We start from the raw sequence: 57671 nt of genomic DNA, 5'->3' as shown, positions 1-57671 counted from the left end.
AAAAGAGCTATCATATTTCCTATATATTCTAGGCTTTTAAGAGAAGACATAAAAAGACCGACGCTGTTTGATTACTGGGAAGGTAAAGTCTCTTTAAAAGACCTTTATAAACCTATTGGTGCCGGAGAAGCTAACAAAGAGTTTTTTGAAAAAGGTATATCCTATGATTTTCTTAGCTTTGAAGAGTTAAGGTCTATGCTTGATGTGTTTGATGTAGGCTCCCACGGACTTACTCATTCAAAAACTTTCATCTCTTCAAAGCCAATAGCTATTTACAACGGCAAAAACTATCACTATTCTTTGTCTTCTATCTATAAACCTCTAAAAGAAGGGCTTCCCATATACCCATCCAAAAGCGATTTATCACATCCAAAAGCTTTGATACCAACATCAGTTTACGAGCTTTTAGAAAAAAACAAATGTAAAAATCTAATAGAGGTTTATGACAAAAGCCTAAAACTTGATTTTGAAACAGAAAACCAATATAGAGAAAGGGTGAGCTATGAGCTTAAAGCATCAAAGGAAGGTTTAGAAAAAGCCCTTGGTGTGAGAGTTATATCTTTTGCCTATCCTTTTGGAGATATGTCAGACATCTTAAAAGAAGAAGCTTCGAAGATTTTCTATATGGCTTTTAGCACCAAGAAAAAACCAGTTTATCCACATCAAGATAGATACGATATAGGGCGCGTTATAGCTGTAAAAGATATTTTTACATTTATAAAAAATGTTATATACTATCCTACAAGGATATACCGATATTTAAACAAAGGCTCATGATATAATCAAAAAGATGAAAGTAGGATTTGTAAGTATCATAGGAAAACCAAACGCTGGAAAGTCTTCACTCTTAAATGCTATTCTTGGCAAAAAAGTGTCTATAGTATCAAATGTAGCTGGGACTACCCGTATAAGGGTGATGGGTGTTAAAGATTTGGAAGATGCTCAAGTTATCTTTGTAGATACACCAGGATTCATGAAAAAGCCCAAAGACCTTATGGAAGAGTATATGGTGAAAGCTGCCAAAGAGTCTTTAGAAGACGTTGACGTGCTTTTGTTTGTGTTTGATGCCAAAACTGGTATTACCGAAGAAGATTTAAACCTTTTTAAAATCCTAAAACGAGATTACAAAGACAAAAAGATAATAGGTGTTTTAAACAAAATAGATACCATATCAAAAGAAGAGGTTTTAGAACTCATCGAAGACATATCCAAAACCTTTGGCTTAGAAGAAATAGTCCCAGTGAGCGCTTACAAAAATACAAACATAGATGAGCTTTTGAAAACAATAGTAAAATACTTGCCAGAGCAAGAGTTTAAGATGTTTGAATCACAAGAGGACGCTTCTTTGCCTTTGAGACTTCATGTATCAGAGATTATAAGAGAAAAGGTGCTTCAAAGAACTTATCAAGAAGTGCCCCACTCTGTGATGGTAATAACAGATTCCATAGAACCTAGTAAAAACAACAAGGACATGATAGTGATAAAAGCTAGGATTTTAGTGGACAGGGAAAACTTAAAACCTATCATAATAGGAAAAAATGGTCAAAACCTCAAAAAAATAGGTACCGAAGCACGAAAAGAGCTTGAGTTTATACTAGGTAAAAGAGTATTTTTAGAGCTTACAGTGGAGGCTACAAATTGGCGAACAAAACCAGAGTATGTGAAGTATATGGGTTATATGGGTTAAGAAAGATGTTTTTTTGCATAAAATACTCTTTCTAATGTTGTATAAAAAGCCCCTATACCCACTATTAAAAGTCCAAGCTTGTAAAATCCAAAAAATATGGACAAAACAATCACCGCAAAGCGCTCTGTCCTTTCAAAGACTCCCACTGGTATATCTACTCCCAGGCTGTGAGAACGAGCTTTTGTATAACTCACTGTAAAACTAAAAATAAGTGCCAAAAGCCCCAAGAATACGCCTTCTATATCTTGGGCTTTTGAAAAGAAAAGTATCATAGCGCCTATTGGCAAAGCATCGGAAATCCTATCAACAGTAGAATCTAAAAAAGCTCCAAAAGAAGAGCTTTTGCCTGTAAACCTAGCAAGGGCCCCATCCAAAGCATCAAACAACCCCCCTAGTAGAAGCACAATAGCCCCTATGTGGTTGTAGTCTTTGTAGATTAAAAAAGAGCCTATTGATATTACGATTACTCCCGATAAAGATACAGCGTTTGGATTTACGTTGTTGTCCTTTAAAAAAACAACTATTGGATATACAGCCTTTTCAAACGTTGGTTTTAGGCTTTTAACAAAAGAGCTCATTCAAAAACTCTTTTGAATATATAATCCCTGTGTTTGATAAACTCGTATGGGTCCATTATCTTGTCAAGGTCTTCTTTGGTAAGGTATTTTGAGGCTTCTTTATCTTCTAGTAGAGCATCCTTAAACATAATGCCTTCATCCCAGCTTCTCATGGCACATTTTTTTACTATATCGTATGCGCTGTCTCTATCTACGCCTTTTTGCATAAGATAAACAAGCACTTTTGAAGAAAAGTAAAGGCCTTTTGAAATATCCATATTTTTAAGCATTCTCTCTGTATTTACTTTGAGACCTTTTAATATGTATTCAAAAAGCCAAAGCATGTAATCAAGACCTATAAAAGCATCTGGTATTATTATGCGCTCAGCGGAAGAGTGAGATATGTCTCTTTCGTGCCAAAGGGCTATATTTTCAAAAGATGCTATCATATTTGACCTTATGACTCTAGCAAGTCCACATATCCTTTCAGCGTGTATAGGATTTTTCTTGTGAGGCATCGCGGAGGAACCTCTTTGAGATTCAGAAAACGGCTCTTCCATTTCAAGGACTTCCGTTTTTTGATAATGCCTTATCTCTGTGGCAAACTTTTCCAAAGAAGAAGCTATCAAAGAAAGCACACTCATAAGGTAAGCGTGTCTATCCCTATGCACAATTTGAGTAGGTGCTGGTTCTGGTTCTAAACCAAGCTTTTGTAGAGCTATCTTTTCTACTTCAGGGTCTACATTTGAAAATGTACCAACAGCTCCAGATATCTTTCCTTTTAAAACGTCTTTTTTTGCTATTACAAGACGCTCTCTTTGTCTTTTTAACTCGTCGTACCAAGAGGCAAATTTAAGCCCTACACTTATGGGTTCCGCATGCACGCCGTGGGTCCTTCCCATCATGATGTTGTCTTTGTATTTGAAGGCTTTTTCTTTTAAAAGCTCCAAAACTATATCGATGTCTATTATGATGCTATTTATGGCATCTCTTAGCACCAAGCTAAGGGCAGTATCTAAAATATCAGAAGAGGTAAGCCCCATATGAAAATATTTTGAGTATTCTCCAAGCTGATCTCCTATAGCGCTTACAAAAGCAAGTATGTCGTGCTTATATATCTTTTCGTATTCATCTATTTTCTTTTCTACACCTTCATCTACGTAAGCTTTTCTTTGTATGGTATCGTAAGCTTCTTTTGGTATGACACCAAGTTCTGCCATAGCGTATAAAACCGCCAACTCCACTTCTAACCACTTCTTGTACTTGTTTAAATTTGAAAAGATATCCGCCATTTCTTTTCTTGTATATCTTTCTATCATACAAAATATTTTAGCATTTATGGGTTTGTTTAATTTAGAAACTTAAATCTTTAATAGATACTTCAAACTGCTTGTACTCTTTTGGTAATACTATACCAAACTTTTTAAGCCTCTCTTTTACAAATACAAGTTGATATCTTCCATCAAGCCAATAAAGACCAGCTACCGCATCGTCATTTTTTATAAGAGCCTCGTAGCTCATGGCCAAAAAAGGTTTATGAAAAGCTGGTATAGAAGAGTTTGATACCACAATATCAGCCTTGTTGCAATCTAGTGTAAAACTTGCATATCTGAAGTAGAGATAAATGTCTGCCATGCTTACACCATCTTGACATACGATAGGATAAGTTTTCTTTGTAACTATCTTTGCTATTTTCTCTATAAGCTTTGAGATTATGGTATATTTTGTAATTTGATAGGCTATGCTAAAATAAGAGAATATTAATACTATTAATACGAGCCTCATCAGAAAAGCCTCTCAAGACTTATATAAAATGTTGTAGGATAAGCGTTCACGTTGTATAGACTGGCTGGATTCCCATATTGATTGTATGTGATAACAGGTACTTTGTAGGAGCTGTTTAATATGTTTTGAGCTTTTAATGTTATGCTATAGAAAGGGTTTATATTGCAAGTGATAGCACTATCCCACATGTATGTTGCTTTCTCGTTTGCACCAAAATATCCATCAAAAGGACTTCTGTATACAAGCTCATTGTAAAAGTAGATGTTTTTATATCTATCAAAGAGCTTTACAGAAAAACCTTCGTTTGGCGAGTGATAAGCCTTGTTGATCTTGTTTATAAAATAATCAAACTCTAACTTGTTTAAAGCGTTTATATAATAAGTGTTTGAAAGCCAAAACGTGTTTATGTATATAGGAGTTTGCATATTGTAATGTCCATATGGGTAGTTAAAGCTTGGTTCTATTGTATTTTTCATATCTATATAACCATATAAAAATCTAATCTTATCTTTTGAAAAATTATAATCTGTTTCTAGGCTGAGTCCTTTGTATTTTATGTTGTTGAGATAATAAGGACCACTGTATAAAATATTCTGAAAAGAAGGTGGGCTGTAGGTTTTGTAAAGAAAGCCTTTTAGTGTCATGTTGTTTTTTGGTTTTGATATATAACCTATCCGTACCGAATAATCAGAATTCCTAAAATGCCCGTCGTAAGAGTATCTATCGAACTTCAAATCCCCAAGCAAAAGATTTCTTTTGTTTATGCTAAATTGGTCTTCAATATAAACAGTGTAGTAGTTTCTGTGGGTGGGTTTGTTTAAAGAGTTTATAGGTATATTGTTGTAGCTTAAGTTGTCTATATCAAAATTTAAAAGCTGAAAACCAGAGCCTATTATAAGCTTGTTTTTATCTGTTGTAAAAGTTTTTAATATATTTCCAGAGTATTTGTATATATCCATATCTAAATTGTAAAAGATAGGAATATCCCCTTGATTTAAGGCGTATGGTATGTAAAGAGGAAAACCAAAAGAGTTTTTAAAATTATCTTTATGCTCTAAATCTATGCCAAAATGAAGTTTTAGGCTTTTATCAAAATAATCTGTAAAGGATATGTAAGCATCCTGGTCTTTGTTTATACCACCCACTGGATTTGAAAACTCATCCCCTACAAATACATTTTGCTTTGACCTAACAGCGCTTATGTCAAGATGCCAATTTGAAAAATGCTTGTATCCTTTGTGGTTTAAGTTTAAAAAAGCGTATTGTTTAAAGGCGTTTCTTGAATATTGTAGATTTTGTATGTTGAATTTTGGTAAGTTTTCATAGGTTTGATCGTACATAAAAGAATAAGAAAACGATTTGCTTATTGGGTTCGCACTAGAAAACCCAACATTGTAGCCACCTCTTGAGTTAAAAGTAACTCTTAAAGATGATATGTTTTCTCTTGATGGCTTTTTGGTGTATATCTTAATAATCACAAGTTTCGGCGTATTGCCAAGTATTACAGAGGCTGGACCAAAGTATATTTCTATGTGGTCAACGTCTTTTAGAGGATAATCCGCATAAAGGCTAAAGTCCCCATTAAAACCAGAGTTTACAAGATGGTCGTTTATATAAAGTGCAAATTGGTTGTGATAATCATAAGAAAACCCGCCTAAAGTTAGAGAATAGTTTCCACTTTCATTGGGGCCGTAGTTAAATATTGGTATAGATTTTAACACATCCTCAAGGGTGTAAGCCTGCATTCGTCTTAAATCTTGTTATGATAATCCAATGTCCTAAGCTTTCTTTTCTTGTTTGGTAAGATAAGTCTGATTTTTGATTGTAAATAGATAAAAGCTTGTTTATACTTTGGCTAAAGCCTAACGATGCACTAAACCAAACGCAAAATAAACTACAAAGAAATAGCTTTTTTATCGTCATAAACCTCTATTCTATCCCTACCGTTTCTTTTTGCCTTATAAAGTGCTTCATCGGCTTTTTTAACCGCTTCCTCTAAGTTTTTAGCTTTTAGACATACGCCCATGGATACAGTTAGCTTGATGATGTTATTGCCTATACTTAAGTCTAGAGATTTTATCTTTATTCTTATCCGTTCCAGTGTTTTTAAACAATGCTCTTCCTGTTTACATTTTAAAAGTATCAAAAATTCTTCTCCGCCCCATCTTAAAACAAAATCCTCCTCTCTTATTGAACTTTTTATAGTCTTGGAAACCTCCATTAATACAATATCTCCAGCATCATGACTATACGTATCGTTTATTTTTTTGAAAAAATCAATGTCTAGCATAGCGACTATATATTGTTCCTGGCGGTTTTTTATATCTTTAAGCAGTTTTCTGTTTGGCAAACCAGTAAGTTCATCCAGATAAGACTCTTTCTTGTAAGCTCTTGTTTTTAAAAGCAAAAATACTATTATTGCTAAAAATACTATAGAAATTATATTTATAAACAATATTGTCAGCTTTGTTTTTTCTAAAGTATTTTTTAAAGATTTTAGCGTTGTAAGTTTATAGTCTACTACTATCAATGCTCTATAAGGTTTGTTGTTTATCAGAACATCCAAAGGATAGTATAACGAAAATCCTACGTTTTCTATGGTGTCGTGGTATTTTGTGTAAGGTGTTTTTGTCTTTATCGCTTTTAGTATGATATCCCTCTCGTTGTCCGCTGGCATAAATACTTTTGGATAAGTGTAGCCGTGTTTTGGCAAATCTTCTACGCTATACAATACACCGTTTTTATAAACGAGCACAAAAATCCTTTGCACATCTTTTGATATTAAAAGCGGCAGATAATTATCTAGTTCTTGATATGGTTTATTTTGTGTTTTATTGGCAATGTTTGAAATAGTTGATTCAGTTTGATTGTAAATTATGTTTATTATAGACCTCGACATATTTAACTCTATTTCGTGAAGCTGGTATGATGTGAATAATATAGCTAACGCTATAATGATTATATAGAACCGCTCTAGCCCCTCTTTTTTTAACATAAGAATATTTTAACATGAATATATGGTGTTTTTATAATATCAAAATATATTACACAAAACTCTAGTACGAAGGTAAGTAATTGCTAATATAATAGTATGTATTAGTCCCAGAATAGTTAGTTATGTATTGGCAAGAGCTGTTTATAGAAAATCCATGGTCCATAGCGGTATAAAAATCGTTTTGAGTGGGAGTGTTGGTAACTATTATGCATACGTTAGAGGATGGTTCTTGACTGTAAGAGCTGTTGTAGTTTAAAAAGTTTTGGAATGTATCTTCGTAGACTATTATTTTGTCTGATATATTAAAATATGAATTTGGTATATTTGTACCTGGATTTAACACCACAATATAGTTTGAATTTTTCGATTTTATATAGCTATACAAACTTGAATAGTAATTGTAGTTATTTGTGCTTACGTTGTCTAGGAATATACCATCTATATTGGGATAGAATGAAAACCAATTACTTATTTCGCTTTCTACATTTGATATGCTGTTGTTAGCATAGTTTGTATCAACATAGCCAAGCACATAAAAACCTTTTGACTTTAAATTGGTTATAGCATTTGTGAAGTTAGGGTCTACCGAACTACCAGGACCATTTGATGGATTTACTATGACATAAACTTTCTTGTTTGTATTAAAATTATATAGCGTCTGCCACTCATTAGCATATTGTCCTATAGGATAAGAGTATAAAGGTATTATAATATCTTCAACGCTGGTTGGCAACGGGTTAGAACTTGTGGTATTGCTGCCGTTTCCGCTAGAGGCTCCACAAGAGTATATTGTAAATATGAAGCCTATTAAGACAAGTATTGATAATCTTGATTTCATAATATTTTTATTATAGCTTATTTTGTAATAATATCACAGAAAAATACTTCTATAACCTATTATAATATTGACATGAAAATGAGAAAATTTTTTTTATTTGTATTAATAGACATAAGTTTGTTATTTTATTCCTGTGCTGGGACTATTAAAATATATGATAAAAATACGACTAGTGTTTGGAATAAGAATAATGTTTATGCTGTGCTGCCTTTCATAAATTACACAGAAACACCACAAGCGGGGAAAAGAGTGGCATCTTTACTTTATGCTATTATGATTAGTAAAGGTTATAAAATCAAAGACAATGTTATGTACCTAAAATCTAAAAACCTACGAAGTATGGAAAAAAAAGCTTTTAAGCATGGTGCTAATTATGTTGTGACTGGCACTGTCAATGAATATAGGTACAAAACCGGGATAGATGGACAGCCCGCTGTGAGCATAAGCCTTTTGGTGATTAACAAAGATAACAAGGTAGTTTGGAGTAGCACAGGTGCTAAAACTGGTTTTATAAATAGTTCTCTTGGAAAAATAACCACAGAGTTACTAGAAAACATGGTCCCATAGACGATAATAAAATATATGAACTTTATTTTTGAAAAGCTTTTAAAGAAAAGAAATTCTAACTCTAGCTTAAAATTCAATGCCTTAGCTTCTAACAAAACTGAAACCCCTCTTATCATAATATTTTTAGAAGTTTTTGTATTTACAGGTTTATATGTTTTTGTTGGATTTTTGTTTAATAAGAACGATGTTTTATTTATAAATTCTAAAACGAATCCAATTCCTCTATTGGTTTTAGCTGTTACTCTTTACTACGGGGTTCAAGCTGGGTTATCGCTTATATTTCTGGTGTTTGGTTTAAATTTCTTTCTTTATGAAAGTATAAATTTCCGGTATCTTTTATGGAATACAGTTTTGATGTTGATAGCCAACGAGTTCAGGTACTATTGGCAGAAAAAGATAGATATTGCAAATATAGAACTGTATACCACAAAAGAAGCTTTAGAAAGATTGAGAAAGAATTTTTTCTTGCTAAACTTATCTCATAAAGAACTTGAAAATTACTATGTAAGGAGACATTATAGCTTAAGAGATATAATGAGCTTATTAAGGCAAAAGGCTTATAGTGATATTAATATTAACATATTATTTAATTTTTTATTGGATATTTTATATCATCATTTTACCCTAAGAGAAGGGTGTATATTAAGGATAGATAGCAATAGCAATATTGATATATTGGCTAGCAACACTAACTGTGATGATATAAAGACGGATAGTTTATTTATAAAAGCTTTAGAAGATAAAGATAGTTTTTATATGCCTATTACAAAATTAGAGGACAATCTTGACACCAAAATATTAGCAGTGGTTTGCTATGAAACAAACGCCTGGCTTTATACCCTTTGTATAAAGGATATAGCATTCACCTATTTGCAAGAAGAGATAATGGATTATATGAGAATCTTGCTAGGCTATATGGCAGAAGATGCTGAATTTATAGAAACTGCATCAAGAGAGAAAATTAATATTGTGTGTTCAATGGATTTTACAAAGGAATTATTTTATAGCAAAAAACTCTATAACGATTATAAAATTGAGTCTTATATTTGTGTATTAAAATCAAGCTCGGATAAATCTTTGGATATCCAAAAAAAGATTAGAGGTTCTGATGTTTTTTGCTTTAAAAAAGAGGATGATGCTTATTATTTTTATATCTTGCTTTACTTTACAACTAGGTCTGGTGTGGATAAATTCATAGAAAGACTAGGTATAAACAACTCAGATTTAGAAATAAATGGGATATATCCGGTATATGAGTATGCTTTATAATATATTTTTTGTTTTGTCTGTTTATATAATACTTAGTTTTATATGTGCAGCGTTGTTTGTTTTATTAGCTCCAAAAAGGTTTGATAAAAAAGTAATTGATATTTTAATGTTGTTTTTGCTTAATCTAACATTGGGTCCTATTTTTTCCATTTTATCTTTAATTTTGGCAATAGCTTTAAACATGCAAAAACCTTTGCCGGATTTCGCTAAAGTCAAGGCTAATGTTAAAGATTGGGAGATAGAAAAAAGGCCAGTTGGCGAAAAAGCTTTATCTGGGACTAATGTTCCTACTTCGGCTTTGTACGCTATATTAAACAACAAAGATGTTAGGTTTGTAAGAGCTATAAAATCTGTTCTGTCTTCTGAAAATGATGAAAATAGGTTGTTGGCTTTTGGATATTTACAAAGAATTGAGAAGGAATATTTTGATACCCTTAAAAGATTAGAAGATATTTATAATAAAAGCCAAAATATAATTATAATGAAAAAGATCGCGATAACTATATGGGAAATGCTTCTTTTTGATATAGTGGAAGACGATTTGAGACCTTTGTATCACCAAAGATGTAAAGAGATTTTGTTGGATTTGTCTAGCAAGTTAGATAATGATTGGATTATATTTTATATTTTAGGAAGAATTTATTTGATAGAAAAAAAATACGAAGATGCTTTCTTATGTTTTGAGAAAGCTTTAGACTTAGCTGTAGATAAATCAAGGGTAATGCCTTATCTATTTGAAGCTCTTTTTTATCAAAAAAGATTTAAGGATATTAAAAAATACTGTGAAAAGTATAAAGACGATAAGATTATCTCTGTAAACATTGTTTCTAACAATATTATTAGTTTTTGGTGCAAATGATATGATAGATGTTCTTATTATTGCAGAAGGAACTTACCCTTATATCAGTGGTGGAGTTTCTACATGGATACATCAACTAATAACTAGCATTGAAGATATGCAATTTGGAATTTTGTTTTTAGGCTCGAGAGAAGAAGATTATAAAGATGTAAAGTACAAATTGCCAAAGAATTTAACATATTTTAAGAAAATTTTTATCTTTGAAGATGATAACTTTAATAACTATAGAAAATCACACGGTTGTAAAGGTAATCCGGAAATATTTATGTCTTTATTTGAAGAAAATATAAAAGATTATGACAACTTTCTAAATCCTGATTTTTACAAAAAGGATTTCCCCTACGAATGCTTCTTGCAAAGTAAGAGTATATATTATTTTATAGAAAACCTGTATCAGAAGCTTAGTTATAATCTGCATTTCTCAGATTTTTTTTGGACCATAAGGAATGTGCTTACACCTCTTTGGAATATTTTCAATGAAATTGATGATGTTTTTAATGAAGAGATATCTTTGGTGCATAGTCCTTCCACTGGTTATGCTGGAATGTTGGGAGCCTCTATAAAGCAAAAGATGAATATCCCTTTTATATTGACGGAACATGGTATTTACACTAGAGAAAGAAAAATAGATATAGTTCAGGCAAAATGGGTAAAAGAGTTTCCTATGTTTTATAATTATTACGATTTAGACCCTTTGAAGAGAGTTTGGACTGATTTTTTTACAAACCTTGGTAAAATATCCTACGATAAAGCTGATAAAATAATTTCTCTGTATGAGGGTGCTAGAAAAGTACAAATATCTTTAGGTGCTAAACCCGAAAAAACATTAGTAATACCAAACGGTATAGATGTGGATAAACTAGCCAGCTTAAGAAAAGACAGTATCCCAAAAAGAATAGCATTTTTGGGTAGAGTTGTCAAAATTAAGGACGTTAAGACACTTATAAAAGCTTTTAAAATATTGAGTTTAAAAGCTAAAGACGTAGAGTGCTGGATAGTGGGACCAGAAGATGAGGAACCAGATTATGCCAAAGAATGTAGAGAGCTGGTAAAAAATTTTGATTTAGAAGATAAAGTGATATTTAAAGGTTTTATGAACATAAAAGATTTATTCCCTCATGTTGGGCTGGTCACTCTTACCTCTATAAGCGAAGGTATGCCTATGGTTATACTGGAGAGTTTTGCTGCTGGTATCCCTTTTGTGGCAACAGACGTAGGCTCTTGTAGACAGTTGATAGAAGGCGGTCTAAACGATGAGGATAGAGCTATAGGTCCAGCTGGGTTTGTAACAAAAGTTGGTGATGCATCTGCTTTAGCGGAAAGTTATTATAAAATTCTTTATGACGAGCCTCTTTATAAAGCTTTTCAAAAAAACGCTATAGAGCGGGTAGAAAGGTTTTATACTAAAGAAAATATGATAAAGAGTTACAAAGATTTGTATAATGAGTTAATGGAATCTTATGGCAGGCATAGGCTTTCAGCTTAAGAACTTAATAAGCAACAAATCTATTAGTTCCAAGCTCTTAGCGTTTGGATATTCTGTGGCGCTTAGCTCTGGAAATTGGCTCATAAGTATAGTAATTGTATTCATATTTTCCAAAATAGCATTGCTGATGGGAGGCAATAAGGAAGCTGTATATGATTTAAACGTTTATATCACAAATGTTTTAGCTTTAGCGTTGATATCTTCAGGATTTTTCCAGTTTGAGTATACAAGATTTGCCTCAGATAGAATATTTGAGAAAAAACATAATCTAATAATTCCAAACTATTTTGGTGCTTTATTTATTGTCGCTATTATAGGTTTTGTTTTTGGAGCTATGCTTGGATATTATTTCTTTTGGGATTATAGCAAGTTAATATTTTTATTGTTTGCTATCACAGTAGCTATATCTTCCTGCGTTTTCTTGTCATCTGCTCTTTTGACGGGACTAAAAAGTTTTCGTTATATACTGTTTAGTTTTATTTTTAGCTATCTTTTCCTTGGTATTTCTATATTATATTTTAAAAATAATTTTTTATTCTTGATCTGCAATTTTTATTTGTCTCAAAATATGCTTTTTTTCATGCTTTCTTACAAAGTGGTTAAAGAATATTACTCTAACGATTTATTTAGATTTGATTTTTTAAAAAAGCCAAACAAAAGAATACTAATATTTACTGGGTTTTTATATTATATCGGTGTATGGATAGACAAATATCTATTTTGGTTTTCAGAGGAAACTTCTAAAAAGGTGATTGGAAACATGACATCCTCTCCATTTTATGATATACCTATTACGCTGGCCTATATCTCTTTGTTGCCTGGTATATCTGCTCTGTTCTTGTATACAGAGACAGAGTTTTTTGAGTATTACGATTTATACTACTCTGCGGTGAGAGATTTCGGCACATTGGAAGATTTGTATTACTTTGCAAATATGCTTATAAGCGCCGTAAGAGATTTAATATTTTCTGTAATGCGTATTCAAATAATATTTGATATTATTATAATATTGGCTCAAGACAAACTTTTTTTAAAACTCCTTAGCATACCAAAAATTTACCTTTCAGAAATAGATATAATGATAATAGCTGCTACCATTCAGCTGTTGTTTATAATATTGTTTAGCGTTTTTTCTTACTTTGATTTGATGAAAAACCTTCTTAAAATTAGCCTTGTTTTTTTATTGACAAATTTTTTGTTTACCTACATCTCTATTAGAATGGGACCTTATTATTACGGTTATGGGTTGTTTTTTGCTAGTGCTATATCTTCTTTGTACGCAATTCATTTGTTGAGGAGGTTTTTAGATGAGATTAATTATTATACTTTTGTTCATAGTGGTAAGCTTTAATATATCTTATGCATTATCAAATCCTCAGTGCGTTATGGTTTATTACGGTGATAAAGATGTTCCTTTAGATGTTTTACACGCTTATAACATGGTAATCACCAATCCAAATGCAAAGTTTGTGAAGAAAATAAGGATGCTTTTTTATGAAAAACATCTTCCAAAGTTTGTAGGGTATTTAAGTGTAGGTGAGCTAGATAGAGGTAATCATTTTTACGGTGAGCTTAAGACTTTTGCTATTGGTAAAAACAAAATGTGGCATTCAAAGATTTTGGATGTTACCAACAAACAATACCAAAGATTTTTAGTAAACGAAGAAGCAAAATATATATTGAAGAATGGTTTTGATGGCTTTTTCCTTGACACTTTAAATTCTTACAAGTTGGTAATACCAAAAAAAGATTGGAAGCCTTACCAAGAAGCTATTATACATATAGTAAAAGCTCTCAGGAAGAAATATCCAAACAAGCTAATTATAGTAAATAGAGGTTTTAGCGTATTTGACAGTATAAAGCCCTATATAAATGGAGTGCTGGTGGAGAGTCTTTTTAAAGGTATAAATGCTCACAAGGATTACGTGGATACTCCAAAAAATATTACAAAAGAACTTTTAGATATACTATCTCATATAAAAGATTCTGGTGTGCCAGTAATAGTGTTAGATTATTCTAACAACAAAGAAGAAGCAATGAAAGATATAAATAAAATCAGCTCTTACGGATTTATACCTTATGTATCAAATTACAATCTGAACAAGTTAGGATATTCTATGTGTAATCCGGTAAGAAGAAATATAATTCTTCTTTATGATAAAAATACTAGCGGCATAAGACAAAACGCTTTTATAAGCAACACAATTCAGCCTATACTTGAGTACCTTGGGTATGTTCCTTTTGTATACAATGTAAACAACGAAAGATTACCATCTTTAACAAACACAGGTTTTAAAGCTATTGTAAGCCACTATATAAAAATAACCCATCAAGACTACTTTGAAGATTATGTGTCTAAAGCTTTTGAAAACGGTATTAAGCTTTTCTTTATAAATAAGATACCCTTGAACGATGATTCTTTTTTAGATGAGCTTGGTGTTAAAAAATTACATAACGATTCTTCTAAACTCTCTGGATTTGACGTATTACACAAAGCGCCTGGTTGTGGCTATGAAGCCCCTTTAATATTAGAATATTCTCATCATCTTTATAGTGCTAATGGTGATATTTTGGTAAAAGCTAAAAACCAAGACGGTGAAGTTTTTACGCCTTTTGTTTTAACTAAGTGGGGAGGATTTGCTCTAAATGGTAGTTTTATAAATTTTAACGGCTTGTTTGTCTATAACCCTTTTAAGGTTTTTAAAAAGCTTTTAAAGCCAAACTTCCCAGCGATGGATTATACTACAGAAAACGGCGCTAGGATATTGATTGCCTTTGTAGATGGTGATGATTTTCCAGGGCGCTCAGAAATAGATACTCAAAAAACCACTGGGCAAATACTATACGATAGGATATTAACTCGTAAAAAATACGACATACCTATTTCTATATCTTTGATAGCTGGGGATATATCTTCGCACGGTAGATATCCTGACAGGTCTTTAGAGCTAAAGCGGATTGCCAAAAGAATATTTAAACTTCCAAACGTAGAACCAGCAAGCCATACATTTTCTCATCCTTATCACTGGAGAAAAGTATTAAAACAGCCCAATGCTCCGAGGATGAGGATTATGATACCTGGATATAAGTATAGTCAAAGGTATGAGATATTTGGCTCTATAAATATACTTGATAAGCTTGCCCCTCCTGATAAACCAGTAAATCTTTTACAGTGGAGCGGAAATGCTGATCCTGATAGAAAAGCCATTCTTATGACTTATAAAGCCAAAGTTTACAATATAAATGGAGGCAACACCGTAATAGATGAAAAACACAACTTTTTAAAATATATAAGCGGTACTGGCGTTAATTTTGGTGAGTACTTTTATCAAGTTTACGCTCCTATACAAAATGATTTTATATATACACATGGTATGAAAGTGCCATGGGGTTTTTTGAATGTAATCCAAGCGTTTAAGCTCACTGATAAACCAAGAAGGATAAAACCATTAACTATATATTATCATTTCTACGCTGCAGATACTAGCGCTTCCTTAAACTCCTTAAAAAAAGTGTATGATTATGCTTTGTCTAAGCATCCTATACCTATGTTCCCTTACCAATATGATAAGATTGTGCTTGATGCAAGAGAAACCGCTATTATAAGAGTTAAAAATGGTTTTATAATAAAAAACAACGGCTATGCTAGGACTTTGAGAGTGCCTATATCATGGGGATATCCCGATTTAAATAAGTCTATTGGTGTAGTGGGCTATTCCGATATAAATAACAAAAGATATATCTATCTGGATGGATCTGGTGATTACAAGCTTGTTTTTACAAAAATACCTCAAAACTTGTATCTTATTTACGCCAACGGAATAGTGAAAAAATTTAAAAGGAAAAACGGTAGCATGCTTATAGTTTTTAAAAGTTATATTCCGCTTTTAGCTAAAATAAAAGCCAAATACTGCAAGTCAAGCGATGTAAAACTTTACGATGATGGTGGTATTTGGATTGTAAAAGGGAGAAAAGATTTTAAAGGTTATGAGAAATCAGAAGTTATTTGTAAATAAAGTTTTTAGTTACAAAGAGATTTTTGGTTTACTTGTTTTTATCGTATTGATAGCTTATATTTTATTCCCTGAGCACTATATACTTGAAACTCTAAATAAATTTAACATAGGCGGAAATTATATAAAAAAATTATATATTGAAAATCTTATAAAACATCACGAAATAAGCGATGACATCTTAGAAAAGATGTTGCTTTACTATATCAAAACTTATAAATATAAAGAAGCTAAAAGTTTGCTGTTATCTGTCAAAAAAGGACATTATAATTTGAAAATTTTGCCGCTTTTAGAGTATTATATACTAAAAGAAGAGTATTTTTCTATCAAAGACTCTCAAAAAAGGGCTTTGATAAGAGAAAAGATGTCAAAAGATTTGATAGACTATATGAGAAAAAATCCCACAATAGACGCTATAACAACAGTTTATGGAGAAAGTTTAAGAATGGATTTAAAACAAGCACAAGCCTTGGCGCTTTATAAATTAGCATATTATACAAATGATATAAACATTATAAAAAAAGCAATAGCTATGGCTATATATTTAAACGACAAAAAAGAGCTTAACGTTTTAATAAACAAACTTATGAGGATGAAAAACAAAACAAACAAAGAAAAAATTCTAATATATGATATATGTAGTTATCTAAATTATGGCGCTTGCGTATCTAAATATTTTCAAGAATTAGAAAAAGATAAATCCTTCATAAAAAATCACTATAGCGATATTATAATGAACTATGTGAAAGCTCGCGATATAAAGGGTATAGAAAATACCATAAGTTTACTGCCGCAAAGCTTGAAGATGAAAGCTATAGAAGAAAGCATTACCTTCTCCATTTGGAACAAAGATTATAGCTTAGCAAAGCTTCTTATATTAAGGTATATTCATTTTTCTAAAGAACCAGACTTTGTAAATTTTATGATAAAAAATGCTATTGCCACAGGTGATTTGGCATTTGAAAAAAGAGTAGGTAGTGAGGTGTTAAAGCTTTATGAAAAATAATATATACAAAAAATATATGTTTTTAATAATTGCTTTTATTGTTTTGTTTACGAATTTATCCTTTTCTAAAGAGTATTTTTTAAAAATAAAAATAAACTTTAACCCTCCGGAAAAACACAAAGATAAACATATAAAAGTGATTCATATAAAACTAAAAGAAAAAAAGGATAAAAATGTTTTACAAATTAAAAAGCCAACATCAGAGAAAGCGAAAAATAATATAGAAAATGTTCATAAAGTTGGCACATCTACTGTAAAAAAACATAAAAATGTTGTAAGTAATTCTACTAATTTTGGTTATCAGAAAAGCCAAGAACAAAGTGAAAAAATCCTATCAAATATAAAAATACCACAGGATAAAGAGCTATTGAAAAATCTTACAAATCTATTCCTTGCTACAGGTGGTACCCAAAAAGCAAAAATTATATTAGAGAAAGCAATAAAGTTTTATCCTAACGATAAAAATTTTTTAAAAACCTACGCAAACGTATTGCTTTGGACTAACGACCCTTACGATGCTATTGGTATTTACTATAAACTTTTTAGACTGACTCATAATGATAAGTATGCTGTTAAGACTTTTAAAATGGCCATTGCATTTCATAGATTTGATGTAGCTTATAAGCTTATCCCTTACGTAAAAGGCAGAGTGCCTAAAGATGATATAAGCTATGCTTATCTAGGAGCTGGTCGTATAAACAAGCTTATAAACTTTTTAAAGAATCAGGATGACGAAAAATCTTTAAAAGAACTTATATATATCCTATATCAAAAAGGCGATTTGCACGGTGTTATAACCTATGTAGATAAGTTAGAGAAGGAGTTTGGTATAGATGTAAATTTAGAGCTTTTAAAGGCAAATAGCTATTATTATCTTAAGGATTTTAAAAAAGCTCTACATACGCTTGTAAAGTATAAAAGGCTTGTGCCTACAAACGATAAACATTATTGGAAAACGCTTAGTTCTTTAGCTTTTTATATGAGAGATTATAAAGATGCTCTCTATGCATCCCTAAAAAATATAAAATCTGGAAATGGAGATGACCAAGATTACGATATAGCGTCTTTTATACTAGAGAATACAAATCCAAAAATGGCTGTAGACATAAGTTTAGAAGGTTGGGAAAAAACTCACAAGAAATTTTTACTTCTTAGGTTTATGTATCTTGCTTTAAAAACCGGCAATTATAAATTAGCTTTAGACTACATTGATAAATTGCCTAAAAAAGAGCTAGACCATCTTTATAAAGATGAGGATTTTGACATGCTTTATTCTTATTTGTTGTATAAAGATAAAGATTTCAGAAAGTTTTTTGCTTTCTCTGATTTTATTTTGAGCCACAGATTTAACGATAATTTTTTGGCTCAATACATATATTTGTTATATGATATAAAAAATACAAAAAGGATAAAACAGGTTATAAAAGAATATAAAGCCTATGAGTCACGCAAAGACCTTCGTACCCCTTTTGCACTTTTGTATGAATATCTTCAGGATGGTAAAAAAGCCCTTAGCTTAATATATCCTCTAAGAAAAGAACATCCATCGTTGTACTCTGATGTTTTATACCTTTATGGCTATACCCAGAGGTCAAAACATGTAAGATATAAATATTTTAAAAGTATGAATGAAAAACTTAGCAAAAATCATAAACTCATCGATAATAAAGAGTTTTTGAGAAGATATTTGAGTTTAGGTTATGATTTTATACCACCAAACAAGTTTAACGAGCTTTTATCAAAAGCCAAGAAATTGCTTCCAAAACAAAACTACGAAAACATATATCTTTCTTATCTAATAGGAAGAGGGTATTACGATAAAGCTCTAAAAGAACTTAAAAATTTAAATAACCCAAAAGGATGGGAGCTTCTTAGCTTTGCATTACACGATTACGACACTTACTTTATGTATAAACTTCTAGAACATAAAATAGAACAGCTTCCTACTAGAGATAGGGTCCAAGCTCTGGTAAAAGTAGGGCAAATAAGAAAAGCAATAGTGTATGCTTATAAAGGATTGGATCAAAACCCGATGGATAGAGAACTCTATAAGCAATTTAGAGATTTGAGCTGGCAGTATGAAAACTCTATACACTTAAAATCCCAATACTACTATTCTACCCCTATAAACTATTTTAACAGTAGTGTACGAGGTAAAAACATAATAGGAAATAGTTTTTATTTAAAGTATAGCTTCAATGATATAACACCTATCCATTTAAACAAATCTTATTATCTTTATGCACCAAACTTTACGGATTACAATTTATCTTTGGAAAAACTCTTTGATAGGGGATTTGTTGATTTAAGTATAGGTGCTTTTAAAGGCATAAAAGATAACCCTTATGCTCTTTTTGATGTATCTTATAAGCTGTACAATTTAACCTTAAATGAAAATGCTTATTACGATAGACCCTCTTACAACGAAACTAGCTATCTTTTGTTTGGTGGTATGGAAAGGGGCTTTACATCTAGGTTAAATATAAGATTGGATAATTCTCAAAGCTTTGATATGTTGGGCTCTTACAAAACATTTTATTCCCAAGATAAATTTTATATTGGTGGTGGTGAGGAATACAACGTTGATTACTTTAAACAATTCAAAGAGGACTATCCTGATATAGCGTTAAGAGTCTATTCTTATGGTGGTAGTTATTCTAAAAGCTCAAATGATTACAAAAGTCTTTTGCAATATCTATATCCTAACGCAGCATACGTTCCATCAAGCTTTATTACTTCTGGTATAAACCTGCTAATAGGTTATAAAAAAAGATACGAATATTCTCATTTTTGGTATCCTTATCTTAGTTTAGACTCTAACTACACAAACAACAATACTATAGGTTATGGTATAAGTGGCGGAATAGGTGGGCCAATGCTTGGGCAGGATAAATTAATATTTTTCATAGACTATGAGAAAATAAACGGCGGTTTTAAGGAGAACGTATTCAACGTAGGTCTTTCCTATAAGAGGATATACTAGCTACCAACATTTACATATGCGTTGTAGGTTAAACATCCAAATAATACCCTCTTTGATACTGATTTGGTATCTCTACATTTATATTTCTAGACATGGCCCATTTTATAGGAAGGTATGGCTCTTGTAAGAAAAGGCGTCCTATAGCTACAAGGTCTGCTCTTTTGTTTTTTATAATCTCGTTGGCCATATCAAAAGATGTAATACCGCCTACCGCCATGGTTGTTATATTTGCTTCCTTTTTGATGGTTTCTGAGAAAACTATTTGATGAGCTCTATAATAATCGTTTGGTGGTGCTCCAAGGGCTATACCACCAGAAGAGCAGTCTACCACATCAACGTCTTTGGTTTTTAAGATTTTGGCAAGAGCTATAGAATCTTCTAAACTCCAACCTCCTTCTACATGGTCTGTTGCCGATATTCTTACAAAAAGAGGCATCTCTTTTGGTATTGTAGCTCTCACTTTTTCTACTATTTCTATTAAAAGCCTAATACGGTTTTCAAAAGTCCCGCCGTATTCGTCTGTTCTTTTGTTAGTAATAGGTGATAAAAACTCGTTTAGAAGATATCCATGAGCCGCATGTATTTCTATAGTATCAAATCCTGCTTCTAAAGCTCTTTGGGTAGCTTTTACAAATTTTTCTATTAGGCTTTTGATATCATCTTTGGTCATTTCCTTTGGTATTTTCCAGTTGTCGGCAAAAGGTATTGGGCTTGGAGCTATTATCTCAAGCTCATCGTCATAACCAAACTTTTCAAATTTATCCCAAGGCCTCCCACCTAAAGCTTTTCTCCCAGCATGAGCTAATTGTATGCCTACTTTTGCCCCAAAGCTATGGCATATATTTACTATACGTTTAAGACCTTCTATATGCTCATCCTTGTATATACCTAAATCTTGCTTTGATATCACACCTTCTTTTGATATTGCACAAGCTTCTGTAAAGATAAGACCGGTACCACCCGCTGCTCTTGAGCCATAATGCGTTATGTGAAAATCGTTTACAAAACCATCTTCCGAAGAATACATACACATAGGAGACATAACAATACGGTTTCTTAAAGCCAAAGACCTAACTTCTATCGGTGTAAAAAGGTTTTCTTTCATGTTTTTAAGTTTATCACATTAAAAAGAAATTTAAAAGGATAGAGATTATGAAGATAAGATGAATTTGTCAAATAAATATTATGATAAAGAGCATGGGCCTGGAAGGACTCGAACCTCCAGCCGGACGGTTATGAGCCGTCTGCTCTGCCTTTGAGCTACAGGCCCTAATCAAGTATTTAGTGGCGGAGCAGACGGGATTCGAACCCGCGACCTCCGACGTGACAGGCCGGCGTTCTGGGCCGGCTGAACTACTGCTCCAGCCATCTAGATATTATACTATAAACTGTAAATTTTGTCCATCTCAATTAATTTAGCTTCTTCAATAACTTTTGAACGATTGGCCGGTGGTATAGAGTTTATATCTATATTTGGTTTTAGGTTTTTAAGATGAGAAAGATACTTTGCTATACGGTTCATCACCTCTACGTTGCCTTCGGTGGCAAAAAGGGCTAACTCTTCCAAGTCAAAAGGTTTTAAGAGTGTATAAAGCTCTGATGGTTTTTTGGCTTTTAATATTTGTGATATATGTTGTTTTATATTAATGTTAACAAATTTGTAAACAAAAGCTGGTGCGCTCATGCCTTTTAATATCTCTTCCAAAGAAGGTGCATCTTTTATCAAAAGCCAGAAAAATATCCAAGGGGCCCCTTTGAAAGGTTCTTTGCACTCTAACACATACCAATCAGAGAACATTTTAAGATTTTTAGACTTTTCTTCTATATAGATATAATCTGGTTTATACCCAAACAAAGATTCTATAATGTTATATTTTTTGTAAGCTTCAAGAATGCTTTCAAAGTCTTTTTCTTGAAGTACTATCTTAAGCTCGTTGAATATCCTTCCTTTTGGAGCGTATTTTAGCATATTTTTTTGTAAGGCGTCTTCTAAAAGCCTTTTGGTATCTTTTGAAAATTTGAAGCTTAACTTTGCTTCAAACCTTATAGCCCTTAGTATCCTTACCGGGTCTTCTATAAAACTAAGGGGATGTAAAACCCTTACAATCTTATTTTTTATATCGTTTAAAGCCCCAAAATAATCTACAACAGTGCCAAAATTATCATCTTCTAGAGATATAAGAAGCGTATTTATGGTAAAATCCCTTCTAAAAAGGTCCTCTTTTAAAGAAGCTTTTGATACTATAGGATAAGAACCTGGCTTTTCGTAATACTCTCTTCTGGTGCTTGAAATCTCTATTTTAAAACCTTTATATTTAAAATGTATGCTGTTAAAATCCCCAAACCTATGGGTTTTTATACCTTTTGATTTTAACATGTTTTCTAATATATCTATATCCCCTTCAAAAACAAAATCTATATCGTAAGAGGGTCTGTTTAAAATTATATCTCTTACCACACCACCCACAAGATAAATCTTCTCTTCTTTTGGTATTACGCTTTTTATGTCTTTGATAATATCTAACATATAAGATGGTATATTTATACGTTTTGTGGAAACTCTTTGCTCTTCATTCTCTGTTATATGTCTTATGAGGTCTGACTTTGTGATGATGCCTGTTAGTTTTTCATTTTCATCTAATATTCCTATCATAGGTGCTAACGGGTTTTCTAAAAACACTTTTTCAGCTTCCCAGATAAAATCATTCTCTTTTAAAAGAGGTATATTCGTTAAAAGCTCTTTTATTTTGCTTTCTCTTGAAATGTTAAAAGCTTTTGCCAATACCTTTTTGGTGATGGCTCCTACCACATATCCATTTTCATCTAAAACAGGGGCTTTTGAAATTTTGTAGTTTGAAAGCGTGTAAAAAGCTTCTTCTACGCTCATATCTTCTTTTAAGGTAAGCGGGTTTTTTGTCATGATATCTTTTAATGTTATTTTAGGGTTTTCTTCTTTTAAAAGCTCTAAAATTATGTGTTTTAGCTTTTTAGAAGATACAAAATTAAGCTTTAAACCAGAAGCAAACGCATGTCCCCCACCCCCTAATTTTGACAAAACATTTTCTACGTCTATGGTTTTTGACCTTGCTACAACATAGGTATTGGTAGAAGAGTTCATTATGATAAAGTACGCATCAAGCTCTTCAAGCTCTTTTATATCCTTTAGATTTTCTACGATATCCTCTTTGGCTTCTTCTAATATTATAAAACCTATCTTTTTTTTATCTATGTTTAAAATCTCTAAACTCTTTAAAGATTCTTCTAAACTCATCAAATCTTTTAGGTTAATATAAGATTTTACGTATTTGTTTACAAACTCTATATCAGCGCCTTTTCTTATAAGGTAAGACGCCATTTCAAAATCTTTTGGGCTTATATTCTTTACGGAAAAATATTTTGTATCATCGTATATACCGCAAAGCAAGATAGAAGCATCTTCTTTTGATATGGATATATCCTCTTTGACAATGTGCTCTACTACAAGTGTTGTACAAGCTCCAAGGGTTTCATCTATATGAGCTTCTAAAAACGGCTCTTCTTCTATATGCTTTACATGATGGTCAAAAAGCGTTATTTTTTTAACATTTTCTTTTTTTAAAAGCTCAAAAATAAAATCCAAAGAAGAAAAATCCACTGTAAAAATATGTATATTTTTCAAACCTTCTAGAGAGTTTATTGTTTTAAATTTATATTTTATATCATCAAAAAGTTTTTTGGCTTTTGGACTAAAAGATATGTAAAAGAGCTTAGCATATTTTTCTAAAAGCGATAAACCGTATATAGAAGAAAGAGCGTCTAAATCAGCGTTTGGTGGAAGTAGAAGTATTTTAGCGCTTTCTTCGGACAAAGGCTCTTACCTCTTCTAAGGGCTTTGTATTCAAAACCCGCTCTTTCAAAGCCCAGCCTCTTCTTGCAAGCCCTACACCCACTTTCATAAATTGAAGATGAGAAGAAGAGTGTGAATCGGTAACTATGCTTATGGTTACTCCTCTTTCTATTGCAAGCCTTATGTTGTCTGGGGACAAGTCGGCTCTTGGTATATTTAACTCCAAAGCTGTATTGGTATCTAAAGCGGCTTTTATAACCTCTTCCATATTTAAAATATAGCCATCTCTATATCCGTAGTTTTTTCCAGTTGGATGTCCTATTTGATTTACATATTTGTTGTGGCAGGCTTTTAAGATGCGCTTTGTGTTGTCCGTGTTTGGTGACATATGTGAGTGAATAGAAGCTATCACGTAGTCAAACTCTTCCAGAAAACTATCTGGTAAGTCTAAAGACCCATCCTCTAAAATATCCACTTCACAACCCCTTAGTATAGTCATGTCTTTGTATTCTTTTTGGACTTGTTCTATCTCTTTCCACTGGGTTCTAAACCCAGCCTCATCAAGTCCACCAGCTACTCTTAAAGATTTTGTATGGTCTGATATTACGATATATTTATAGCCAAGCTCATAACAAGTTTGCACCATTTGTCTTAAAGATGCTTTGCCATCAGAATACGTGGTGTGCATATGAAAATCGCCTTTTATATCACCGTATCCCACTAGCTCTGGTATTATGCCTTGCATGGCAAGCTCGATTTCTCCCTTGTCTTCTCGTATCTCTGGTGGCGGCATCACCATACCCAATACTTTGTATATATCCTCTTCTTTTTCCCCGCCCAGCCTTTTTCCAGAAGATATTTCAAAAATACCGTATTCGCTTATTTTATAACCTTTTTCTTTGGCGATATCTCTTATTTTTACATTGTGTTCTTTAGAACCTGTAAAGTATTGAAGACCTGAGCCCCATTCTTCTGGTCTTAAAACCCTTAAATCCACCTGTTTTGAGTTTTTAAGAAGAATAGATGTTTTGGTTTCACCGCTTCCTATAACTTGCTCTATATCTTTATAAGTTTTAAAATAATCGTGCACCTTTTGAAAATCCTCTTTTTTGGCAGATACAAGTATGTCTATATCGCCTATAGTCTCTTTCATGCGCCTTAAAGAACCTGCCACAGATATGTTTATTATCTCTTTGCAGCCTTTCATGTAGCTTAGTATATCTTGAGCTAAAGAGTAAGCCTCTGTTATAAACATCCTCTCTTTTGATTGTTCAAAAAGCGCTATACCTCTTTTTATATTTTCTATCTTTTTGGGACCAAAGCCCTTTATGGTTTTTATACGGGGATCATCTAAGGCTTTTAAAAGCTCTTCTTTGTTTTTTATACCAAAAACATCGTAAAGGGTTTTTAGGGTTTTGGGTCCAATACCAGGTGCATCCATAATCTCTAACAACTCTTTTGGGACTTTTTGCAAAAACTCATCGTGTTTTTTGATACGTCCTGTTTTTAAATACTCTTCTATTTTCTCTAAAGAAGATTCTCCTATACCGTGTATTTGGTTTGTGGTAAGGTACTCTTTTAGCTCTTCTACGCTTTTTATATCTTTATCTATTTCAAAAAGAATATCTGCCACTTTTTGATAAGCAAGGACTCTAAACCTATTTTCCCCCAAAAACTCTGCTGCCAAAGCCATTTCTTTAAAAAGCTTAGCTATATCTTTTGTAGAAGCCATAAGGTTTATTATACAACGTTTTTGTTAAAACGCTATGTTGTATATAAAAAGCCCAAAACCAATCAAAGCAGATATCAAAGATACGTAGAAAAACTCTTTTCTTCTAGTAAGAGCAGAAACTGATGCCACAGCGATACCTATTTGTAAAAGAAGCTGCGCTATCATAAACATATGATGTTTTTCATAATAGTGTTCACTTTGAATAGTCTTTTGTTCTACTTGTTTTTCTAAGTCTTTGGCTTTTTTCATGATGTCTTCTTTTTGCTTTTTATACTTTGTTATGGCTTCTTCAAACTTTGGATTTTCCTTTATATAGTTTGCTATGGTATACATATGGTATCTCATATCTTTGGCTTGGTAGTAATTCCAAAGGTCTGTAGCCTTGTTTTGCAAAAGCACAGCGTCGTTTTTAGCTACTATGGTTTTTGTGACGTATATTTCTGATTGCATGCTCACAAGACCGCTTATGACAGCCATTATGGTAGTGGCTAAAGATACCCATAAAAGCCACTTCTCTTTGGCTTTTTCTTCTTTTATAGTCTCTTCTATAAGCTCTTTGGCGTGCTCTTCAATAGGACTTTCTTCCATCAGTCAATACCCTCAGAGTTGTATTCATCTAGAGGATGGCTTTTTGAAGAGATGCCACCCCATGGTTTTTTGCCATAAAAAATAGCATTTACATCTTTTATATCTTTTAGTATAGAGTTTTTAAAAGATACGCCCCTTAAATCGGTGTTTATAAAATCTATCTTTTCTAACGTACTTTCTTGAAAGTAAGAGCCTTTTAACATAGTGCCTTTTAAGTTTATGCCTTTAAGATGAGCATTTAAAAACGTAGCATCTAGTATTTGAGCTTTTTCCATGTCAGAGTTTATTATATCACAATCTATAAACCTTGCCAAACCCATAAATGCGTATTTAAAAGAGCAGTTCTCAAAATGGCATTTGTTAAAAGCTGTCCTTTGAAAATTTACCCTTTCAAAGTTGCAGTTTAGAAATTTGCAGTTTACAAAATCAGCCTCTGGTATAAAGCACTCTGTAAAATCTATATCTTTGAAAGTTATATCTTTAAAACTAGCGCAAGTAAAAGTAGAAAAGCAAAGGCTTAAGCCCTCAAGGCTTAAGCCGTTCAATATCTCATTTGAAAAATCGCAATAAGTTGCATCGCCTTCTTTAATCTTTTCTAAAAGTCTCATACAGGTAATACTTTGCACTCATCTATAAAGATTTGGGGGTTTATATCTTTTGAAGCTTTGTACCTTTGTTTTACTTCGTTTACTCTGTCTTGATAAGTGGGTTCTTCTTTTTTGTAGAATATACCTATAGGCACTTTGGCAGATTCGCTGTAATAATGCTCCAAGTCTTTCATCGCAAACTCTAAGGCTTTTTGAAGGTTGTCTATTTCTTTGTGACCGTTTTCGTTTATATCAATGGTTTTATCTTTATAGTACTTGAAGGTATCTACTTTGTTGTAGGTGGGGCAAGGGGATATAATGTTGACAAAGCTAAAACCTTTGTGAGATATGGCTTGTTTTATTATTTCGCTCATGTGTTTTAAGTTGCCAGCGTAAGTCTGAGCTACAAACGTGGCTCCAAAAGTGAGCATGTAGGATATAGGATTTACCGGTTTATCTATAGACCCAAAAGGCGTTAAAGAACCGTAAAGCCCTTCTCTTGAAGTGGGTGATATTTGATTTTTCGTAAGACCATACACTTGGTTGTCCATACAGAGCACAGTTATATCAATATTTCTTCTGGCGGCATGTGGGTTGTGACCAGAGCCTATCGAAAAAAGGTCTCCATCTCCTGCTTCTACTAAGACAGTGAGGTTTGGATTTGCAAGCTTTACACCTATAGCAGTAGGTATGGCTCTACCATGAAGCACGTGCATGCTGTAGTTTTTTAAAAATAGTGGAGCTCTTGATGAGCATCCTATACCAGATACAGAAACTACGTTTTCTGGTCTTATTTTAAGCTCTGCCAAAGCTTTTGTAATGGCGCTTATAACACCAAAATCCCCACATCCAGGGCACCAAGTGGGCTCTATATCACTTCTATAATCCGCTGGTTGAAGTTCTAACATTTGTTCCATAAAAACCTCCTTAAATTAAACCGTATGCTTTTTCACCGTAAATATGACTAGGTGTAAATCTTCCTTCTGTTATCTCCTGATTTTCCATTAAAAAGTCCACTATATCTTCTATTTCTTTTGGTATAAACGGCTCTCCTCTGTAAATGTTGTAAGATATAGGTCTTATGTGCGTCCTGTCTTTTACAATCGTAGCCAATTGTCCATAGTAGTTGGTCTCTGGTATTAGTATACGTTTTGAGCTTTTAGCAAAAAATTCAAAGATATCTTCTTTTACTGGCCATAAAAGCCTTGGATACATAGCGTTTATTTTGAGTCCCCTACTTCTTAACCTTTGGACAGCTTCTTTTGTGATAGATGCTGTAAGACCCCAAGTTATTATACCTATGTCTGCATCTTTGTAAGGAGCATCTATTTCTATAAACCTATCGTAATCTTCTTCTAATAGTTTTTCAAGCTTTTTAAAACGTTTGTTCATTTGATATGTTCTTATGTCTGGTCTATTTCTGGGGTCTGAGTTTTCCTGTCTTTCAAGACCTGTTATGGCGTGTATAGCGTTTGGGTCTCCTGGTATACCCATCGGTGTTATGCCGTCTTCTGTAAATAAGGCGTACCTTAAAAATCTTCCATGCCTTATAAATTTTTGCTCTTTATCTTCTTTTGTATTGTAAATAAGCCTGTTTATTATATTTAGTTTGGATAAATCTGGCGTTGCAAAGGCCTCTGCTCTTAGGCTCATGGCTGCATCTGTAAGCATTATGACAGGCATTTGATATTTTTCTGCTAAGTTGAAAGCTTCAACGGCTATATAAAAGCTATCTTCTACCGATATCGGAGCCAAAACAGCTCTTGGTATCTCACCGTGGGAGCCATACGCAGCGTGGTATAAATCCCCTTGCTCGTGTTTTGTAGGCATACCAGTGGCTGGCCCTACCCTTTGCACATCAACTATTACTACAGGGGTTTCTGTCATGCCTGCGTATCCTATAAGCTCTGACATTAAAGAAAGACCAGGACCCGATGTGGCTGTCATGGCTTTTACACCAGCAAAAGAAGCACCTATAGCCATAGCTAAAGAAGCTATTTCATCTTCTGCTTGATAAAGCCACCCATCTTTTCTTATCAAATCTTCCACTATATAATTTCCAACAGATGTAGCTGGTGTTATAGGATAAGCGGCGTAAAACTCACAACCACCGGCTATGCAACCTTTTGCTACAGCCTGATTTCCCTCCATTATAACTACATCTTTTAAACCTATAGGAGGTGGAAATTCAAAACCATCTTTCTTTGTTAGGTTCTCTTTTACATATTTTATGCCAGCTTCTAAAGCCTGATAGTTCATAGAGACTATCTTTTCACCTTTCTTTGAAAATTTAGCCTTTATAGAATCTTTTAAAGATTCAATTGGTATGTTGAAAAGACCTACCAAAGCTCCTAAAGCTACTATGTTTTTAGTGATATAGGCTTTTATCTCATTTTTTGCTATGTCGGAAAGGGGTACTGGATACACGATTACTCCTTCATGTTCTTCCGGTTCAAAATCTGAAGAATCATAGACAAGCACAGTACCTGGTTTTAAATGTTTTTTGTTGTAAGAGTAAGCTTCTCCGTTAAAGCAACATAGTATATCAAAGCCATCCCCTGTGCTGTATAGCTTTTCGTCCGATATTCTTACAGTGGAATTTGCATAACCACCTTTAATCTCAGCGGGGAAACTCTTAAAATTCACAACATGATAACCAGACCTCACTGCAGCTTCTGTTAAAAAATCTCCAGCAGAGATGACACCTTCTCCACCTTCTCCACCAATCTTGATAACAAGACTAAAACTCATAGACACCTCCTAAATTAGTTAGTACTTAAAAACAATTCATACATGTTTCACAAAATAAATATATACTTACAACTTTTCATAAAAATATTTAACATCATAAAGCGCGCCATTTGGCGCGCCAAACAATGTTAAGCTGGTTCTATCCTTACTAAAACTTCGTCAGGCGTAATATTCTCACCTGGTTTAGCGTATATTCCTTTTACTACACCGCTTATAGGAGCGTGTATTTCGTTTTCCATTTTCATCGCTTCTACTATAGCCACTGTTTGACCTTTTTCCACCTTATCACCTTCTTTTACCAAAATCTTTGAAACTTTACCTGGCATAGGTGCTACGGCATCGCCTTCTTTTTCTGGTCTTGGTCTTGCAGTGCCCGTTTGTGTTTGCTGGCTTCCTTGTTTTGATGCTCCTGAAACAAGAGCTTCTGCTATAGGATAAAGCTGTATCTCTTCAAGCTTTCCATTTACTCTTACATAGTATTTCTTTGGTTTACCGGGTTCTTGACTTGGGGCAACACCTTCTACTTTTACCTTGAACTTATCACCATGATAGGTTATATCAAACTCTACAGGTGCTGCATTCTCTACGGTGCCTGGTTTTGTTTCTACTATATCTGCTGTGTCTATTGCTATATCTGGGGTTAGCTCGCCGTTTTCTCTGGCTTTTAAAAACTCCATAGCCTGCATTGGGAATAACACATAAAGAAGGATATCTTCTTCGGACTTTGCCAGAGGCCCTAATTCTTGTACCGCTTTGTCCCAGTCGTTTGGGTCTGCCAAATCCCCTGCTCTTATATCAAACTTAGGCTCTTTTCCAGGTCCCAATATCTTCTCTGCAAGCTCTTTTGCTATTGGGCCTGGCGGTCTTCCGTATTTGCCCTCTACATAGTCTCTTACTTCTTTTGTAATGGTTTTGTATCTTTCCCCGGTAATTACGTTTAAAACTGCTTGCACGCCTACTATTTGAGATGATGGTGTAAGAAGCGGAGGATAGCCAAGGTCTGCTTCTACGTGAGGTACTTCTTCTAATGCTTCTTCCATCTTATCGGCGGCATTTGCTTCAATTAGCTGAGCCACCATGTTTGATATCATACCACCAGGTATTTTGTGGATTAGCACTTTTGCGTTGACGCCGGCGTATTCGGTTTCGTACTTTCTGTATTTTCTTTTTATTTGTCTTGTGATTTCTGCGAGCTCATCTAAAATCTTAAGGTCTATACCGGTATCGTAAGGTGTACCTTGTAAAGCTGCCACTACACTCTCTGTAGCCGGGTGAGAAGACCCAAATGCAAGAGGTGATAAAACGGTATCAAGCATGTCAACACCTGCCAAAACAGCCATCATGTGGTTCATAATGGCAGTACCGCTCATATCATGGTTGTGAAGAAGCACTTTTATCTTATCGCCAACTTTTTTCTTTATACCTCTTATGATGTTGTAAGTATCGAGTGGCATTAGTATACCAGTGGCATCTTTGAAAGATATCCAATCTGGTTCTAAATCTATAAGCTCATCGGCATAAGACATCCACTTTTCCAGCGTGTGTACCGGGCTTTTAGTATAGCTAATCTCAGCATGTACTTCACCGCCAAACTCTTTTATAGCTTTGCAAGCCACTTCTATATTTCTATTATCGTTTAAAGAGTCAAATACCCTAAATACAGTTATGCCGTTTTTTATAGCTTTTTCTACAAACTTTTTTACTACTTTGTCAGATTTTGGTTTGTATCCTACTATGTTTTGGCCTCTAAAAAGCATTTGAAGTTTTGTGTTGGGCATAACCTCTTTTATACGTCTTAACCTTTCCCATGGGTCTTCTTTTAGATATCTAAGGCATACGTCGTAAGTGGCGCCTCCCCAGACCTCTACAGCGTAAAATCCAGCTTTATCCATCTTTTCGCAAAGAGGAAGCAAATCATCGGTTCTTACCCTCGTAGCAAGTTTACACTGCTGACCATCTCTAGGCGTAAGGTCTGTAATCAAAATCTTTTTTGGTGGTGCTACTTCAAGGTTTTGTTCTTTCAGCATTTCTTCGATAAGTTTCATAAATTAACCTCCTTATAATCCGTGATATGAAGCTATAGCTGCACTTATAAAAGCTACAAAATCTTCTTTGTCTTTTGGCTCTTCGTAATCAAACACCTGTGGGTGCTCTTCTAAGTACTTGGTAGTAAAGTACCCGTTTCTAAAATCTGGCTCTTCTACGATTTTCTTAATGAGAGGTATTGTGGTTTTAACACCCTTTATCTCGTAGGTATCCAGAGCCGCTTTTGTCCTTGCAAGAGCCTCCTCCCAAGTTCTGCCCCAGCATATTAATTTGGCTATCAAAGAATCGTAGTAAGGAGTGACTTCATAACCCACAGAAGCTGCACTTTCAATCCTGATACCAAAGCCCCCAGGTACATAGTACCTTTCTATAGTTCCTATAATTGGTGCAAAGTTTTTCTTTGGATCTTCCGCGTTTATACGACATTCTATAGCGTATCCGTTAAACTTTACATCCTCTTGTTTTATCTCAAGTTTATGACCCGCTGCTATCTTTATTTGCTCTTTTACTATATCAACACCTGTCACTCTTTCAGTAACGGGGTGTTCCACTTGAATACGGGTATTCATCTCTATGAAGTATATATTTCCTTCTAAATCAGATACAAACTCCATAGTTCCAGCGCTGTAATACCCTATTTCTTTTGCAGCTTTTGCCACTATCTCACCGTAGTGCTTTCTCTTTGCCTCATTTAATACCAAAGAAGGTGCTATTTCTATGAGCTTTTGGTTTCTCCTTTGCACCGAGCAATCTCTTTCCCCTAAATGTATAACGTTTCCATATTTATCCCCTAACACTTGAAACTCTATATGTTTTGGATTGGTTATATATTTTTCTAAAAGCAAATCACCTCTTCCAAATGCCTTCTGAGCCTCAGAATATGCAGATTCATAGTTTTTCTTTAACTCTTCTTCATCTCTACATATTCTGATACCTCTACCACCACCGCCTGCAGATGCTTTTAAAAGCACTGGATACCCTATTTCTTTTGCTATCTTGATAGCCTCTTCTGCAGATTTTAATATGCCATCACTTCCTGGCACTGTGGGGACGCCTGCTTTTTTCATTACTTCTTTGGACCTTGCTTTATCACCCATTAAAGCTATAACCTCGGCAGAGGGTCCTATGAAAGTGATACCATTCTTCTCACATAACTCTGCAAACCCTTCGTTTTCTGCCAAAAACCCGTATCCTGGGTGTATGGCATCGGCGCCCACAGATTTTGCCAAATCCACTATAAGCTGGGCGTTTAGATAGGTATCCAAAGGGTTTGCCCCTATCATGTAGGCTTCATCCGCCATCTTTACATGTCTAGCGGTAGGTTCTACTTCAGAGTATATGGCTACCGTAGGTATGTCTAGTTCTTTTGCAGCCCTTATAATTCTACAGGCTATCTCGCCTCTGTTTGCCACTAATATTTTCTTAAACATAAGCTTACCCCTTTTCTATTTTAAAGGTGTATGATATAGGAGCAACTTGGTTTATCATATAAGCTATGCTGCAGGTTTTGTTTAAAGCCGTTTCTATAGCCTCTTTTACATCTTCTTCTTTGAGGTCTTTACCTTTTATCGTAAAATCCAAGTATATTTTGGTAAATACTTTTGGATACGTGTCTTTTCTTTCGCTGTCAGTGTTTACCACTATGTCCTCTACATGTTTACCCGCTTTGTGTAGAGCTTCGTAAACGTGAATACCCATACACCCAGCTATAGAATGAAACAAAAGCTCCGGTGGTCTTACACCTCTTCCTTTACCACCCACATAACCAGCAGCGTCTATGGGAACCTCTATTCCAGATTCCCCTTTGCCTATAAAGTGAAAATCCTCTTTTTGCCTTACGGTAAGCTTCATTTATCACCTCTCAAATCAAAGTTTATCAATCTCAAAAACTATAGCATCACCAAAAGAAGATGTTGTTAAAGACAAAGCTTCTACGCCCATCTTTTTAAAACCTGAAGCTATGTCTGGTGTACCTTTTTTCTGGTTTATAACGCTTTTAATGGCTTTATATATTAAATCTGCCGCTTCGTTAAAGCCTATATACTCAAGCATCATGGCTCCAGAAAGCGTAATGGAAAGGGGGTTTGCCATACCTTTGCCAGCTATGTCGTAGGCTGTTCCATGGGTACTTTCAAAAAGCGCATAACCATCCCCTATGTTTCCACTAGGCACATAACCAGGTCCACCTACCAAAGCAGAAGCCAAATCTGATATATAATCACCGTTTAAGTTCTGGGTAATAATCACATCGTAATAATCTGGATTTAATACAAGTTGCATAAGCATTTGGTCTGTGATGACTTTGTATAATTTTGCTTGACCTTCTTTTGGTTCTCCCTCTGTGATAATTTTCCCTTCAAACTCTTGCTCTTTTGCCACTTCAAAAGCCCAGTTCATAAACATACCTTCGGTGGCTTTCATGATGTTGCCTTTTCCTGCCACTGCTATATGCTTTTTGCCGTTTTGAAGGGCATATCTAAAGGCCTTTCTTACATGCCTCTTGGTTTTAAACTCAGACATTGGTTTTACGGTAATACCCGCATCTTCTGGTATTGCGTCTTCTGATACGTTCATATCCTTTACAAAGAATTCTCTTACTTTTTTAAAAGCATCGGTTTTTGGCATATATTCTATGGCCATATAGACATCGTCGGAGTTCTCTCTAAATACAGCTACGTTTACCCTTTGAGGGTTTGGTATAGGGGATGGTTGTCCCATCCAATAAACCGGTCTTATAGCAGAGTAAAAATCCATAGATTGACGCAATATTGCATTTAAAGATTTACCGCCTTTACCAACCGGTGTTCCGAGAGGCCCCTTTATACTTACAACGCTTTCTTTCAAAAGTTCTAACGTCTCCTTTGGCATCCTTTCCAAACCTTTTTGCTCTGCCATGTCCCCTGCTAGTACTTCGACCCAGTATATTATTTTTGAGCCTTTGTAGGCTTTTTCCATCGCTTTGTTTACAACTCTTATCATCTGAGGCGTAATCTCAGGCCCTATACCATCTCCTTGAATAAAAGGTATTATAGGATTGTTTGGCACTTCCAACGTTTTGTCAGCTTTTAGCTTGATAAAGGACCCCTCTTTGGGTATAATAACCTTAGAATCGTACCAGCATACGTTTTCCATCAAACACTCCTCAAAAAGTTGTCATAAAATATTAAATAATCTTATAAAAAAAGTCAAGTATTTTATACAAATTTTATCTTTTCGTAAGCTCTTAAAAGATAAGGTTTTTCTATTTCATCTGGATAGGGTACGTTTCTGTTGACCTCTCTAAAAAAGTTTACATTGTACAAGAATGCTAAGTTGGCTTCTCCTATGATGGCTTTTGTCTGTTCATCTGTTAAATCCAGCGTATCGAGGTTAGCCCTATAGTTCTTTTTAAACTCCATTATATCTTTTATTTTATCAAATTCATAAAACTTTGTGCCTTTTCCATCTTCCAAACCAAGAGCGTTTTTTATCATGTCTTTTATCATTTGACCGCCGGATAAGTCCCCCATGTATCTTACGTAAGCGTGGGCTATTAAAAGCATAGGCTCATGTTTTGATATATATTTTATCCTAGATATGTATAGTTGTATAGCCACCGTGGGATATATCTGTTCGTGGTAGTCTTCTCCAAAGTAAAATTTTAAATCTTCTATGATGTGTTCTTTTCTGAAAAGCTCTGGATAATAAATTTTAGACACATAAGGGTTGTCTTTGTTTTGCTCTATAGCCTCTTCTAAAGTGCTGTATATATAATAGTGACCTGCTGTTATCTTCTTCATGTCTTCAAAAGTGGTTTTGGCCTCTTGCATATCTTGAGCCACTGTAGAGCTATCTGCCATGCTATGTATATCCCAAATTCCTTCTCTTAAAAGCTTAGAAAATCCCATAAAGTATCACTCCTCGTCTTTATAAATTTCTACCAAAATATGATCCTTCAAATCTTGGACCACAATGATATGTGTATTGTATACGAGAGGTTCTTTTTGTATTGCATCAAGTTTTCTGTTTGCATAGTATACTTCAGCGCCTTCTGGTGCGACGCCTTTGAATTCTTTCATGGGATATGTCTTTACCATGCCAGGTTTGCCTTTGTAGCCATAGCTAAGCCCCATTATAAAGCTTGCAAACTTGGACATCCTACCTTTTGGTCCACCGGTTGGCGGTATAATCATAGCTTTCTCCTACTTATAAATATTTTAATTATATACGATTTTTTAATTAAGGCAATGTCTGTAATTTATTAGTGCAAAAATAAAAAAACGGCATATATTTTTTACCATGATAGCGACGTCTTCAAGGATTTATACCTTAAAGGATTACCTTAAGCAAAAGTATGGAAGAAGGGTGCAAAAGATAACGGTGGCTTTGCCTTTTACCTGTCCTAATATAGATGGGACAAAGGCTACCGGCGGATGTACTTACTGCCTTACTGGTACAAGGCCTGCTCATATATCTCCTTTGATGGACTTAAGAGAGCAGATATCTTCTGGCATAGCTCAAGCTAAGAAAAGATACGGAGACAATATTTATTTTTACATATACTATCAATCTTATTCAAATACTTACGGAGATTTAGATTTCCTCAAATCTGTTTATGATGTAGCATTGGAATTTCCAGGAGTAGTAGGTATAGATATAGGCACAAGACCTGACTGTGTGCCAGAAGATGTTTTAGAGCTTGTGCAGACTTACACAGATAAGCTCGATGTATGGATAGAATATGGTCTTCAAAGCTCTCATTTTAGTACTCTAAGATGGATAAATAGAGCCCATGGAGCTTCTGATTTTGTAGATGCTGTTTTAAGAACAAGAAAATACAAGGGTATAAACATATGCGCACATCTTATAGTGGGCTTTCCCCAAGAGGATTTAGAGGACAATTTAGAAACTGCTAAGCTTATAGCGGCGTTAAATGTAGATGGTGTAAAAATTCATCCTCTTCATATAATAAAAAATACTAAAATGGCAAAGGACTATCTAGAAAAACCTTTCAAGCTTTTAACGCTGGAAGAGTATGCCTATAGGGCTGCTAGGATTATAGAAATACTTCCTCAAAATATGGTGATACATAGGCTTACTGGAGAGGTAGAACCGGATAGGCTTGTAGCTCCAGATTATTGTACGTTTTCAAGAAAGCTAGAGGTAAGAGAAAAAATAGAGCAAGAGCTTGTTAAGATGGATTCTTATCAAGGAAAAATATGTCCTTTCAATAAATGAAAAAATATCACTGGAGTCTAATATCGATTTTCTTAATGCTAACCCTTGCTTTTATAAAGCTTGGGGTTGGTTTTTTGTCTAAGAGTGTAGCTTTAAAAGCCGAAGGTATTCATTCTTTGTCTGATAGCCTTGCATCTTTTATAGGTTTTATATCTATCTATATATCTGAAAAAAAGCACGAAAGGTTCCCATATGGTCTTTACAAGCTAGAAAACATCGGAGCCATGTTTATATCGTTTTTTCTTTTCTTTGCCGCCTACGATATGGCTATAGACGTGCTGTTTGGTCATTATAAGATAGATAAGCAATATATAACTTGGGGTTTGGCAGTGGGTATCTTGTCAATGGTTATCACTTTCGGATTTTCTTTTTTGGAGAGAATAGCTGCCAAAAAACACAACTCACCGGCTTTGATGGCCGATAGCGAGCACATGCTTGTAGATGGTTTTGGAGCTTTTGTTATAACGTTGAACTTCTTGTCTTTGGAGTTTAATATAAACTTGGATAAGTTTTTTGCAAGTATTATCATACTTCTTATAATATACACAGGTTTTCACATATTAAAAGAGCAAATATTTGTAATCCTTGATGCTTCAGTGGATTCAAAGATGATAGAGCATATAAAAGATGTAATACTTCAAGACCCAAGGGTTAAGTCTGTTAAAAGGCTTTTGGTGAGAAAATCCGGAGATAAAATCTTCATAGATGCTGCTATTTCTATAAAATCTCACAACTTCAATCAATCCCACGCCGTGGTGGATGATATAGAAGAGGCTATAACAAAGGTTTTTCCCCAGACCGAAATGGTGTTTATACACTATGAACCAGACGATAGCCCAGAAAATACACGAATAGCCGTCTTAACAAACAAAGATTTGGTATCAGATTTTCAAAACGCAGACATGATTCATGTTTATGATAATTTTGTATTAACTTCTGTCTTAAAAGCCAAAGACGAGTCAGATAAGAAAGAGGATATTACTGCCAACGATATAGCTCAAATAAAATCTGATTTTGTAATATCCTCAAATCACCCAAGAAGCAACAGAGCCAAATGGACGCTTCACAAATACGGTGTTTTTATATGGGAAACAGATAACAAAGATGTGCAGAAAGCCCTTGATGAGATAAAATCTTTTTCAAAAGACTAATAGAACATAGCCAACGCCATGTCTTGTTTTTCAAAAAATATCTTGCTATCTTGTTCGGATAGCTCATGGTCGTATCCCATAAGATGTACTATGCCATGTACCAAAAGCCTAGTCATCTCTTGCTCTATAGAAGCTTCATATTCTAAGGCTTGTCTTTGGGCAGTTTCATAGGATATTACAATTTCACCAAGATAATAATAATTTTCTACAAATTCGTTTATGTTAAAGGATAATACATCTGTGGGCTTATCCTTTTGTCTGTAGTTTTTGTTGAGTTCTTTTATTTCTTCATCGCTTGTTATATATATGTCTAGTATTGAGTTTTTAAAATCAAAAAATTTCAACGTATCCAAAGCCCTTTTTTTAATAAGGGATTTTAACTCTTTTGGAAGTTTAAGCTTCTTGTTTGTCTTGAGGCTTATCTTGTTCATTGGTTTTTTCGTAAGCTTCGTAAGCTTTTACGATTTTTTGGACTATTGGATGTCTTACTACGTCCTTTTCATCAAAAAATACAAAATCTATGCCTTTTATATTTTTTAAAACATGTATAGCTTCTCTTAAACCAGATTGTTCTTTTTTGGGTAAATCCACCTGCGTCATATCTCCAGTTATAACTACCTTAGACCCAAAACCAATCCTTGTTAAAAACATTTTCATCTGCTCTTTTGTGGAGTTTTGAGCCTCGTCTAGTATAATAAAAGCATCGTTTAATGTCCTACCTCTCATAAAGGCCAAAGGAGCTATCTCTATAATGTTTTTTTCCAAAAGGTATGCGGATTTTTCATAGTCTACCATATCAAAAAGAGCATCGTAAAGAGGTCTTAAGTAAGGGTCTACTTTTTCTGCTATGGAACCGGGTAAAAATCCGAGCTTTTCTCCAGCTTCCACGGCCGGTCTTGTTAGGATTATCTTGTTTATCTTTTGGGCTTTTAGATAAGATATAGCCATCGCCATTGCAAGATAGGTTTTACCAGTACCAGCGGGACCTATGCCAAATACAATATCATTTTGCTTTATAGAGTTTACGTATATGGATTGGTTCTTCGTCTTTGGGGCTATAGCTTTTTTCCTATGTGTAATCAAAATAGTCTCATACTCTATATCTTCTGTATCTTCTGGTTCAAAATCTTCGCTTTTCTGATGAGTATAAGATATAGCCAAGTTTAAAACATCTTTTGAAGAAAGAGGGGATTTGGCGTATTCTTTTGTTATATAGTTTAAAAATTCCAGAAAATATTCGACCTTAGAAGGTTCTCCTTTTATGTGAAGCTCCTGACCTCTAGCTACTATTCTTATATCAAAAAGTTCTACAAACTTTTTTAGATTTTCGTCAGCTCTTCCTACAATTGCGTAAAATCTTTCGTCTATATCCCCTATGTCAAAAATTTCTTCCACTATATGGTTTTGCATTCGTATACGTACCAACCCCTCGATGTTAAAGCGTTTTTTATAATCTCATCAAGTTTGTTAAAAACATAGACGCTAGACCCGCTTCCAGACATGTAAGGTTTATAACTAAAGCTTTCCAAAAATCTTATAACCTCTCCAATTTCTTTGTATATATCAAGCGCTGTTTCTTGAAGCTCATTTTCAATTATATTTTCTATGTCGTTTTCTTCTAAAAGCTTTAAAACGCTTTCTAAAGATATATTTTCTTCCTCGTTTTTGATAAAGGCGCTGTATACCCTTTTGGTGGAAGCTTCTATATTTGGATATACTATCGTAAGCTCTTTTGAAATAGGCTCTAAATCTTTTATTTTGTCTCCGGTGCCATACACTAAGGCACAGCCGCCTTTTAAGAAAAATGGGGCATCCTTGCTAAACTGTGATAAAAATGAAGATAACTCTTCATATGTAAGCGGGTTTTCAAGTTGTTCGTTAAGGTACTTTACGACGGCTGCCAAATCAGAGCTTGCACCACCTAACCCTGCACCCACCGGTATATTTTTTTCGATTACTATTTTATAGTCGAAAGTTTTACCCACCAAGTTTGAAAAAGATATAGCTGCATCGTAAACTATGTTGTTTTCAACGCTTTTAGAAAAAGGCCCAACGCTTAAAACCTCTAGGCTATAATGGGGCTCTATGTATATTTTGTCGTATAAATCTATTGTGTGAAGTACGCTAAAAATGTCATGATATCCGTCAGCCCTTTTACCTTTCACCCAAAGACCAAAGTTTACTTTCGCAGGGGCAAGTATTACCTTAGTGCTACCCTCTAACATAGTAATATATTCTTTTTTATCCATATCTTCTAATATTATAATCCAAAATGTATTTTTTCAATGATATAATGTATGTATGCACTATAAGGTAGGTATAGCAGGTTATGGTACGGTAGGTACTGGTGTAGCGGAGCTTCTTTTAACTCATAAAGACATCATTAAAGAAAAAACAGGTTTAGAGCTTGAATTGACGGCTGTTTTAGATAAAGATTGGAAAAGAGAAAGGTCTTTTAGCATAGATGATGGGTTGAAAGTTAATTCTTTAGAGGAGCTTCTTAATAGGGCAGATATAGTAGTTGAGCTTATAGGCGGTGTCGGTTTTGCAAAAGAGCTTATAGAAAAGGCTATAGAGCGTAAAAAACATATAGTAACTGCAAACAAGCACCTTATAGCGATTCATGGAAAAAATATATTTGAAAAAGCAAAAGAGTATGATGTAAGCGTTGAGTTTGAAGCTTCTGTAGGTGGTGGTATACCTATTATAAAAGCTTTAAAGGAAGGTCTTGTAGCAAACAAGATAAACTATATACACGGTATACTAAACGGCACCACAAACTACATACTTACCAGTATGTTAGATGAAGGTAAAAGCTTTGAACAAGCTTTAAAAGAAGCCAAAGAATTAGGGTATGCCGAGCAAGACCCTACTTTTGATGTAGAAGGCATAGATGCGGCTCACAAAATAGCAATACTTAGCTCTATAGCTTACGGAGGGTACATAGATTTTAACGATATATACATAGAGGGTATATCAAACATAGATTTGCTTGACGTAGAGCTTGGTAAAGAGCTTGGATATACTATAAAGCTTTTAGCTATTGCAAAAACTGTAGATGGGGAGCTAGAGGTAAGGGTGCATCCTACTTTTATAAATCATCAAGAGCAACTGGCAAAAGTATCTGGAGTCTACAACGCTATACTAATAGAAGGAGATTTTGTAGGAAAGAGCATGCTTTACGGAAAAGGTGCTGGCTCTAAGCCTACGGCTTCGGCGGTGGTATCTGATATTATAGATATAGCTAAACGTGGAGATAAGCGTTTTCAAGCTTTTAATACAAATAAAAGCCTGAAACTAAACAAAAATTTTTATACAAGATACTATATAAGGTTTGAGGTGGAAGATAAAGTAGGTGTATTGGCATCCATAGCCAACGTGTTTGCGAAATATGGCATAAGTATAGCTTCTGTTTTACAAAAGGAGATGGTGTGCAAAGTGGCAAAAAAAGAGAACAGTCCTTTGGTGCCCCTTGTGATACTAACTCATAAAGCTTATGAAGAGCAAATAAAAAAAGCTCTTAAAGACATAGAAAACCTTTCCGTGGTAAAAGAAAAACCCGTTTTAATAAGACTTGAAGAAGAATGATTAGGTATACAAGATGCAATTTTTTTGTATAATATTTGATATGGAAAGAAAAATATTTAAGAGGACAAAAAAGTGAAATCTATAGTTGGGTTAGATATAGGGACAAGCAAGGTAGTTGCCTTAGTGGCGGAGATAGATAACTATGGTGATACTCATATAGTAGGGATAGGTGAGGCAAAATCTCAGGGTATAGACAAAGGTTCTGTAACTAAACTTGATTTAGCATCAAAATCTATTCAAAAAGCGTTAAAAGAAGCTGAAGAGATGTCTGGTCATAGAATAGACGGTGTTTTTATATCTATCTCCGGAGTTCATATTAAAAGCCAGAACGAAAGAGATACTATAAGCATATCTCCCCAGCCGTCTGATGTAGATGAGCAGATAGTGGATAGGCTTTTAGAAAGAGCGGTAGCTAAAGCCAAAGAAGAGTCATATGATATACTTCATACTATCCCAAGAAACTTTATACTAGATGATCAAGAAGGCATTTTAGACCCTGTGGGACTTACTGGTTCTAGGTTGGAATGCGATGTGCATATTATAAAGGCTGGTGTCTCACTTTTAAGAAATGTAGAAAGGACGGTGGGGGTCGCTGGATACAAGCTTAACGGTAAAGTATTTGCCGGTCTTGCTTCAGCAGAATCATCTCTTACGGAAGAAGAGAAGTTAGAAGGAGCGCTTCTTATAGATATAGGGCATTCTATTACGAACTTTGTTTTATATATGAACGGCCAACCGGCCGTATCTGGTACTGTACCAATAGGAGGATACAGTATTACAAGGGATGTAGCTCATTTTATGAAAATATCCACAGAAGAAGCAGAGCGTATAAAGTTAGAAAATGGAGTGGCTTTTGTAGAGCTTGTGGATGAGATAGAAAAGATAAAGATAAAACCTCGTGGTGAAGATAAGGAGACCATGATTCCAAGAAAGCAGTTAGCGGAAGTTATCCAAATAAGGCTTGAAGAAATCATGGATAAAATAGTGGAGAAGATAAACGCTTCAAACATGAGGTTAGAAAATATAAATGCAGGCACTATTATAACTGGTGGTACTGCAAAGTTAAACGGCATAAAGGATTTTACAGAGCATTACCTTGATATGGCTGTAAGGATTGGCTACCCTTTAAATATAACGGGTCTAAAAGAAAAACTTCAAGACCCTGCATATTCTTGTGTTTGCGGTGTAATCAAGTTAGCCCAAAGCATGAAAGATATAAGCTATACAAGCCCTCAGAGGCCCATTCAAAGGCAGCTTCCGTCTAGAACTAACAACAGCATTTTACAAAGGATACTGAGCTTTTTTAAGGATTTAATATGAGGAAAAATATAGCATATGTGCTGGCTCTTGTTCTACTCATATTAGCAGCTTATTATGGTTTTTATGATAAAGATTCAGCTCAGGCTATAACTTATAAAAAGCCTAGTCCTATACCACAGTTTAGCGTAAGGCTAGTTTATGAAAATGGGATGCCTACCAACAAAGTAGTAAGTATAAACGATTTTAAAGGGCACTATACGTTGGTTAACTTTTTCGCCTCTTGGTGTCCTCCTTGCAAAGCAGAGCTACCTTTGTTTGAACAGGCTTATCAAAGATTTTCTCCTTATGGCTTTAGGATTCTTGCAATAAGTATGGACGATAATGAAAATGCTCTAATGTCTTTTTTAAAAGATAAGCATTTTACTTTTGATATAGCTATACATAGTCCTGGGCTTGGCTCTAAGTTTAATATAACTGGGCTTCCTACATCTTATCTTTTAGATCCTCAAGGCAACATCATAAAAGTGGTGTATGGAGAGTATACCACCATAAATCAGGATCTTTCTAACATATACTTTAATATTAATGAGCCTCGTTAAGAAAGTTACTTTGTACATAAGCGTTATATCGCTGGTTTCATATCTAGCCGTGGTAATAGGCAACAAAGTTATCACAAAGAAGGAGATAGATACTAGGGTTATGAAAGAGTATTACGATACCTATAAAATATATAAAGCTACCATAGATGATTACAAAGATATGTTAAGAAACGGTGTTTTTAATCCAGACGTTGTATTAAAAGCTAAAAACGATGGATATTGCAAAGAAAATGCATCAGATGCTGTGGTGGTGAGGTACCTTAGCTTAGGTGTATATAAGTATGTAGATAACAACTGCGAATACTTTGGGATTTATGCTTACAAGCCTCTTGATTCACTATCAAGATTGGAGGATATAAACTGGGTGGTAGTGCTTCATACAGATGTTATAAAAAAGCTTTATCCACAACAGAGCTTTTGGGATAACTACGTAGGTGGAAAGATAATAACAAAGAAATACATAATAGATTCTTATAAGAATGCCAACGCTCTTAGTGTATTCTTATATTCTAGAAAATCAAAGATAATATCTTACAAGGTGGAGAACTTGGGTGAAGATTATTATCTTATAATGGAGATACCGATAATAAACATATCTGGTATAGAGCTTGGTAATGTATACATTATGAAAAATATATCTTGGATATACAAGCAAGAGCATAGACAATTTTTGGTACTTACTGTATACGGTATAACGTTGACGTCTATACTTCTTATCACGATAATATTTGTAATATCAAGCATTATAAAGGATATAAACAGACTTTTAAGAGTTGCTATGACGTTAAAAGAAAAGGATTTTCTTCACTTAGATGAAGTAGAAAAAGACCCTATATTGGAAAAAGATATATCAAAACTAAACGAAATATCTAAGCTTAAAAAGATAACTTACATGATGGCTATAGAGATAAAGAACCTTGTAAATGAGCTTCAAAAAGATAAAGAGAAGTTTCAGGATATGGCTTACAAGGATGCACTTACAGGAATATACAACAGAAGATTTTTCTTTGAACAGGTTAATATTTTAATAGAACAAGCAAAGCGTACCCATACACCCATATGTATAGCTATGTATGATATAGACAACTTTAAGAAGGTAAACGATACTTATGGCCATGATATGGGAGATGTAGTGATAAAAGATTTTGCAAATACCATAGTAAGCTCTATAAGAAAATCTGATATACCCGCAAGGCTTGGTGGTGAAGAGTTTGCGGTTTGCCTTTACAATACAGATATAGAAAATGGCTTTAAAGTAGCGGATAAGATAAGGCAAAACTTTGAGAATTCAACGCATACTCTTAATGATATTACTATTAGATGTACTTGTAGTGGTGGTATTTATCAGCTAACCGAAGAGGATGATATAGACAGCGCCATTAAAAAAGCCGATGAAGCCCTTTACGTGGCAAAACGTACCACAAAAAATAGAGTGGTAATCTACCGAGAAGGTATGGATGATGAGCTCAAAAACTCTTAACGTAAGCCTTTGCCAGATAAATACTACAGTAGGGGCTTTTGAAAAAAACTTTGAAAAAATATGTAATTTTATATCAAAAGCTCAAAACTCACATATGATAGTTTTTCCTGAGCTTTCTTTGTGTGGTTATATGCCTCAGGATATGTTGTATAGCCAAAAGTTTATAGATTTAAATAGACTTTATTTTGAAAAGCTTAAAGATTATTCAAAAGATATAGAAAGTGTAATAGTGGTGGGTTTTGTAAGGGAAGATAAAGCCATCTACAACTCTTTGGGGGTTTTGTTTAAAGGTGAAGTTTTAGGCTTTTACGACAAAAGGTTTTTGCCAAACTACAACGTATTTGATGAGAAAAGGTATTTTAAAAGTGGAGATAACGATTTAACAATAGATATAAACGATGTAAGATGTGGTTTTTCTATATGCGAAGACATATGGTATCCAGATGGCACCGAAAGGCAAGATGTCTTAAAAGGAGCAGAGGTTATTGTAAATATAAATGCATCTCCATATTCTCTTGGAAAGCAAGCTTTTAAAGAAAATTTTTTAAGAGCAAGGGCTTCTGATAATTTGTGTTTTGTGGTTTATGCAAACTTGGTAGGTGCCAACGATGAGCTTGTTTTCAACGGCGAAAGCCTCGTAATAAATCCAAAAGGGCATATTGTAGCCAAAGCAAAAGCTTTTGAGGAAGATATTTTAAATGTAAGCTTAGATATAAAAGAAGTTTTTGCAAAAAGAAAAAGCGATTTAAGATGGCAAGAGGTTTGCAGGCCAGAAAATGCTAGTGCAAGTTTATATATATCAAAAGAGATATTTTATCAAAACATTATATCTCCAAGCCTTCCAAAGGAAGAGGAGCTTATAAAGGCAATAACTCTTTCTATAAGAGATTTTTTTGAAAAGCAAGGCTTTAAAAAGGCTGTTCTTGGGCTTTCTGGTGGGATAGACTCTGCTTTGGTGCTTTACCTTGGGGTTTTGGCCATTGGCAAAGACCATATAAAAGCTGTTTACATGCCAACTTCTTTTAACAAAGAAGAGTCTTACGAGGATGCAAAAACCCTATGCGAAAACTTAGGCGTAGAGCTAAAGGTAATACCTATAGAAAGCGTTAGAGTAGTGTATGAGGAGCTTCTTCGTTATAAATATTTTGATGTAGCTGATGAGAACTTACAGGCAAGGATAAGGGCAAATATACTTTTTTATATATCAAACAAAGAGGATAGGATAGTTTTATCTACCTCCAACAAGTCAGAATCGGCAGTTGGTTATACTACAATATATGGGGATATGGCCGGAGGGTTTTCACCCATAAAAGACTTATACAAAACAGAAGTCTACGAGATAGCTTACTTTATAAACAAAGACAAAGAAATAATACCAAATAGCATAATCACTAAACCACCTTCTGCGGAGCTAAGACCCAATCAAAAAGACCAAGATTCTTTACCACCTTACGATGTTTTGGATAAAATTTTATGGCTTTTAATAGAAGAATATAAAGACAAAGAAGATATAAGAGAATTTGATAAAGAAATAGTAGAAAAAGTTTACAATATGCTTGTAAAAGCAGAATACAAGAGAAAGCAGGCCCCCATAGGGCCTAAACTTCACGAGAGAGCTTTTGGGATAGGATGGAGGTATCCTATTGTAAGAGATAAAAATATTTAACGCATTCTACCGGGTGGGACATTTGGAAGGCTCTGTGGCATATTAGCGGGCTGGCAGTTTTCCACCAATCCCTTTTTAGCAAGCCCAGGTGGCATACCGTTTACAAAACCTGTTTTTCTACCTCTTTGCCATCCTGGTGGTACGTTGCATTGATTGTAATTGTTGTTGTAAGTATTTGAATAAGTACCATTTAAAGCGCTTCCAAGGTTTGATATAGCGTTTCCTATATTTTGAATCTCATCACCAATGGTAATAGCAAAACTTACATTTGTTAAAAGCACCAAAACACCTAAATATTTCAGCATAAAACCTCCTTGATACCTTGATTATAAATTAAATTTAGCAGTTTAACATGAAAATTGGATGAACGATAGCTGATAAATATCTTCTTTACAAAAAAGATAAAATAATATATTTAAAATATGAAAACTTTGGATATTGGCAAAAGAATAGACGAGCAAACAGCTAAAGAGCTCTTTGAAGAGCTTGATTTAAATACGCTTGGTTTTTTAGCGGATAAAAAAAGAAAAGAATTTCACAAAGATAATATAGTTACGTTTGTCATAGATAGAAATGTAAATTATTCAAATGCCTGTGTTGCCTCTTGTAAGTTTTGTGCTTTTTATAGAAAACCAAACGACGAAGAAGCCTACGTTTTACCAAAAGACGAGATATTAAAAAAAGTAAGAGAGCTAAAAGAAAGAGGTGGTACTACGCTTCTTATGCAAGGAGGTTTAAATCCCGATCTTGGGCTTGATTATTTTAAAGACCTTATAAGCTCAATACACCAAGAGTTTCCAGATATAGACATACACTCTTTATCGGCTCCTGAGATAGTTTATCTTGCTAAAATAGAAAAAATGTCTATAAAGGATGTAATAAGAGAACTAAAAGAAGTGGGGCTTAAATCTATACCTGGCGGTGGGGCAGAGGTGCTATCTCCAAACGTAAGAGCTGTTATAAGCAAAGGTAAATGCACTACAGAAGAGTGGATAGAGGTGCATAAAAGCGCTCATGAACTTGGTATGACTACAACTGCTACAATGATGTTTGGTCATATAGAAACAATAGATGATATTATATATCATCTTTCTCTTATAAGAGATTTGCAAGACAAAACAGCAGGTTTTACGGCTTTTATACCGTGGACGTTCCAAAAGGGAAATACGGAGCTTGATTATGTAGAACCAGCTTCAAGTGTATATTATCTAAAAGTGTTAGCCCTTAGCAGATTATTTTTAGACAACTTTAAAAATATACAAGCATCTCACGTAACTCAAACCATGCAAATAGGCACCGTGGCTCTTCACTTTGGGGCAAATGACCTTGGTAGCGTGATGCTTGAAGAAAACGTGATATCTTCAACGGAGTTTAAAGTAAGGATACCAGCCGTTGAAGATATGATTAAAAATATCAAAAAAGCTGGATTTACACCAGCCAAAAGAGACACGTATTACAATATAATAGAAATATACAACTAGAAAAGGAGGATTCTATGGAAAAAGCACCGGATTTTTGTTTGCAAGGGATTGATGAAAATGGTAATGAAAAAGAGTTTTGTTTAAAGGATTTTAAAGGTAAAAAGGTAGTTCTTTACTTTTATCCAAAGGATGATACACCGGGATGCACAAAAGAAGCCTGTGGTTTTCAAGAAAATCTAAATCCTATAAAAGCTATGGGTGTGGAAGTAATAGGAGTGAGTCCAGACAGTATAGCTTCTCATAAAAAGTTTAAAGAAAAATATGGTTTAAATTTTATACTGTTGTCAGACCCTGATAAAAAAGTGGCAGAGAGCTATGGAGCTTACGGTGAAAAAAAGATGTACGGTAAAATTACAAAAGGCATAATAAGGTCAACGTTTGTAATAAACGAAAACGGCGAGATAGAAAAAGCTTGGAAGAATGTAAAAGTAGATGGGCACGTACAGGCGGTGATAGATTACCTTAAAAGCCAAAAAGCTTAAATTATATATTGTAAAGCTTCTTCTATAGGCATAGGTTTTGCGAAAAGATAACCTTGGGCTATATCGCAGCCGACTTCTTTAAGAAGTTTGTATTGTTCTTCTTTTTCTACACCCTCTGCTATCGTTTTGGCGTTTAGTTCTTTGGCAAGGTTTATTATAGCTTTTACCACCGCTAAACTTCTCTTGTCAGAAATTATATCCCTTATAAATGAGATATCTATCTTAATAATATCTAAATCTATGTTCTTTATATAAGAGAGCGACGAATAGTATGTGCCAAAGTCATCTAACGCTATCTTTGTACCCAAGTTTCTCATGTTGGATAAAATCTCTTTTGCCCTTTGGAAATCTTGCAAAACTGTCCTTTCCGTAATCTCAATCACGAGGTTGTCGCCAAAGCATTGACATAGGCCCATTAACTTTGATATAAAGATATCGTCTTTGAAACTGTTTGCAGATATGTTGAAGGCTGTGGTGAAGGTTTTTCTCTTTGATTCAGATATTAAAAATTCCATATCTTGGGCTATGAGCTCTAAAAATGTGTCTTGGAAACTATTTAACAAAGAAGAAGACTCTAAGAAATCGATAAATTTATAAGGAGATATTATGCTGCCGTTTTCCTCTATTATTCTTATAAGCGCCTCAAAACCTACAAAGCTTTTCGTTTTGATGTCAAAGTAAGGTTGATAGAAAAATCTAAACAATCCTTTGTCTAAAGCTCTTTCCACAAGCTCTTGAGCCTCTATGTATCTTTTTACGACCACATCTATGTCTTTAGAGAAAAACCTATATCTACCAGCGCCGTCTTTTTTGGCTTCTTGGAGTGCTAAGCTTGCTTTTTCATAAAGCTTTTCAAAGCTATCGCCGTCTTCATCGTATAAAGAAATACCCATATTTATGTAGAGCTTATCAAGTTTCTTGATATTGTCTAATTCTATATCTATACCATCTTCAAAAATCTTGTTTATTTTATCAACAATAGCAAACAAATCTTCTTTTTTTTCTATGTCCTTAAAAACGCCAAACTCATCTGGCCCAATCTTAGCTATTATAACATCTTCAGGTTCTAATAGTTCTTTTAGCATGCTTGCTACTTTCTTTACAATATCATCTGCCTTGCTAAACCCATATATTTGATTTAGTATAGAAAATCCATATATATCAAGTAGTATTAGAGCTCCTTTCTTAGATTGGTTTTTAATATAATCTAGTCTATCGTTTATAGCTTTTGAGAAACCGTTTATGTTTAAAAGACCTGTGCTTTGGTCCATGAAACTAAAACGCTCCAATTTTTTCTCTAACTCTACTTCTTGAGTAATATCTTTTGCTATAGTAATATAGCTAATAGTGCCATCTTTTAACATTACTGGAATGATAGACTCGTCTAAGATAAAAATTTCTCCGTTTTTCTTCTTGTTGTAGAAAATACTTTCAAAAGCGTTGCCAGATTTTATAGTCTGCCATAATCTTTTATAGAAATCATCATCGTGATATCCAGATTTGAATATATTTGGTTTTTTACCTATCACTTCTTCACAAGAGTACAAAGATATCTTACACACTGTTTGATTTGCATATACGATATAGCCATCTTCATCTGTTATAAGTACCCAACCTTTGGAGTTTTCTAGGGCTTTTCTCAATACAAGGCTGTTTTGTTCTTCCAAGATTTTTTTCAAAGCAAAAGATATATCCTTTTTAAGCTCTTCCAATATACTAATGATATGATAATTATCAAAAAACTGAAATTCTTTTTTGTATACGCTTAATATATATAAAACTTTGTCCTCGTTGTAGTCTAATATAGGGATAGATGCTTTTGAATAGTTTGGTTTTGATTGTGTTATTACAGATTTTGTAAGTAGAGATCTATTTTCCTCTTCTAAATTGTGGTTTTCTTCTATTTCAGCGTTGTTTCCATTTTCCAATATAAGTTCAAGGGTGCTTTCTTGCTTTACCTTAAAGATTTTTACGTAATCAAAATCAAACATTACGATGGTCTTTGCTACGCTGCTTAAAAGTTCACTTTCTAAATCTACACTTATAAGTATTGTGTTTATTTCTTTTAACATATCAAAAAGTTTAGCCAACAACACTTTTTCAGAAATATCAAATATGGTATACAAAACGTATATTTTATTTTCTATACTTAGCCTATTTACATGAACTTCTACGTTTAATCTTTTGCCATTTTTAGCAACATGCATAAATTCAAAATGTTTTAAATCTCCTTGTATTATGTTTGTTAGCAGCCTTTCAGATTCCTCTTTTGGTACCCCTTCAAGCTCATACATGTACATATTTTGAAACTCTTCTTTAGAATAACCATATAACTTTGAGGCTGGCTCGTTTGTCTTTAAAATTTTTCCGCTCTCATCTATAAGTAGCAATGTTAAAGAGTGTTTATCAAACAGCATCTCGTAAAAATATTTTTCTTGATTTAAAAGTATTTCCTTTGTGGTCTTTTTGGTTATAAAAGCTATAAAAATAAGCAAAATGATTGTAAATATAAACCAAGAGGATAATACGGCTTTTAAATCTGTATAGTACCCTTTTAGTAAAAACGGTAAAGATACCGAAACGTAAGGGTACATAACTTTACCAGCTACGAGGTTTGCTCTTGTTATAGCGGCTAACTTTGGTTCACCGTCTATAGGAGATTTGTATCTCACGAAGGCAAAGCTAAGGTTTTTATGAGATGCTATAAAATCATACAAAGGTTTGTGTATCAGGCTTTTAGATAAAATTGGGATATGGGCGTTTATGATGCCGTTTGGAAGTAAAACACCGTAAGAAAAGCCTTTTGTGGAGTATGCGTATATGTATAAAGGAGGTTTGTGCATTTGTAGAAGATAAAAACCATCTTTTATAGGTAAAAGTGTAAATATAAAATAGTGTTCACCTATTTTAAAAGCAGGTGTAAAACAGTATTTATGAAGAGAAATACATTCATGTATCGCGTTTTTTATATTTTGATTAGACACGGCATCTTCATAAATAGAGAGTTCGTTTTCTTTATAACCTTTTCCAACTACTTTGAGGTTTTTATCTATTATAAGAAATAAGCTATTGTCGTTGTCAAAGTTCTTTTGTAATATATAAGGCGCTTTATCTAGGCCTGATTTTATTATTATATATTTGACATTGTTCATAAGATAATACTCTAGCTTATTCTCGCTAGCTATGTGGCGTTTTAATATATACAAGTTGTTCCTTAAGTCTATTTTTGCATCTTCTATAGCATCTTTTTTATATTTATTTATATAAAACAGGTTAAAACCTAAGCCAAAAGCTATAAAAACAAAAGCTAAAACGAAAAGAAAAAACGTAAATGCATTTTTGTTTTTTAGCATGCTTTATTGTTGTTCATTAATAGCTTGCTTTATTTCGTGTATAAGAGTTGCTGGGGTTTTGATTGGATAATGTATCGACTTTAATATATCCTCTATTTTCATGTTCTTAATCTTTACGTTTTTAAGCTTTTCTTGCAAAGTATTACCATCTACAATTGGATATTTTATACCTTTTGTGTTTTTAAGCACAAGGTAAGCCCACGGCACATCCAAATCCCGCAAAATATCTTGAGCTATCAATGAGCAATAGTGCATGAGGCTTTGGGCATCTTGTCCATCTTTTACAAGCTTGTAAGCTAACTTTGCTATACCACCGGCGGTGTGGACCTTAAGCTCTTTTGCTTCTTCTTTTGTAAGCTCTTCCAATTTTTTTATCTTTTCCATGGCAAGCGTTGGGTCAGCTCTTAGTATGTTCTTCACCGTGTTTTTTGTGAGACCTACCTTGGCTGCTATTTCCTCTTCTGGTTTTATATACTCTTCTTTTAAAACAATTACATAAGAGGCTCTAGCCAAAGAAGGAAGCCATGTTAAAGTTCTAAACTCAGAAAGCTTAGAAAGACCCCCAAGAAGGTCTATGGCTTTTAGAAAAACCCTTTCTACCAGTCTCTCTAAATCTTGTTCATTCTCAACTACACCATTTAGTGTAATCATATCTATACCTCCTCTTCAGATTTTAAATTTTTACCAAGGGGTTCTTTTATCACCACCAAACCCGTTTCTGTGATTTCTAAAAGATGCGTTTTTGTATCGTGTCCAGACATCCTGCATCCGTCAATTCTAAAAAGCCTTACTATTTCGCCTAATTCTTTTTTGTAAAGCCTCGCTTTGTAAGTGGAGTCCACTAGCTCTTTTGCTAAGACCATCGTGCCATCTACTATATGACCTACAGCATATCCTCCTGCTGCTTCGGCAGTAAGCTCTTCATGACCGCTTCTTTTTTGAGAAACGAAGAGAGCTGTTTGATACCATTTTTTCATGAAATTAAACATTCTTCTTACTATTGCTCTCGCCATCATTTCTTTGTTTTCAAAAAGTCCAGTAATAGAATCTACCACGGTAAAGTTTACTTTATAGGTTTTTATAGCGTAAGCCAGGGTTGCCAACAAATCTGGTATATTTTCCCTTAGCCTATCAGAAGAGGCTGCATCTATAAGTATTATGTTGTTTTCAAAATCCTCAAACTTATATCCCATAGCGGATGCTCTTAGCTTCAAAGATGCCGCTACAAAGTTTGCCGGAGCTTCTACGCTTATAAAAGCTACTTTTTTGCCTTTTTGAGCTTGATATACGCTAAACTGCTCTACCATCAAAGATTTTCCAGTATCAGAAACCCCTGTTATATTCATAACCGAATAAGCCGGCATACCTTTTAGGCTTTTCTTGACGATTTTACCTTTTTCTGGCTCTACTATAAAGAACAAATCATCCAACCCCTCAATGCCAGTCTCAACTCCGTATATCTTGGGTGCTTTCTCAAGCGCCTCTTTGCCAACGTAAATAGCGCTTAAATCTGGACTAGCTTTTTGCTGCTCTTTGTAATCTTCCTTTTCAAAATCTTCCATAAATTTATTCTATATTAAATTTTTTCTTAAAAGCTGACAAAACAAATACTTAGATAATACTTACTTTTAGTTTACAGTATTTGGCTTTTAGTATATTATAAAGATACTAAAAAAACTTGACAAAATTATACTTAAGTTTTATTATAATAATATATTAAAGTAGGAGGTAGAAGTATGGCAGAAAAGGTATTAGGTATAGACCTTGGTACAACAAACTCTGTTGTGGCTGTAATGATAGGTGGAGAACCGGTTGTAATAGCTAATCAAGAAGGTTCTAGGCTTACGCCTTCCATAGTCTCATACACCAAAGAAAAAGAGGTGTTGGTGGGTGATCCAGCTAAAAGAAGAGCCGTTTTGGATCCAGAAAACACCATATACGAATCCAAAAGATTTATAGGAAGAAAATACGACGAGGTTTTAGATGAAGCGAAAAGAGTATCTTACAAAGTAGTACCAGATGACAAGCAAGACGCAGCTTTTGAAATACCAAACATTGGAAGAAAAGTAAGACCAGAAGAGATAGGAGCCCAAGTGCTCAAAAAATTAAAGGAGGCAGCTGAAGCCTATCTTGGTGAAAAGATAACAAAAGCTGTTATAACAGTACCAGCATATTTTAACGAGCGTCAACGCCAAGCTACTAAAGACGCTGGAGCTATAGCAGGCCTTGAAGTCCAAAGGATATTAAATGAACCAACGGCGGCAGCTTTGGCTTATGGGCTTGACAAACAAGCGGATGTTAAGATTTTAGTTTATGACTTTGGTGGTGGTACCTTCGACGTTTCTATACTAGAAGGTGGAGAGGGGGTAATAGAGGTAAAAGCCACAAATGGTGATACACACTTAGGTGGTGCCAACATAGACGAGCGTATAATGGAATGGCTTATAAACGAATTCAAAAAAGAAACCAATATAGATTTAAGAAGCGATAAAACCGCTCTACAACGCTTGAAAGAAGCTTCAGAGCAAGCTAAGAAAGAGCTATCTTTTAAAATGGAAACCGAGATAAATCTACCTTTTATAACCATAGATCCAGAAACCAAGCAACCGGTACACCTACAGAAAAAACTAACAAGGGCAAGACTGGAAGAGATGATAAAAGACCTCATAGATAGGACCATGGAAATAGTAAAAAGAGCCTTAGAAGACGCAAAGCTAACTCCAAAAGATATAAACGAGGTGGTGCTAGTAGGTGGTTCTACGCGTATACCTTTAGTACAACAAAAGATAAAGGAGTTTTTCGGAAAAGAGCCCCACAAAGGTGTAAACCCAGACGAAGTGGTAGCTGTTGGTGCTGCTATACAAGCTGGTGTTATAACGGGTGAAGTAAAGGATATACTCCTTGTAGACGTAACACCTCTTTCTTTGGGTCTTGAAACGCTTGGTGGTGTGATGACAACCCTTATACCAAGAAATACACCGATACCTTACAAGAAATGTGAAGTATTTACTACGGCTTCGGATAACCAAACGGAGGTAGAAATCCATGTGCTTCAAGGTGAAAGACCAATGGCTAAAGACAACAAATCCCTTGGTAGGTTTACTCTAACTGGAATACCGCCAGCTCCAAGGGGAGTACCCCAAATAGAGGTGTGTTTTGATATAGATGTTGACGGTATACTTCACGTAACTGCTAAAGACAAAGCTACCGGTAAAGAGCAATCTATTAAAATACAAGCTGCTGGTGGTCTTTCCAAAGAAGATATAGAAAAGATGGTAAAAGAAGCTGAAATGCACGCTGATGAAGATAGAAAGAATAAAGAGCTTATAGAAGCTAGAAATAGGCTTGATTCTTTGATATACAGTCTTGAAAAGCTTTTAAACGAACAAAAGGACAAAATACCTCAAGAGCTTTTAGAAGAGGCTGAAAGAGAGATTGCAAATGCAAAACAAGCCTTTAACTCCATAGATAAGAATACCATAGAAGATGCTTACAGTAGGATAAACAGCGTATCTAACAAGATAGCCACCCATCTATATTCGGCTGGTGCAAACCCGTCAGATGGTCAAAACCCACCACCAGATGAAGGATTCAACGCAAGACCTGTATAAAATATAAGCATATAATATCTAGCCCCTCGGTGGGGGCTTTCTATTTGTCCTTACTTATCTTATTAATATCTTATTAAAAATCCTAACACCATCTTTTCTGATATAATGTATAGGTTATGGAAAAGCTTGTTATAGTAGGTGCTCAATGGGGTGATGAAGGAAAAGGAAAGATTGTAGATTTGCTGTCAAAAGATTACGAAATGGCTGTCAGATATCAAGGTGGCAACAACGCAGGTCATACTGTTATAGTAGATGATAGAAAGTATATCCTTCATTTGGTGCCTACTGGTATATTGCACAAACATGCAAAAGGAGCAATAGCTCAAGGTATGGTGATAGACCTTGAGGTTTTAAACAAAGAGATAAAAGATTTAGAAACATTGGATATTCAAAATAGGCTTTTTATAAGTGAGTTAGCCCATATCATACTTCCTTATCATAAAATTTTAGATGGGCTTTTTGAAAAGAAATCAAATATAGGTACTACACTAAAAGGTATAGGGCCTACCTACATGATGAAGTACGCCAGAAAAGGCATAAGGATGGTTGATTTAAAAAATGAGGATATCTTTTATAAAAGACTTGAAGAGAATATAGAATTTACAAAAGAGTTGTGCGAAAAAGTATACAACGAGAAGTTTGAGCTCAACAAAGATAAAGTTGTAGAAGATGTTTTTAGGCTTTTTAAACCTATAGAAAATAACGTTAAAAACACCTTTAGAATCATACAAAACTCAAAAAGCGTAATATTTGAAGGAGCCCAAGGGGTTATGCTTGATATAGATATTGGTACGTATCCGTATGTCACTTCTTCAAACTCATCTACCCTTGGTCTTTCAAATGGTACTGGGCTTAACCCTAAGTATTTTAGCGATGCCAAGTTTGTAGGGGTATCGAAAGCTTACACCACAAGAGTAGGCTCTGGACCTTTTCCTACAGAGCTAAAAGATGAAATTGGAAATGCCCTAAGGGATTTTGGCCATGAGTATGGCTCTACCACCGGAAGACCGAGAAGATGTGGCTGGCTTGATTTGGTGGCTTTGAAATACGCCTGTGATACCAACGGTTTTGATGAAATAATACTTACCAAACTAGATGTACTTGATAACTTTGATGAGATAAAAGTATGTATAGCTTACGAGGGATTTGATGGATTTCCATCTTCTTTAAAGGATATGGAAAATGCAAAGCCAATCTATAAAACATTAAAAGGATGGAAGCAAAACACAAAAGCCTTAACAGACAAAAATAGACTTCCCAAAGAGGCACTCCAATATCTTATGTTTATAGAAGACTATCTAAACATAAAAATATCTATGCTTTCCACCGGTCCAGCTAGAGAAGACTACTTATACTTGTAATATAAAATAGTTTCACCTTTCATCAAATTTTCATCTTTTTTTTATTATATTAAAATCATTAAAACTTTTAAGGAGGTAAGACCCATGAAAAAGTTCTTGTCAATGCTTTTAGCAGGCATGTTTGCAGTATCACCGATGGTACTTGCAGCAGAAAAGAAGATGGAACACAAACCAGTGCACAAGAAGATGGTGCACAAAAAGTGGCACAGAAAGTGGCATAGAAGAGTAGTACACAAAAAATGGCACAAGAAGATGGCCCACAAAAAAGTAGAACACAAGAAGTGATAAACATTTAAATTTAGGCCCCCAGCGTTTATCGGGGGCTTTTATTATAAAAATAATAAAAAAATAGACTCCCTACCCTCAACCCCTCCACCCTTAAAACTTTAAACCATTATCTTAAGAGATAGTTTTTATGCCTTGTTCAAATACTGTTATTACCTCTTTGTTCTTTATGGTGTAAGCGGCTCCTTTGGTCTTGTCTATTATTATTACTCTTGTCCATTCGTTTAAAACAAGCTCAAGAGCCTTTGGCACGTCTTTAGCGGCATCCATCACTTTTTCTATAGGAGCTTCTATAAATACCAAAAGCCTCATAGGTTCGTGGAAAGGTTTACCGTCCATATAAACTGTTTGATATGGAAGCCCTGTTCTTAAATCTCCATAGTTTCCGGTCCAAACGCCAATTTTACCTACAACGTTGTGATAAACCTTAGATCCAGCCCCTAGTCTTTCATTATCGGTGGTAGAAAAGTAATACTCCAAGTTTATCCACTCACCTATAAGATATGGACCGCTTAGTATAGTTTTTAATATAGAGTTATCTTTATCCACCTCCCAATCGTAA

50 protein-coding genes and 2 tRNA genes (2 of these 52 only partly in view) are annotated in these 57671 nt (G+C 34.3%); 22 read left to right on the top strand and 30 right to left on the bottom strand.

From position 1 onward, the window contains the following. Positions 1-777: the 3' portion of a polysaccharide deacetylase family protein gene (locus ACYQZV_RS00920; RefSeq protein WP_459892246.1), read on the top strand. Its footprint begins 243 nt before the window's first position; 777 of the gene's 1020 nt are visible here — the last part of the coding sequence; the start codon falls outside the window, past its left edge; it ends in the stop codon at positions 775-777. A 13-nt stretch (positions 778-790) separates the two neighbouring features. Continuing rightward, the gene (gene era / locus ACYQZV_RS00915) at positions 791-1687 is read left to right on the top strand and encodes a GTPase Era (RefSeq protein WP_459892244.1); all 897 of its coding nucleotides are present in this window, start codon (positions 791-793) and stop codon (positions 1685-1687) included. Here era and ACYQZV_RS00910 read toward each other — a convergent pair. The 7 genes from ACYQZV_RS00910 to ACYQZV_RS00880 all read right to left on the bottom strand — a co-directional run bounded on the left by ACYQZV_RS00910 (position 1684) and on the right by ACYQZV_RS00880 (position 7862). Next, positions 1684-2265: a CDP-alcohol phosphatidyltransferase family protein gene (locus ACYQZV_RS00910; protein ID WP_459892242.1), complete on the bottom strand. Its 582-nt coding sequence runs from the start codon at positions 2263-2265 to the stop codon at positions 1684-1686. The two genes, era and ACYQZV_RS00910, sit on opposite strands and share 4 nt — an antisense overlap. Continuing rightward, positions 2262-3563 carry an adenylosuccinate lyase gene (purB, locus tag ACYQZV_RS00905; protein WP_459892240.1) on the bottom strand — a complete coding sequence of 434 codons (1302 nt, stop codon included), beginning with the start codon at positions 3561-3563 and terminating at the stop codon, positions 2262-2264. Before purB ends, ACYQZV_RS00910 begins: the two co-directional genes overlap by 4 nt. Positions 3564-3597: 34 nt before the next feature. Then, positions 3598-4029, bottom strand: coding sequence for a hypothetical protein (locus ACYQZV_RS00900; RefSeq protein ID WP_459892238.1), 432 nt, complete (start codon positions 4027-4029; stop codon positions 3598-3600). Beyond that, positions 4029-5774, bottom strand: a complete 1746-nt coding sequence (locus ACYQZV_RS00895) for a TonB-dependent receptor plug domain-containing protein (RefSeq protein WP_459892236.1) — start codon at positions 5772-5774, stop codon at positions 4029-4031. Before ACYQZV_RS00895 ends, ACYQZV_RS00900 begins: the two co-directional genes overlap by 1 nt. Beyond that, complete coding sequence (locus ACYQZV_RS00890; protein ID WP_459892234.1) at positions 5755-5952, bottom strand: hypothetical protein; 198 nt, start codon at positions 5950-5952, stop codon at positions 5755-5757. Before ACYQZV_RS00890 ends, ACYQZV_RS00895 begins: the two co-directional genes overlap by 20 nt. Next, entirely contained in the window at positions 5924-7024 is a 1101-nt protein-coding gene (locus ACYQZV_RS00885; protein WP_459892232.1) for a GGDEF domain-containing protein, read from the bottom strand. Before ACYQZV_RS00885 ends, ACYQZV_RS00890 begins: the two co-directional genes overlap by 29 nt. A gap of 61 nt (positions 7025-7085) precedes the next feature. Continuing rightward, entirely contained in the window at positions 7086-7862 is a 777-nt protein-coding gene (locus ACYQZV_RS00880; protein WP_459892230.1) for a spherulation-specific family 4 protein, read from the bottom strand. A gap of 72 nt (positions 7863-7934) precedes the next feature. On the opposite strand from ACYQZV_RS00880, the gene ACYQZV_RS00875 reads away from it, so the two are divergent. The 8 genes from ACYQZV_RS00875 to ACYQZV_RS00840 are packed head-to-tail and all read left to right on the top strand — an operon-like array spanning position 7935 to position 20045. Beyond that, complete coding sequence (locus tag ACYQZV_RS00875; protein ID WP_459892228.1) at positions 7935-8429, top strand: hypothetical protein; 495 nt, start codon at positions 7935-7937, stop codon at positions 8427-8429. A gap of 15 nt (positions 8430-8444) precedes the next feature. Next, positions 8445-9698 (top strand): hypothetical protein, encoded by a 1254-nt coding sequence (locus ACYQZV_RS00870; RefSeq protein WP_459892227.1) that lies wholly within the window; start codon positions 8445-8447, stop codon positions 9696-9698. Beyond that, entirely contained in the window at positions 9682-10557 is an 876-nt protein-coding gene (locus tag ACYQZV_RS00865) for a tetratricopeptide repeat protein (RefSeq protein WP_459892225.1), read from the top strand. Before ACYQZV_RS00870 ends, ACYQZV_RS00865 begins: the two co-directional genes overlap by 17 nt. A 1-nt stretch (position 10558) precedes the next feature. Next, complete coding sequence (pelF, locus tag ACYQZV_RS00860; RefSeq protein ID WP_459892222.1) at positions 10559-12043, top strand: GT4 family glycosyltransferase PelF; 1485 nt, start codon at positions 10559-10561, stop codon at positions 12041-12043. Beyond that, positions 12018-13394, top strand: a complete 1377-nt coding sequence (gene pelG / locus ACYQZV_RS00855; protein ID WP_459892220.1) for an exopolysaccharide Pel transporter PelG — start codon at positions 12018-12020, stop codon at positions 13392-13394. The genes pelF and pelG overlap by 26 nt, the downstream gene beginning before the upstream one ends. After that, positions 13351-16059 (top strand): endo alpha-1,4 polygalactosaminidase, encoded by a 2709-nt coding sequence (locus ACYQZV_RS00850; RefSeq protein WP_459892218.1) that lies wholly within the window; start codon positions 13351-13353, stop codon positions 16057-16059. Before pelG ends, ACYQZV_RS00850 begins: the two co-directional genes overlap by 44 nt. Beyond that, a complete protein-coding gene (locus ACYQZV_RS00845) occupies positions 16031-17062 on the top strand; it encodes a hypothetical protein (protein ID WP_459892216.1) in 1032 nt (343 codons plus the stop codon). The genes ACYQZV_RS00850 and ACYQZV_RS00845 overlap by 29 nt, the downstream gene beginning before the upstream one ends. Then, on the top strand, positions 17052-20045 hold the full coding sequence (locus ACYQZV_RS00840) for a tetratricopeptide repeat protein (protein WP_459892214.1): 2994 nt from the start codon (positions 17052-17054) through the stop codon (positions 20043-20045). Before ACYQZV_RS00845 ends, ACYQZV_RS00840 begins: the two co-directional genes overlap by 11 nt. Positions 20046-20073: 28 nt before the next feature. Here ACYQZV_RS00840 and ACYQZV_RS00835 read toward each other — a convergent pair whose 3' ends face one another. The 15 genes from ACYQZV_RS00835 to ACYQZV_RS00765 form a co-directional block, all read right to left on the bottom strand. Further along, the gene (locus ACYQZV_RS00835; RefSeq protein ID WP_459892212.1) at positions 20074-21150 is read right to left on the bottom strand and encodes an NADH:flavin oxidoreductase/NADH oxidase; all 1077 of its coding nucleotides are present in this window, start codon (positions 21148-21150) and stop codon (positions 20074-20076) included. 93 nt (positions 21151-21243) lie between these two features. Further along, positions 21244-21315, bottom strand: a tRNA-Ile gene (locus ACYQZV_RS00830). Positions 21316-21330: 15 nt separating this feature from the next. After that, positions 21331-21408, bottom strand: a tRNA-Asp gene (locus tag ACYQZV_RS00825). Between the two features lie 18 nt (positions 21409-21426). Continuing rightward, positions 21427-23892, bottom strand: a complete 2466-nt coding sequence (locus tag ACYQZV_RS00820) for a CBS domain-containing protein (protein WP_459892210.1) — start codon at positions 23890-23892, stop codon at positions 21427-21429. Further along, complete coding sequence (gene polX / locus ACYQZV_RS00815; protein ID WP_459892208.1) at positions 23873-25603, bottom strand: DNA polymerase/3'-5' exonuclease PolX; 1731 nt, start codon at positions 25601-25603, stop codon at positions 23873-23875. Before polX ends, ACYQZV_RS00820 begins: the two co-directional genes overlap by 20 nt. A 24-nt stretch (positions 25604-25627) precedes the next feature. Further along, on the bottom strand, positions 25628-26191 hold the full coding sequence (locus ACYQZV_RS00810; protein ID WP_459892206.1) for a DUF4337 domain-containing protein: 564 nt from the start codon (positions 26189-26191) through the stop codon (positions 25628-25630). Continuing rightward, positions 26191-26799, bottom strand: a complete 609-nt coding sequence (locus tag ACYQZV_RS00805) for a pentapeptide repeat-containing protein (protein ID WP_459892204.1) — start codon at positions 26797-26799, stop codon at positions 26191-26193. The genes ACYQZV_RS00810 and ACYQZV_RS00805 overlap by 1 nt, the downstream gene beginning before the upstream one ends. Next, the gene (locus ACYQZV_RS00800; RefSeq protein WP_459892202.1) at positions 26796-27695 is read right to left on the bottom strand and encodes a 2-oxoacid:ferredoxin oxidoreductase subunit beta; all 900 of its coding nucleotides are present in this window, start codon (positions 27693-27695) and stop codon (positions 26796-26798) included. The genes ACYQZV_RS00805 and ACYQZV_RS00800 overlap by 4 nt, the downstream gene beginning before the upstream one ends. Before the next feature lie 10 nt (positions 27696-27705). Next, on the bottom strand, positions 27706-29529 hold the full coding sequence (locus ACYQZV_RS00795) for a 2-oxoacid:acceptor oxidoreductase subunit alpha (protein WP_459892200.1): 1824 nt from the start codon (positions 29527-29529) through the stop codon (positions 27706-27708). A gap of 128 nt (positions 29530-29657) precedes the next feature. Beyond that, the gene (locus tag ACYQZV_RS00790; RefSeq protein WP_459892197.1) at positions 29658-31574 is read right to left on the bottom strand and encodes a pyruvate/oxaloacetate carboxyltransferase; all 1917 of its coding nucleotides are present in this window, start codon (positions 31572-31574) and stop codon (positions 29658-29660) included. A 12-nt stretch (positions 31575-31586) separates the two neighbouring features. Next, on the bottom strand, positions 31587-33005 hold the full coding sequence (gene accC / locus ACYQZV_RS00785) for an acetyl-CoA carboxylase biotin carboxylase subunit (protein WP_459892195.1): 1419 nt from the start codon (positions 33003-33005) through the stop codon (positions 31587-31589). Between the two features lie 4 nt (positions 33006-33009). Beyond that, complete coding sequence (locus ACYQZV_RS00780; RefSeq protein ID WP_459892193.1) at positions 33010-33426, bottom strand: OsmC family protein; 417 nt, start codon at positions 33424-33426, stop codon at positions 33010-33012. A 15-nt stretch (positions 33427-33441) separates the two neighbouring features. Beyond that, positions 33442-34707 carry an NADP-dependent isocitrate dehydrogenase gene (locus tag ACYQZV_RS00775; RefSeq protein WP_459892191.1) on the bottom strand — a complete coding sequence of 422 codons (1266 nt, stop codon included), beginning with the start codon at positions 34705-34707 and terminating at the stop codon, positions 33442-33444. Positions 34708-34769: 62 nt separating this feature from the next. After that, positions 34770-35462, bottom strand: coding sequence for a biliverdin-producing heme oxygenase (locus ACYQZV_RS00770; protein ID WP_459892189.1), 693 nt, complete (start codon positions 35460-35462; stop codon positions 34770-34772). 6 nt (positions 35463-35468) lie between these two features. Next, positions 35469-35747 carry a hypothetical protein gene (locus ACYQZV_RS00765; protein WP_459892187.1) on the bottom strand — a complete coding sequence of 93 codons (279 nt, stop codon included), beginning with the start codon at positions 35745-35747 and terminating at the stop codon, positions 35469-35471. Between the two features lie 106 nt (positions 35748-35853). Here ACYQZV_RS00765 and mnmL point away from each other — a divergent pair, with 106 nt between their 5' ends. Next, positions 35854-36792 (top strand): tRNA modification radical SAM protein MnmL/YtqA, encoded by a 939-nt coding sequence (mnmL, locus tag ACYQZV_RS00760; protein WP_459892185.1) that lies wholly within the window; start codon positions 35854-35856, stop codon positions 36790-36792. Continuing rightward, complete coding sequence (locus tag ACYQZV_RS00755; protein WP_459892183.1) at positions 36789-37943, top strand: cation diffusion facilitator family transporter; 1155 nt, start codon at positions 36789-36791, stop codon at positions 37941-37943. Before mnmL ends, ACYQZV_RS00755 begins: the two co-directional genes overlap by 4 nt. Here ACYQZV_RS00755 and ybeY read toward each other — a convergent pair. The 3 genes from ybeY to ACYQZV_RS00740 are packed head-to-tail and all read right to left on the bottom strand — an operon-like array spanning position 37940 to position 40192. Next, on the bottom strand, positions 37940-38374 hold the full coding sequence (gene ybeY / locus ACYQZV_RS00750) for an rRNA maturation RNase YbeY (protein WP_459892181.1): 435 nt from the start codon (positions 38372-38374) through the stop codon (positions 37940-37942). The genes ACYQZV_RS00755 and ybeY overlap by 4 nt on opposite strands. Further along, complete coding sequence (locus ACYQZV_RS00745) at positions 38337-39353, bottom strand: PhoH family protein (protein WP_459892179.1); 1017 nt, start codon at positions 39351-39353, stop codon at positions 38337-38339. Before ACYQZV_RS00745 ends, ybeY begins: the two co-directional genes overlap by 38 nt. Further along, entirely contained in the window at positions 39338-40192 is an 855-nt protein-coding gene (locus tag ACYQZV_RS00740) for a 4-(cytidine 5'-diphospho)-2-C-methyl-D-erythritol kinase (RefSeq protein ID WP_459892177.1), read from the bottom strand. Before ACYQZV_RS00740 ends, ACYQZV_RS00745 begins: the two co-directional genes overlap by 16 nt. A gap of 52 nt (positions 40193-40244) precedes the next feature. Here ACYQZV_RS00740 and ACYQZV_RS00735 point away from each other — a divergent pair, with 52 nt between their 5' ends. The 5 genes from ACYQZV_RS00735 to ACYQZV_RS00715 all read left to right on the top strand — a co-directional run bounded on the left by ACYQZV_RS00735 (position 40245) and on the right by ACYQZV_RS00715 (position 46536). Continuing rightward, positions 40245-41531 carry a homoserine dehydrogenase gene (locus tag ACYQZV_RS00735; RefSeq protein WP_459892175.1) on the top strand — a complete coding sequence of 429 codons (1287 nt, stop codon included), beginning with the start codon at positions 40245-40247 and terminating at the stop codon, positions 41529-41531. Between the two features lie 72 nt (positions 41532-41603). Continuing rightward, positions 41604-42851: a cell division protein FtsA gene (gene ftsA, locus ACYQZV_RS00730; protein WP_459892173.1), complete on the top strand. Its 1248-nt coding sequence runs from the start codon at positions 41604-41606 to the stop codon at positions 42849-42851. Further along, positions 42848-43390 (top strand): TlpA disulfide reductase family protein, encoded by a 543-nt coding sequence (locus tag ACYQZV_RS00725; RefSeq protein ID WP_459892171.1) that lies wholly within the window; start codon positions 42848-42850, stop codon positions 43388-43390. Before ftsA ends, ACYQZV_RS00725 begins: the two co-directional genes overlap by 4 nt. Then, a complete protein-coding gene (locus ACYQZV_RS00720) occupies positions 43377-44870 on the top strand; it encodes a GGDEF domain-containing protein (RefSeq protein WP_459892169.1) in 1494 nt (497 codons plus the stop codon). The genes ACYQZV_RS00725 and ACYQZV_RS00720 overlap by 14 nt, the downstream gene beginning before the upstream one ends. Further along, on the top strand, positions 44848-46536 hold the full coding sequence (locus tag ACYQZV_RS00715; RefSeq protein WP_459892167.1) for an NAD+ synthase: 1689 nt from the start codon (positions 44848-44850) through the stop codon (positions 46534-46536). Before ACYQZV_RS00720 ends, ACYQZV_RS00715 begins: the two co-directional genes overlap by 23 nt. Here ACYQZV_RS00715 and ACYQZV_RS00710 read toward each other — a convergent pair. After that, positions 46533-46841, bottom strand: a complete 309-nt coding sequence (locus tag ACYQZV_RS00710) for a hypothetical protein (RefSeq protein WP_459892165.1) — start codon at positions 46839-46841, stop codon at positions 46533-46535. The genes ACYQZV_RS00715 and ACYQZV_RS00710 overlap by 4 nt on opposite strands. A 117-nt stretch (positions 46842-46958) precedes the next feature. On the opposite strand from ACYQZV_RS00710, the gene mqnC reads away from it, so the two are divergent. Together mqnC and bcp are read left to right on the top strand one after the other, a co-directional pair. Next, positions 46959-48017 carry a cyclic dehypoxanthinyl futalosine synthase gene (mqnC, locus tag ACYQZV_RS00705; protein ID WP_459892163.1) on the top strand — a complete coding sequence of 353 codons (1059 nt, stop codon included), beginning with the start codon at positions 46959-46961 and terminating at the stop codon, positions 48015-48017. Between the two features lie 14 nt (positions 48018-48031). Continuing rightward, positions 48032-48499: a thioredoxin-dependent thiol peroxidase gene (gene bcp / locus ACYQZV_RS00700; protein WP_459892161.1), complete on the top strand. Its 468-nt coding sequence runs from the start codon at positions 48032-48034 to the stop codon at positions 48497-48499. Here bcp and ACYQZV_RS00695 read toward each other — a convergent pair. From ACYQZV_RS00695 to ACYQZV_RS00685, 3 genes are read right to left on the bottom strand one after another with little or no spacing between them, the layout of a single operon-like run. Beyond that, positions 48496-51852 carry a sensor domain-containing protein gene (locus tag ACYQZV_RS00695; RefSeq protein ID WP_459892159.1) on the bottom strand — a complete coding sequence of 1119 codons (3357 nt, stop codon included), beginning with the start codon at positions 51850-51852 and terminating at the stop codon, positions 48496-48498. The genes bcp and ACYQZV_RS00695 overlap by 4 nt on opposite strands. Positions 51853-51855: 3 nt before the next feature. Continuing rightward, complete coding sequence (locus ACYQZV_RS00690) at positions 51856-52503, bottom strand: bacterio-opsin activator (protein ID WP_459892157.1); 648 nt, start codon at positions 52501-52503, stop codon at positions 51856-51858. Positions 52504-52505: 2 nt separating this feature from the next. Beyond that, a complete protein-coding gene (locus ACYQZV_RS00685; protein WP_459892155.1) occupies positions 52506-53414 on the bottom strand; it encodes a KaiC domain-containing protein in 909 nt (302 codons plus the stop codon). A 174-nt stretch (positions 53415-53588) separates the two neighbouring features. On the opposite strand from ACYQZV_RS00685, the gene dnaK reads away from it, so the two are divergent. The 3 genes from dnaK (at position 53589) to ACYQZV_RS00670 (ending at position 57109) form a co-directional block, all read left to right on the top strand. Next, positions 53589-55463 (top strand): molecular chaperone DnaK, encoded by a 1875-nt coding sequence (gene dnaK / locus ACYQZV_RS00680; RefSeq protein WP_459892153.1) that lies wholly within the window; start codon positions 53589-53591, stop codon positions 55461-55463. Between the two features lie 116 nt (positions 55464-55579). After that, positions 55580-56824, top strand: a complete 1245-nt coding sequence (locus ACYQZV_RS00675) for an adenylosuccinate synthase (RefSeq protein WP_459892151.1) — start codon at positions 55580-55582, stop codon at positions 56822-56824. Between the two features lie 84 nt (positions 56825-56908). Beyond that, complete coding sequence (locus ACYQZV_RS00670; protein WP_459892149.1) at positions 56909-57109, top strand: hypothetical protein; 201 nt, start codon at positions 56909-56911, stop codon at positions 57107-57109. Between the two features lie 114 nt (positions 57110-57223). Here ACYQZV_RS00670 and ACYQZV_RS00665 read toward each other — a convergent pair whose 3' ends face one another. Further along, on the bottom strand, positions 57224-57671 hold the 3' end of the coding sequence (locus ACYQZV_RS00665; RefSeq protein ID WP_459892147.1) for a DUF2309 domain-containing protein. The gene runs 2420 nt beyond the window's last position; the window shows 448 of its 2868 coding nt (coding positions 2421-2868); its start codon lies off the right edge, out of view — the gene reads right to left on this strand; the stop codon is at positions 57224-57226.

The organism is Hydrogenobaculum acidophilum (assembly GCF_054656715.1).
Note: the sequence above shows the minus strand (reverse complement) of the source record. Positions and strands in the feature narration are given on the sequence as shown.

Coding starts and splice junctions, on each gene's coding strand:
- era (WP_459892244.1), top strand. CDS start 791: ATGAAAGTAGGATTTGTAAGTATCATAGGAAAACCAAACGCTGGAAAG.
- ACYQZV_RS00910 (WP_459892242.1), bottom strand. CDS start 2,265: ATGAGCTCTTTTGTTAAAAGCCTAAAACCAACGTTTGAAAAGGCTGTA.
- purB (WP_459892240.1), bottom strand. CDS start 3,563: ATGATAGAAAGATATACAAGAAAAGAAATGGCGGATATCTTTTCAAAT.
- ACYQZV_RS00900 (WP_459892238.1), bottom strand. CDS start 4,029: ATGAGGCTCGTATTAATAGTATTAATATTCTCTTATTTTAGCATAGCC.
- ACYQZV_RS00895 (WP_459892236.1), bottom strand. CDS start 5,774: ATGCAGGCTTACACCCTTGAGGATGTGTTAAAATCTATACCAATATTT.
- ACYQZV_RS00890 (WP_459892234.1), bottom strand. CDS start 5,952: ATGACGATAAAAAAGCTATTTCTTTGTAGTTTATTTTGCGTTTGGTTT.
- ACYQZV_RS00885 (WP_459892232.1), bottom strand. CDS start 7,024: ATGTTAAAAAAAGAGGGGCTAGAGCGGTTCTATATAATCATTATAGCG.
- ACYQZV_RS00880 (WP_459892230.1), bottom strand. CDS start 7,862: ATGAAATCAAGATTATCAATACTTGTCTTAATAGGCTTCATATTTACA.
- ACYQZV_RS00875 (WP_459892228.1), top strand. CDS start 7,935: ATGAAAATGAGAAAATTTTTTTTATTTGTATTAATAGACATAAGTTTG.
- ACYQZV_RS00870 (WP_459892227.1), top strand. CDS start 8,445: ATGAACTTTATTTTTGAAAAGCTTTTAAAGAAAAGAAATTCTAACTCT.
- ACYQZV_RS00865 (WP_459892225.1), top strand. CDS start 9,682: ATGAGTATGCTTTATAATATATTTTTTGTTTTGTCTGTTTATATAATA.
- pelF (WP_459892222.1), top strand. CDS start 10,559: ATGATAGATGTTCTTATTATTGCAGAAGGAACTTACCCTTATATCAGT.
- pelG (WP_459892220.1), top strand. CDS start 12,018: ATGGCAGGCATAGGCTTTCAGCTTAAGAACTTAATAAGCAACAAATCT.
- ACYQZV_RS00850 (WP_459892218.1), top strand. CDS start 13,351: ATGAGATTAATTATTATACTTTTGTTCATAGTGGTAAGCTTTAATATA.
- ACYQZV_RS00845 (WP_459892216.1), top strand. CDS start 16,031: ATGAGAAATCAGAAGTTATTTGTAAATAAAGTTTTTAGTTACAAAGAG.
- ACYQZV_RS00840 (WP_459892214.1), top strand. CDS start 17,052: ATGAAAAATAATATATACAAAAAATATATGTTTTTAATAATTGCTTTT.
- ACYQZV_RS00835 (WP_459892212.1), bottom strand. CDS start 21,150: ATGAAAGAAAACCTTTTTACACCGATAGAAGTTAGGTCTTTGGCTTTA.
- polX (WP_459892208.1), bottom strand. CDS start 25,603: ATGGCTTCTACAAAAGATATAGCTAAGCTTTTTAAAGAAATGGCTTTG.
- ACYQZV_RS00810 (WP_459892206.1), bottom strand. CDS start 26,191: ATGGAAGAAAGTCCTATTGAAGAGCACGCCAAAGAGCTTATAGAAGAG.
- ACYQZV_RS00805 (WP_459892204.1), bottom strand. CDS start 26,799: ATGAGACTTTTAGAAAAGATTAAAGAAGGCGATGCAACTTATTGCGAT.
- ACYQZV_RS00800 (WP_459892202.1), bottom strand. CDS start 27,695: ATGGAACAAATGTTAGAACTTCAACCAGCGGATTATAGAAGTGATATA.
- ACYQZV_RS00795 (WP_459892200.1), bottom strand. CDS start 29,529: ATGAGTTTTAGTCTTGTTATCAAGATTGGTGGAGAAGGTGGAGAAGGT.
- ACYQZV_RS00790 (WP_459892197.1), bottom strand. CDS start 31,574: ATGAAACTTATCGAAGAAATGCTGAAAGAACAAAACCTTGAAGTAGCA.
- accC (WP_459892195.1), bottom strand. CDS start 33,005: ATGTTTAAGAAAATATTAGTGGCAAACAGAGGCGAGATAGCCTGTAGA.
- ACYQZV_RS00780 (WP_459892193.1), bottom strand. CDS start 33,426: ATGAAGCTTACCGTAAGGCAAAAAGAGGATTTTCACTTTATAGGCAAA.
- ACYQZV_RS00775 (WP_459892191.1), bottom strand. CDS start 34,707: ATGGAAAACGTATGCTGGTACGATTCTAAGGTTATTATACCCAAAGAG.
- ACYQZV_RS00770 (WP_459892189.1), bottom strand. CDS start 35,462: ATGGGATTTTCTAAGCTTTTAAGAGAAGGAATTTGGGATATACATAGC.
- ACYQZV_RS00765 (WP_459892187.1), bottom strand. CDS start 35,747: ATGATTATACCGCCAACCGGTGGACCAAAAGGTAGGATGTCCAAGTTT.
- mnmL (WP_459892185.1), top strand. CDS start 35,854: ATGATAGCGACGTCTTCAAGGATTTATACCTTAAAGGATTACCTTAAG.
- ACYQZV_RS00755 (WP_459892183.1), top strand. CDS start 36,789: ATGAAAAAATATCACTGGAGTCTAATATCGATTTTCTTAATGCTAACC.
- ybeY (WP_459892181.1), bottom strand. CDS start 38,374: ATGAACAAGATAAGCCTCAAGACAAACAAGAAGCTTAAACTTCCAAAA.
- ACYQZV_RS00745 (WP_459892179.1), bottom strand. CDS start 39,353: ATGCAAAACCATATAGTGGAAGAAATTTTTGACATAGGGGATATAGAC.
- ACYQZV_RS00740 (WP_459892177.1), bottom strand. CDS start 40,192: ATGGATAAAAAAGAATATATTACTATGTTAGAGGGTAGCACTAAGGTA.
- ACYQZV_RS00735 (WP_459892175.1), top strand. CDS start 40,245: ATGCACTATAAGGTAGGTATAGCAGGTTATGGTACGGTAGGTACTGGT.
- ACYQZV_RS00725 (WP_459892171.1), top strand. CDS start 42,848: ATGAGGAAAAATATAGCATATGTGCTGGCTCTTGTTCTACTCATATTA.
- ACYQZV_RS00720 (WP_459892169.1), top strand. CDS start 43,377: ATGAGCCTCGTTAAGAAAGTTACTTTGTACATAAGCGTTATATCGCTG.
- ACYQZV_RS00715 (WP_459892167.1), top strand. CDS start 44,848: ATGATGAGCTCAAAAACTCTTAACGTAAGCCTTTGCCAGATAAATACT.
- ACYQZV_RS00710 (WP_459892165.1), bottom strand. CDS start 46,841: ATGCTGAAATATTTAGGTGTTTTGGTGCTTTTAACAAATGTAAGTTTT.
- mqnC (WP_459892163.1), top strand. CDS start 46,959: ATGAAAACTTTGGATATTGGCAAAAGAATAGACGAGCAAACAGCTAAA.
- bcp (WP_459892161.1), top strand. CDS start 48,032: ATGGAAAAAGCACCGGATTTTTGTTTGCAAGGGATTGATGAAAATGGT.
- ACYQZV_RS00695 (WP_459892159.1), bottom strand. CDS start 51,852: ATGCTAAAAAACAAAAATGCATTTACGTTTTTTCTTTTCGTTTTAGCT.
- ACYQZV_RS00690 (WP_459892157.1), bottom strand. CDS start 52,503: ATGATTACACTAAATGGTGTAGTTGAGAATGAACAAGATTTAGAGAGA.
- ACYQZV_RS00685 (WP_459892155.1), bottom strand. CDS start 53,414: ATGGAAGATTTTGAAAAGGAAGATTACAAAGAGCAGCAAAAAGCTAGT.
- dnaK (WP_459892153.1), top strand. CDS start 53,589: ATGGCAGAAAAGGTATTAGGTATAGACCTTGGTACAACAAACTCTGTT.
- ACYQZV_RS00675 (WP_459892151.1), top strand. CDS start 55,580: ATGGAAAAGCTTGTTATAGTAGGTGCTCAATGGGGTGATGAAGGAAAA.
- ACYQZV_RS00670 (WP_459892149.1), top strand. CDS start 56,909: ATGAAAAAGTTCTTGTCAATGCTTTTAGCAGGCATGTTTGCAGTATCA.